This is a genomic window from Streptomyces sp. NPDC092296 (assembly GCF_044755465.1).
Classification (GTDB): domain Bacteria; phylum Actinomycetota; class Actinomycetes; order Streptomycetales; family Streptomycetaceae; genus Peterkaempfera.
Map to the genome: position 1 here is coordinate 285745 of NZ_JBIVRB010000003.1, position 57671 is coordinate 343415.

At 73.4% G+C, this 57671-nt stretch carries 51 protein-coding genes (2 of these 51 only partly in view); 37 read left to right on the forward strand and 14 right to left on the reverse strand.

Features of this window, described 5'->3' with window-relative positions; translation table 11 throughout:
• Positions 1 to 1795 carry the 5' portion of an isoleucine--tRNA ligase gene (gene ileS, locus ACIQGZ_RS11690; protein ID WP_402601071.1) on the reverse strand. Its footprint begins 1373 nt before the window's first position, so 1795 of the gene's 3168 nt are visible here — the first part of the coding sequence; the start codon lies at positions 1793 to 1795; the stop codon falls past the left edge of the window.
• 606 nt (positions 1796 to 2401) lie between these two features.
• Between ileS and ACIQGZ_RS11695 the strand changes: the two genes are divergently transcribed.
• The 4 genes from ACIQGZ_RS11695 (at position 2402) to ACIQGZ_RS11710 (ending at position 5225) form a co-directional block, all read left to right on the forward strand.
• Positions 2402 to 2926, forward strand: a complete 525-nt coding sequence (locus ACIQGZ_RS11695) for a TraR/DksA family transcriptional regulator (RefSeq protein ID WP_402601072.1) — start codon at positions 2402 to 2404, stop codon at positions 2924 to 2926.
• A gap of 93 nt (positions 2927 to 3019) precedes the next feature.
• Positions 3020 to 3721 carry a signal peptidase II gene (gene lspA / locus ACIQGZ_RS11700; protein WP_402601073.1) on the forward strand — a complete coding sequence of 234 codons (702 nt, stop codon included), beginning with the start codon at positions 3020 to 3022 and terminating at the stop codon, positions 3719 to 3721.
• A 94-nt stretch (positions 3722 to 3815) separates the two neighbouring features.
• Positions 3816 to 4754: an RluA family pseudouridine synthase gene (locus ACIQGZ_RS11705; RefSeq protein ID WP_402601075.1), complete on the forward strand. Its 939-nt coding sequence runs from the start codon at positions 3816 to 3818 to the stop codon at positions 4752 to 4754.
• Positions 4755 to 5225, forward strand: a complete 471-nt coding sequence (locus tag ACIQGZ_RS11710; protein WP_402601077.1) for a GNAT family N-acetyltransferase — start codon at positions 4755 to 4757, stop codon at positions 5223 to 5225.
• 57 nt (positions 5226 to 5282) lie between these two features.
• On the opposite strand, the gene ACIQGZ_RS11715 is transcribed toward ACIQGZ_RS11710, so the two are convergent.
• Positions 5283 to 6737 carry a mechanosensitive ion channel family protein gene (locus ACIQGZ_RS11715; protein ID WP_402601455.1) on the reverse strand — a complete coding sequence of 485 codons (1455 nt, stop codon included), beginning with the start codon at positions 6735 to 6737 and terminating at the stop codon, positions 5283 to 5285.
• A gap of 5 nt (positions 6738 to 6742) precedes the next feature.
• On the opposite strand from ACIQGZ_RS11715, the gene ACIQGZ_RS11720 reads away from it, so the two are divergent.
• Genes ACIQGZ_RS11720 through ACIQGZ_RS11730 form a run of 3 tightly spaced genes read left to right on the forward strand, consistent with a single transcriptional unit; the run spans position 6743 to position 11187 of the window.
• Positions 6743 to 9538: a CocE/NonD family hydrolase gene (locus ACIQGZ_RS11720; RefSeq protein WP_402601078.1), complete on the forward strand. Its 2796-nt coding sequence runs from the start codon at positions 6743 to 6745 to the stop codon at positions 9536 to 9538.
• A gap of 59 nt (positions 9539 to 9597) precedes the next feature.
• Positions 9598 to 10473 (forward strand): ABC transporter permease, encoded by an 876-nt coding sequence (locus tag ACIQGZ_RS11725; RefSeq protein ID WP_402601457.1) that lies wholly within the window; start codon positions 9598 to 9600, stop codon positions 10471 to 10473.
• A gap of 60 nt (positions 10474 to 10533) precedes the next feature.
• Positions 10534 to 11187 carry a dienelactone hydrolase family protein gene (locus tag ACIQGZ_RS11730; RefSeq protein WP_402601079.1) on the forward strand — a complete coding sequence of 218 codons (654 nt, stop codon included), beginning with the start codon at positions 10534 to 10536 and terminating at the stop codon, positions 11185 to 11187.
• Between the two features lie 37 nt (positions 11188 to 11224).
• On the opposite strand, the gene ACIQGZ_RS11735 is transcribed toward ACIQGZ_RS11730, so the two are convergent.
• The 5 genes from ACIQGZ_RS11735 to ACIQGZ_RS11755 all read right to left on the reverse strand — a co-directional run bounded on the left by ACIQGZ_RS11735 (position 11225) and on the right by ACIQGZ_RS11755 (position 18214).
• On the reverse strand, positions 11225 to 11755 hold the full coding sequence (locus tag ACIQGZ_RS11735; RefSeq protein ID WP_402601080.1) for a hypothetical protein: 531 nt from the start codon (positions 11753 to 11755) through the stop codon (positions 11225 to 11227).
• 90 nt (positions 11756 to 11845) lie between these two features.
• Entirely contained in the window at positions 11846 to 12625 is a 780-nt protein-coding gene (locus ACIQGZ_RS11740) for a DsbA family protein (protein WP_402601081.1), read from the reverse strand.
• Between the two features lie 84 nt (positions 12626 to 12709).
• The gene (locus ACIQGZ_RS11745) at positions 12710 to 13429 is read right to left on the reverse strand and encodes a hypothetical protein (RefSeq protein WP_402601082.1); all 720 of its coding nucleotides are present in this window, start codon (positions 13427 to 13429) and stop codon (positions 12710 to 12712) included.
• A gap of 211 nt (positions 13430 to 13640) precedes the next feature.
• Positions 13641 to 17189 carry a DNA polymerase III subunit alpha gene (gene dnaE / locus ACIQGZ_RS11750; protein ID WP_402601083.1) on the reverse strand — a complete coding sequence of 1183 codons (3549 nt, stop codon included), beginning with the start codon at positions 17187 to 17189 and terminating at the stop codon, positions 13641 to 13643.
• 245 nt (positions 17190 to 17434) lie between these two features.
• Positions 17435 to 18214, reverse strand: a complete 780-nt coding sequence (locus ACIQGZ_RS11755) for a DUF5707 domain-containing protein (protein ID WP_402601085.1) — start codon at positions 18212 to 18214, stop codon at positions 17435 to 17437.
• A 284-nt stretch (positions 18215 to 18498) separates the two neighbouring features.
• Between ACIQGZ_RS11755 and ACIQGZ_RS11760 the strand changes: the two genes are divergently transcribed.
• The 4 genes from ACIQGZ_RS11760 to ACIQGZ_RS11775 all read left to right on the forward strand — a co-directional run bounded on the left by ACIQGZ_RS11760 (position 18499) and on the right by ACIQGZ_RS11775 (position 22497).
• The gene (locus ACIQGZ_RS11760; protein ID WP_402601087.1) at positions 18499 to 19719 is read left to right on the forward strand and encodes an NYN domain-containing protein; all 1221 of its coding nucleotides are present in this window, start codon (positions 18499 to 18501) and stop codon (positions 19717 to 19719) included.
• Between the two features lie 176 nt (positions 19720 to 19895).
• Positions 19896 to 20843, forward strand: coding sequence for an ABC transporter ATP-binding protein (locus ACIQGZ_RS11765; protein WP_402601088.1), 948 nt, complete (start codon positions 19896 to 19898; stop codon positions 20841 to 20843).
• A complete protein-coding gene (locus ACIQGZ_RS11770) occupies positions 20840 to 21691 on the forward strand; it encodes an ABC transporter permease (RefSeq protein WP_402601089.1) in 852 nt (283 codons plus the stop codon). Before ACIQGZ_RS11765 ends, ACIQGZ_RS11770 begins: the two co-directional genes overlap by 4 nt.
• A 44-nt stretch (positions 21692 to 21735) precedes the next feature.
• Positions 21736 to 22497 carry a hypothetical protein gene (locus tag ACIQGZ_RS11775; RefSeq protein ID WP_402601090.1) on the forward strand — a complete coding sequence of 254 codons (762 nt, stop codon included), beginning with the start codon at positions 21736 to 21738 and terminating at the stop codon, positions 22495 to 22497.
• Between the two features lie 585 nt (positions 22498 to 23082).
• Here the strand turns inward: ACIQGZ_RS11775 and ybaK are convergent.
• The 3 genes from ybaK to ACIQGZ_RS11790 form a co-directional block, all read right to left on the reverse strand.
• Positions 23083 to 23580: a Cys-tRNA(Pro) deacylase gene (gene ybaK / locus ACIQGZ_RS11780; RefSeq protein WP_402601091.1), complete on the reverse strand. Its 498-nt coding sequence runs from the start codon at positions 23578 to 23580 to the stop codon at positions 23083 to 23085.
• A gap of 26 nt (positions 23581 to 23606) precedes the next feature.
• Complete coding sequence (locus ACIQGZ_RS11785; RefSeq protein ID WP_402601092.1) at positions 23607 to 24326, reverse strand: LON peptidase substrate-binding domain-containing protein; 720 nt, start codon at positions 24324 to 24326, stop codon at positions 23607 to 23609.
• Positions 24327 to 24544: 218 nt separating this feature from the next.
• On the reverse strand, positions 24545 to 26122 hold the full coding sequence (locus ACIQGZ_RS11790; RefSeq protein WP_402601093.1) for an oxidoreductase: 1578 nt from the start codon (positions 26120 to 26122) through the stop codon (positions 24545 to 24547).
• 104 nt (positions 26123 to 26226) lie between these two features.
• On the opposite strand from ACIQGZ_RS11790, the gene hisD reads away from it, so the two are divergent.
• From hisD to hisF, 8 genes are all read left to right on the forward strand, one after another.
• Positions 26227 to 27534 carry a histidinol dehydrogenase gene (gene hisD / locus ACIQGZ_RS11795; protein WP_402601094.1) on the forward strand — a complete coding sequence of 436 codons (1308 nt, stop codon included), beginning with the start codon at positions 26227 to 26229 and terminating at the stop codon, positions 27532 to 27534.
• The gene (locus ACIQGZ_RS11800) at positions 27531 to 28631 is read left to right on the forward strand and encodes a histidinol-phosphate transaminase (RefSeq protein ID WP_402601096.1); all 1101 of its coding nucleotides are present in this window, start codon (positions 27531 to 27533) and stop codon (positions 28629 to 28631) included. The genes hisD and ACIQGZ_RS11800 overlap by 4 nt, the downstream gene beginning before the upstream one ends.
• Positions 28632 to 28662: 31 nt before the next feature.
• Complete coding sequence (gene hisB / locus ACIQGZ_RS11805) at positions 28663 to 29256, forward strand: imidazoleglycerol-phosphate dehydratase HisB (protein ID WP_402601097.1); 594 nt, start codon at positions 28663 to 28665, stop codon at positions 29254 to 29256.
• The gene (locus tag ACIQGZ_RS11810) at positions 29253 to 29405 is read left to right on the forward strand and encodes a hypothetical protein (protein WP_402601099.1); all 153 of its coding nucleotides are present in this window, start codon (positions 29253 to 29255) and stop codon (positions 29403 to 29405) included. The genes hisB and ACIQGZ_RS11810 overlap by 4 nt, the downstream gene beginning before the upstream one ends.
• 86 nt (positions 29406 to 29491) lie before the next feature.
• Positions 29492 to 30127: an imidazole glycerol phosphate synthase subunit HisH gene (gene hisH, locus ACIQGZ_RS11815; RefSeq protein ID WP_402601101.1), complete on the forward strand. Its 636-nt coding sequence runs from the start codon at positions 29492 to 29494 to the stop codon at positions 30125 to 30127.
• Positions 30128 to 30202: 75 nt separating this feature from the next.
• The gene (gene priA / locus ACIQGZ_RS11820; protein WP_402601102.1) at positions 30203 to 30934 is read left to right on the forward strand and encodes a bifunctional 1-(5-phosphoribosyl)-5-((5-phosphoribosylamino)methylideneamino)imidazole-4-carboxamide isomerase/phosphoribosylanthranilate isomerase PriA; all 732 of its coding nucleotides are present in this window, start codon (positions 30203 to 30205) and stop codon (positions 30932 to 30934) included.
• Positions 30931 to 31368, forward strand: a complete 438-nt coding sequence (locus ACIQGZ_RS11825; protein WP_402601104.1) for a RidA family protein — start codon at positions 30931 to 30933, stop codon at positions 31366 to 31368. The genes priA and ACIQGZ_RS11825 overlap by 4 nt, the downstream gene beginning before the upstream one ends.
• On the forward strand, positions 31365 to 32135 hold the full coding sequence (gene hisF / locus ACIQGZ_RS11830) for an imidazole glycerol phosphate synthase subunit HisF (protein ID WP_402601106.1): 771 nt from the start codon (positions 31365 to 31367) through the stop codon (positions 32133 to 32135). The genes ACIQGZ_RS11825 and hisF overlap by 4 nt, the downstream gene beginning before the upstream one ends.
• 51 nt (positions 32136 to 32186) lie before the next feature.
• Here the strand turns inward: hisF and ACIQGZ_RS11835 are convergent, their stop codons facing one another.
• Positions 32187 to 32831, reverse strand: a complete 645-nt coding sequence (locus ACIQGZ_RS11835) for a TIGR03085 family metal-binding protein (protein ID WP_402601108.1) — start codon at positions 32829 to 32831, stop codon at positions 32187 to 32189.
• Positions 32832 to 32863: 32 nt separating this feature from the next.
• On the reverse strand, positions 32864 to 33472 hold the full coding sequence (locus ACIQGZ_RS11840; protein ID WP_402601109.1) for a hypothetical protein: 609 nt from the start codon (positions 33470 to 33472) through the stop codon (positions 32864 to 32866).
• A 180-nt stretch (positions 33473 to 33652) separates the two neighbouring features.
• Between ACIQGZ_RS11840 and hisI the strand changes: the two genes are divergently transcribed.
• From hisI to ACIQGZ_RS11920, 16 genes are all read left to right on the forward strand, one after another.
• Positions 33653 to 34063 (forward strand): phosphoribosyl-AMP cyclohydrolase, encoded by a 411-nt coding sequence (gene hisI, locus ACIQGZ_RS11845; protein ID WP_402601110.1) that lies wholly within the window; start codon positions 33653 to 33655, stop codon positions 34061 to 34063.
• Between the two features lie 10 nt (positions 34064 to 34073).
• Positions 34074 to 35618 (forward strand): anthranilate synthase component I, encoded by a 1545-nt coding sequence (locus ACIQGZ_RS11850; RefSeq protein WP_402601111.1) that lies wholly within the window; start codon positions 34074 to 34076, stop codon positions 35616 to 35618.
• 34 nt (positions 35619 to 35652) lie between these two features.
• Entirely contained in the window at positions 35653 to 36303 is a 651-nt protein-coding gene (locus ACIQGZ_RS11855) for a TIGR02234 family membrane protein (protein ID WP_402601112.1), read from the forward strand.
• A 190-nt stretch (positions 36304 to 36493) separates the two neighbouring features.
• A complete protein-coding gene (locus tag ACIQGZ_RS11860; protein ID WP_402601114.1) occupies positions 36494 to 36706 on the forward strand; it encodes an HGxxPAAW family protein in 213 nt (70 codons plus the stop codon).
• Positions 36707 to 36806: 100 nt separating this feature from the next.
• Entirely contained in the window at positions 36807 to 37235 is a 429-nt protein-coding gene (locus ACIQGZ_RS11865) for a DUF2752 domain-containing protein (protein WP_402601116.1), read from the forward strand.
• Positions 37236 to 37429: 194 nt separating this feature from the next.
• Complete coding sequence (trpC, locus tag ACIQGZ_RS11870; RefSeq protein ID WP_402601117.1) at positions 37430 to 38239, forward strand: indole-3-glycerol phosphate synthase TrpC; 810 nt, start codon at positions 37430 to 37432, stop codon at positions 38237 to 38239.
• Between the two features lie 247 nt (positions 38240 to 38486).
• Complete coding sequence (trpM, locus tag ACIQGZ_RS11875) at positions 38487 to 38681, forward strand: tryptophan biosynthesis modulator TrpM (protein ID WP_402601459.1); 195 nt, start codon at positions 38487 to 38489, stop codon at positions 38679 to 38681.
• An 83-nt stretch (positions 38682 to 38764) separates the two neighbouring features.
• A complete protein-coding gene (gene trpB, locus ACIQGZ_RS11880; protein ID WP_402601118.1) occupies positions 38765 to 40051 on the forward strand; it encodes a tryptophan synthase subunit beta in 1287 nt (428 codons plus the stop codon).
• A 2-nt stretch (positions 40052 to 40053) separates the two neighbouring features.
• The gene (trpA, locus tag ACIQGZ_RS11885) at positions 40054 to 40878 is read left to right on the forward strand and encodes a tryptophan synthase subunit alpha (RefSeq protein WP_402601119.1); all 825 of its coding nucleotides are present in this window, start codon (positions 40054 to 40056) and stop codon (positions 40876 to 40878) included.
• 210 nt (positions 40879 to 41088) lie between these two features.
• Positions 41089 to 41988: a thioredoxin domain-containing protein gene (locus ACIQGZ_RS11890; RefSeq protein ID WP_402601121.1), complete on the forward strand. Its 900-nt coding sequence runs from the start codon at positions 41089 to 41091 to the stop codon at positions 41986 to 41988.
• A gap of 136 nt (positions 41989 to 42124) precedes the next feature.
• Positions 42125 to 42664: a MauE/DoxX family redox-associated membrane protein gene (locus ACIQGZ_RS11895; protein ID WP_402601123.1), complete on the forward strand. Its 540-nt coding sequence runs from the start codon at positions 42125 to 42127 to the stop codon at positions 42662 to 42664.
• 210 nt (positions 42665 to 42874) lie between these two features.
• Positions 42875 to 43816 carry a DsbA family protein gene (locus ACIQGZ_RS11900; RefSeq protein ID WP_402601124.1) on the forward strand — a complete coding sequence of 314 codons (942 nt, stop codon included), beginning with the start codon at positions 42875 to 42877 and terminating at the stop codon, positions 43814 to 43816.
• Positions 43817 to 43917: 101 nt separating this feature from the next.
• Positions 43918 to 45024 carry a prolipoprotein diacylglyceryl transferase gene (gene lgt / locus ACIQGZ_RS11905; protein WP_402601126.1) on the forward strand — a complete coding sequence of 369 codons (1107 nt, stop codon included), beginning with the start codon at positions 43918 to 43920 and terminating at the stop codon, positions 45022 to 45024.
• A 237-nt stretch (positions 45025 to 45261) separates the two neighbouring features.
• Entirely contained in the window at positions 45262 to 45963 is a 702-nt protein-coding gene (locus tag ACIQGZ_RS11910) for a VIT1/CCC1 transporter family protein (RefSeq protein WP_402601460.1), read from the forward strand.
• A gap of 443 nt (positions 45964 to 46406) precedes the next feature.
• Positions 46407 to 50999, forward strand: coding sequence for a glutamate synthase large subunit (gene gltB / locus ACIQGZ_RS11915; protein WP_402601128.1), 4593 nt, complete (start codon positions 46407 to 46409; stop codon positions 50997 to 50999).
• Positions 50992 to 52521, forward strand: coding sequence for a glutamate synthase subunit beta (locus tag ACIQGZ_RS11920; RefSeq protein WP_402601130.1), 1530 nt, complete (start codon positions 50992 to 50994; stop codon positions 52519 to 52521). The genes gltB and ACIQGZ_RS11920 overlap by 8 nt, the downstream gene beginning before the upstream one ends.
• 221 nt (positions 52522 to 52742) lie before the next feature.
• Here the strand turns inward: ACIQGZ_RS11920 and ACIQGZ_RS11925 are convergent, their stop codons facing one another.
• Positions 52743 to 54581: a bifunctional metallophosphatase/5'-nucleotidase gene (locus tag ACIQGZ_RS11925; RefSeq protein ID WP_402601131.1), complete on the reverse strand. Its 1839-nt coding sequence runs from the start codon at positions 54579 to 54581 to the stop codon at positions 52743 to 52745.
• 247 nt (positions 54582 to 54828) lie between these two features.
• Between ACIQGZ_RS11925 and ACIQGZ_RS11930 the strand changes: the two genes are divergently transcribed.
• Together ACIQGZ_RS11930 and pyk are read left to right on the forward strand one after the other, a co-directional pair.
• Complete coding sequence (locus ACIQGZ_RS11930) at positions 54829 to 55932, forward strand: N-acetylmuramoyl-L-alanine amidase (protein ID WP_402601132.1); 1104 nt, start codon at positions 54829 to 54831, stop codon at positions 55930 to 55932.
• 98 nt (positions 55933 to 56030) lie between these two features.
• Positions 56031 to 57473: a pyruvate kinase gene (gene pyk, locus ACIQGZ_RS11935; RefSeq protein ID WP_402601134.1), complete on the forward strand. Its 1443-nt coding sequence runs from the start codon at positions 56031 to 56033 to the stop codon at positions 57471 to 57473.
• Between the two features lie 47 nt (positions 57474 to 57520).
• Here the strand turns inward: pyk and ACIQGZ_RS11940 are convergent, their stop codons facing one another.
• A protein-coding gene (locus ACIQGZ_RS11940) for a helix-turn-helix domain-containing protein (RefSeq protein WP_402601136.1) crosses the window boundary here: on the reverse strand, positions 57521 to 57671 show its 3' portion. Its footprint extends 623 nt past the window's final position; the window shows 151 of its 774 coding nt (coding positions 624-774); its start codon lies off the right edge, out of view; the stop codon is at positions 57521 to 57523.

A 57671-nucleotide genomic window follows, 5' to 3' on the forward strand; every position in this document is an offset into this window, starting at 1 on the left:
CCAGGCAGACGACGTTCTGGTACGAGCTGCGGTCGAAGACCAGGGTGCCGACGGCCATCAGCGAGTAGAACCAGCCGCGGGTCTGGTCGATCGCCTCGGAGATGAACTGCGCCGGGTAGCGCTTCTCGAACAGCTCCTGGTTGCGGTACGGGTAGCCCCACTGCGCGAACGGCATCGACCCCGAGTCGTACCAGGCGTCGATCACCTCGGGCACCCGGGTCGCGGTGGTGCCGCACTCCGGGCAGCCGAAGGTGACCTCGTCGATGTACGGGCGGTGCGGGTCCAGGGTGGAGAGGTCGCGGCCGGTCAGCTCGCCCAGCTCGGTGAGCGAGCCGACGCAGGTGAGGTGGGACTGCTCGCAGGTCCAGATCGGCAGCGGGGTGCCCCAGTAGCGCTTGCGGCTCAGCGCCCAGTCGACGTTGTTGTTCAGCCAGTCGCCGTAGCGGCCGTGCTTGACGCTGTCCGGGAACCAGTTGGTGTTCTCGTTCTCGCGGAGCAGGGCGTCCTTGACGGCGGTGGTGCGGATGTACCAGGACGGCTGCGCGTAGTAGAGCAGCGCGGTGTGGCAGCGCCAGCAGTGCGGGTAGCTGTGCTCGTACGGCAGGTGCCGGAAGAGCAGGCCGCGCGCCTGGAGGTCGGCCACCAGCGCCTCGTCGGCCTTCTTGAAGAAGACGCCGCCGACCAGCGGCACCTCGGCCTCGAAGGTGCCGTCCGGGCGCACCGGGTTGACCACCGGCAGGCCGTAGGCGCGGCAGACCCGCAGGTCGTCCTCGCCGAAGGCGGGGGACTGGTGGACCAGGCCGGTGCCGTCCTCGGTGGTGACATAGGTGTCGTTGACCACGAAGTGGGCGTCGTCGATGGCGACCAGGTCGAACGGCCGCCGGTAGGCCCAGCGCTCCATCTCCCGGCCGGTGAAGGTCTGCCCGGTGGCCGTCCAGCCCTCGCCGAGCGCCTTGCCGAGCAGCGGCTGCGCGACGACCAGCTTCTCCTGGCCGTCGGTGGCGACCACGTACGTCACCTCGGGGTGGGCGGCGACGGCGGTGTTGGAGACCAGCGTCCAGGGGGTGGTCGTCCAGACCAGCAGCGCCGCCTCCCCGGCCAGCGGGCCGGAGGTGAGCGGGAAGCGGACGAAGACCGACGGGTCGACCACGGTCTCGTAGCCCTGGGCCAGCTCGTGGTCGGACAGCCCGGTGCCGCAGCGCGGGCACCAGGGGGCCACCCGGTGGTCCTGCACCAGCAGGCCCTTGTCGAAGATCTGCTTGAGCGACCACCACACCGACTCGATGTAGTCGGGGTCCATGGTGCGGTAGGCCTGGTCCATGTCGACCCAGTAGCCCATCCGCTCGGTGAGCTCCGTGAAGGCATCGGTGTGCCGGGTGACCGACTCGCGGCACTTGGCGTTGAACTCCGCGATGCCGTACGCCTCGATGTCCTGCTTGCCGGAGAAGCCCAGCTCCTTCTCCACCGCCAGCTCCACCGGCAGGCCGTGGCAGTCCCAGCCGGCCTTGCGGCCGACGTGGAAGCCCTTCATGGTGCGGTAGCGGGGGAAGACGTCCTTGAAGACGCGGGCCTCGATGTGGTGGGCGCCGGGCATGCCGTTGGCGGTCGGCGGGCCCTCGTAGAAGACCCACTCGGGGCGGCCCTCGGACTGCTCCAGGGTGCGCTGGAAGATCTTCTCGTCCCGCCAGAAGGCGAGCACCTGGTGCTCCATGGCGGGCAGGTCCACCTGGGCGGGAACCGCCCGGTACCGTCCGGGCCGCTGGGCTTGCTGGCTTTGCTGCTCTGGGGTGCTCATCGCGGGGCCTTCCTCCGGCGGACGCGTAGTCGTACGGCTTCCGACGGAGGGACGAGCCACTGCCGCGGCCCGCGGTACCACCCTCCTTGGCCGCGCTGCGGTGCCGCGGCCCACTCATTCGATGCTGCTGCCGGGTCTACTGGGCTCCACCGGGACGGGCTCGTGGCGGGGCTGTTCTTCCGGCGGCTCCGGGGTGATCTTCGCGCCGCGCACGCCCCCGGGCTCCCACCGTCCCCGGGTCGCTGCTGGCTGCGTGCGGCGGTACTCGTCCCATCGACGCCTCGCCCCAGCAGTCTATAGGGCGGGCGCAATCGCTTTGGGCTGCCGGGCCGGGTCGGCGGTACGGAAAGCGGTTAGCGGGTCACGTTCTGGGCACAACCTCGTCATGCCCGGGGAGGGACCTCCTCGGGTGGATATCAGCTGGATGTCGGAATGTCCGGTTGTGGTAGCAATCGCCGCGATTTATCGTTCCCGCACCGAGCGGTCCGGGAACCGCCGGCCACCGCCGTTCGTGAAGGGGTCGTAGCCATGGCTGAGAAGGCTGAGAACGGGATCACCGCCACCAGGCGGGCCCGCAGGGCCGTGGCGGAACCGGGGGAGGGGACTGTGACAACGCACCGCACGACGGGTACCGGCGCAGGACGGACGGCGGCGGGTGCCCGCACCCACGCGGCGGCGGCCGCCCCGCGTACCGTCGCCGCCACCGCGGCCATCCCGGAGCCGGGACCGCTGGACCCGGCGCAGCTGCCGGTCCGCCCCGGCGAGGACCCGTGGACCGCCGGCGAGGTCGACGAGCTGCGCGACGAGCTGACCTCGGAGGCGCAGCGCCTGCGGCTGGAGATCGACACCGCCGAGGCGGCCATCTCCGGCATGATGCGCGACTCCGGCGACGGCGCCGGTGACGACCAGGTGGACGCGGGCACCAAGAACATCTCCCGCGAGCACGAACTCGCGCTGGCCAACAACGCCCGCGACATGCTCGCCCAGACCGAGCGCGCGCTCGACCGGCTGCGCGGCACCGGCTTCGGCGTCTGCGAGTCCTGCGGGAAGGCGGTCGGCAAGGCCAGGCTCCAGGCGTTCCCCCGCGCCACGCTCTGCGTCCAGTGCAAGGCCAAGCAGGAGCGCCGCTAGCACGGCGGAGCCCGCCCTGGCCGCCCTGGATCACTCCGGTGCCGTACGCTCGACTCGACAGCGCCGCCCCGGCCCCGGGGCCGGTCCCCACCTGTGACGGCAGCGGAGCGGATCATCAGTACGCCAGGTTCCCACCAGACTCAGGACGGCGGCGCGGAGAACGCCGCCGCCGCGGAGACCGCGTCGGCCTCTCCTGCGCCCTCTCCCGCGTCGGCCTCTCCGGCGTCGGCCTCTCCGGCGACCGCCGAACCGGCAGCGCCGGCCGGGCGCCGCCGGATCGGCGTGCTGCTCGCGGTCGCGCTGTTCGCCTACCTCATCGACCTGGGCAGCAAGCTGCTGGTCGTCGCCCGGCTGGAGGGGCACGCCCCGATCCGGGCGATCGGTGATGTGCTCACCTTCCAGGTGATCCGCAACCCGGGCGCGGCCTTCAGCATGGGCCAGGCCCTGACCATCGTCTTCACCCTGATCGCGGCCTCGGTGATCGTGGTCATCTGGCGGATCGCCCGCAAGCTGTACAGCCTGCCGTGGGCGATGGCGCTCGGGCTGCTGCTCGGCGGCGCGCTGGGCAACCTCACCGACCGGCTGTTCCGCCACCCCGCCGTCTTCCGCGGCCATGTGGTGGACTTCATCTCGCTCCAGCACTTCGCGGTCTTCAACCTGGCCGACTCGGCGATCGTCTGCGGCGGTGTGCTGGTGGTGCTGCTCTCCTTCCGCGGCTCCAACCCGGACGGCAGCGTCCACCGCGACCGCGACGACGAGGACACCGAGTCGCCCGCCTCGGACCAGCCCGCCTGAAGGGCGCTCGGCAGGCGCGGTGCACCCCCGGGCGGTTGCCCGGCCGACCTGCGGGTGGACGGGGGGTGCCGCCGTGTCCGGCATACTCATTCAGGTGAGTACCGCAGCGCAGATCCGTACCCTTCCCGTACCCGACGGCCTTGAGGGCGAGCGCCTCGACGCCGCCCTGGCCCGGATGTTCGGCTTCTCCCGCACCAAGGCCGCCGAGCTCGCCGCCGACGGCAAGGTCCGGGTGGACGGCGCGGTGGCGGGCAAGTCCGACCGGGTGATGGCCGGGGCGTGGCTGGAGGTCGAGATCCCCGCCCCGCCGGCGCCGGTGCAGATCGTGGCCGAGCCGGTCGACGGCATGCGGATCGTCCACGACGACGACCACATCGTGGTGATCGACAAGCCGGTCGGCGTCGCCGCGCACCCCAGCCCCGGCTGGACCGGCACCACCGTCATCGGCGGCCTGGCCGCCGCCGGGTACCGGATCTCCACCTCCGGCGCCGCCGAGCGCCAGGGCATCGTGCACCGGCTGGACGTCGGCACCTCCGGCCTGATGGTGGTCGCCAAGTCGGAGCTGGCGTACACCCTGCTCAAGCAGCAGTTCCGCGAGCGCACCGTGGACAAGCGGTACAACGCCCTGGTGCAGGGCCACCCCGACCCGATGCACGGCACCGTCGACGCGCCGATCGACCGCCACCCCAGCTCCGACTGGAAGTGGGCCGTGGTCGCCTCCGGCAAGCCCTCGGTCACCCACTACGACCTCATCGAGGCGTTCCGCGCGGCCTCCCTGCTGGACATCAAGCTGGAGACCGGCCGCACCCACCAGATCCGGGTGCACATGTCGGCGCTGCGCCACCCCTGCGTCGGTGACCTCACGTACGGCGCTGACCCCACCCTGGCCAAGCGGCTCGGCCTCACCCGCCAGTGGCTGCACGCCGTCCACCTGGGCTTCGAGCACCCCTCGGACGGCCAGTGGGTGGAGTTCGACAGCCCGTACCCGGCGGATCTGGCCAAGGCGCTGGACATCATCTCGGCGGAGAGCTGAGTGACCGGCCCCTACGAGATCCGGGTCGCGGCCACGGCAGCCGAGCTGGAGCAGGTGCACGGCGTCCGCCGCGAGGTGTTCATCGTGGAGCAGCAGATCCCGGAGGACGAGGAGTGGGACGACCTCGACCCGGTCTGCGTCCAGCTGCTCGCCACCGGGCCCGGCGGGGTGCCGCTGGGCACCGGTCGGCTGGTCCATGGCGAGGCGGCCCGCAAGGTGGCGGGCCGCGACGGCACCGTGCTGCTCGGCCGGCTCGCGGTGCTGCCCGCCGCCCGGGGCACCGGGCTGGGCGCCGCCCTGGTCCGGGCCATCGAGCGGGCCGGGGCGGAGCGCGGCGGCCGGGAGATGGAGCTGCACGCCCAGGTGCACGCCATCGGCTTCTACCAGCGGCTCGGGTATGCCGCCCATGGGCCGGAGTACCTGGACGCGGGCATCCCGCACCGGACCATGACCCGGCCGCTGACCGACTGACCCGCCCGCCGCCGGTCCGGTCCGCCGCTGCTCTGGTCGGCCGGGGCGGGCGTCCGGTCAGCCGCGCGGGTCGCCGCCCGGTCCGTCGGGGCCGTTGGGCCCGTCCTTGGCCAGGGTGACGCCCTCGCCCGGCGGCGCGGCCGGTGCGGAGGTGTGCCGGGGCGGCTCGCCGTCCCGCCCGGCCTCGGCCGGCAGTCGCCCCCGCTGCCGCCGATCCGGCTCCCGCTCGCCGGTCGGCCTGGCCGTGCCTGTCCTGGCCGTGCCTGTCCTGCCCGTACCTGTTCTGCCCGTGTCCGGCCTGCCGCCGTCCGCCCGGGGAGCGGATCTCGGGTGCGGCAGGTCGGGGGTCGCGGCCGGTGCGGTGGCGATCCTCGGCAGCGACTGCGGATGGTGGCGGCGCAGATAGTCGATCAGCCGCTCCCGTACCTCGCAGCGGAGCGTGAAGGCGTCGTCCGAGTCGCGCGCCGTCATCAGCGCCCGCACCACGATCCCGCTGGGGGTGGTGTCGGTGACCTGGAGCGCCGAGCCCACCCCGTCCCAGAGCGGCGAGTCCTTGAGCAGCCGCCGGAACTCCTCCCGCAGCTCCGGCACCGGCGTGGCGTGGTCCAGGTGCAGCAGCACCGTGCCGGTCATCCGGGGGTCGTGCCGCGACCAGTTCTCGAACGGCCTGCCCGCGAAGTACGAGACCGGCATCACGATCCGCCGCTGGTCCCAGGTGGCCAGCACCAGGTACGTGAGGGTGATCTCCTCGACCGTGCCCCACTCGCCCTCCACCACCACCACGTCACCGATCCGCACCATGTCCCCGAAGGCGACCTGCAAGCCGGCGAAGAGGTTGGCCAGCGTGCTCTGCGCCGCCACACCCGCCACCACGCCGATCAGCCCGGCGGAGGCGAGCAGGCTGGTGCCCACCGCGCGCACCTGGGGGAAGGTCATCAGCATGCAGGCCAGCGCCACCAGCACCACCAGCACCGTGGTCACCCGGCGCAGCATCCCCGCCTGGGTCCGCACCCGCCGGACCCGCGCCGGGTCGCGGCGGACCGCCGCATAGCGGTTGAAGGACGTGTTGACCAGCAGCGCGGCCACCCGGGACACCAGCCAGGCGGTCACCGCGATCACGAACAGCGCCAGCAGATGCCGCAGCGGCCCGCGCACCCCGGACGGCAGCGCGGCCGCCTGCTCGCCGCCGAGCAGCACCAGCGAGCCGACGGTCAGCAGGAACGGCGCACGGCAGCGCCGCAGCAGGCCCCAGAGCGGATTGTCCGGCCGCCCCGCCGCCATCCGCCGCACCAGCCGCTCGGCGAGCCAGCCGAGGGCCGCGGTCACCAGCCCGGTCCCGACCAGCACACTGACCGGCCGCACCACGTCCCACAGCACCACGTCGTACCTCTCCCCGTCCCGCCGGGCGGCGGACGGTACCGATACCCCTTGCCGCTCGCACCCGTCGAACACCCGGTCGGCGGGTGGCGCCGACCACATCGGCGGGCTGTCGGCGGCGGCGGTTAGGATCACCAACCATGGACCTGGGCGGCCGCCGGATGCGGCAGTGGTACTCGAACCGGCCGCGCGGCCCCCGCCGGCTGGCCGCCGCCACCCTGGCGCTGGCGGTGCTGGCCGGTGCCCTCGGGATCGGCCTCACGGCGCACTCCGGGGGCGGCCCGGCCGTCCGGGTGGAGCAGCGCTTCCTGCAACTGCCGGAGAGCCCCGGCAGCGCCCGCCGGGTGCGCATCGACACCGCCTTCATCACCGCAGGCGGTCCCGGGCGCCGCCCCGCCGTGCTGCTGGCGCACGGCTTCGGCGGCAGCAAGGACGACGTACGGACGCAGGCCGAGCAACTGGCTCGGGCCGGCTACGCGGTGCTGACCTGGTCGGCGCGCGGCTTCGGCCGCTCCGGCGGCCGGATCGGCCTGGACGCGCCCGACGCCGAGGTGCAGGACGTCCGCGACCTGGTCGACTGGCTGGCCACCCGGCCCGAGGTGCAACTCGACGCCGCCGGGGACCCCAGGGTCGGCGTCACCGGCGCCTCCTACGGCGGGGCGGTCTCGCTGCTGGCGGCCGCGTACGACCGGCGGATCGACGCCATCGCGCCGCAGATCACCTGGTGGAACCTGGCGGAGGCGCTCTTCCCGCAGAGCGTGGCGGGCGGTCGGCCCGCCGACGGGGTGTTCAAGATGCTCTGGGCCGGGATCTTCTTCTCCAGCGGCTCCACCGACGCCACCGACGCCACCGTCAAGACCGCTGCCACGACCGCCGCCGGCCCCGCCGCGACCGGTTGCGGCCGCTTCACCGCCGAGCTGTGCGCCATGTACGACCGCGTCGCGGTCGCCGGGCGACCGGACGCCGCCGCCGTCACCCTGCTGGAGCGCTCCAGCCCGTCCTCGGTGGCCGACCGCATCCGCGTCCCCACCCTGGTCGTCCAGGGCCGGCACGACTCGCTGTTCCCGCTCGACCAGGGCGACGCCATCGCCCGCGCGGTCGCCGCCAACGGCGCACCGGTCGCCGTCGACTGGTCGGCGGGCGGCCATGACGGCGGCGACCAGGAGAGCGGCCGGATCGACCGGCGGATCACCGCCTGGTTCGACCACTACCTCAGGCAGCGCCCCACCGACACCGGCCCCGCCTTCCGGGTCACCCGCACCGGCGGCCTGGACTCCACCGGCGTCCAGCCCGTGCTGCGCGGCGCCACCGCCGACCGCTACCCCGGCCTGGACGGCACCACCAGCCGTACCGTCCCGCTGACCGGCGGCGAGCAGACCGCCGCCAACCCGCCCGGCGGCGCCCCGCCCGCCGTCTCCAATGTGCCCGGCGTCGCCGCCCTCGCCCAGCTCTCAGCCGCGGGCGGCAGCCTCTCCCTCGACATCCCCGGCCAGTCCGCCTCCTTCGGCTCCGCCCCGCTGACCGGCGCCGTCCGGGTCACCGGCACACCGCAGGTGACCGTACGGGTGCGCGCCGACCGGCCGGACGCGGTGCTCTTCGCCAAGCTCTACGACGTCGCCCCGGACGGCGCCCGCACCCTCCCCGAGCAGCTGGTCGCCCCGCTGCGGGTGACCGGCGCCGACGCCCCGCAGGGCCGCACCGTGCGGATACGGCTGCCCGCGCTGGACCACGAGTTCGCCGCCGGACACCGGATGCTGCTGGTGCTCGCCAGCACCGACCTCGCGTACGCCTCCCCGGCCGCCGCCGCCACGTACCGCATCGCGCTGAGCGGCGGCGCCCTCACCGTGCCGGTGGACGCCGGGCTGCGCACCGCCGCCGCGCCGCTGCCCCGCTGGGTCTGGGCGATGCCCGCCGCCGCCGTGCTGCTCGCCGCGCTGCTGCTGCTCACCGGGCGCGGCCGCCGCCGGCGCACCCCGCAGCCGGACCCCGAGTCGGCCGCCGTACCGCTGCGGATCACCGGCCTGAGCAAGCGCTACGCCGGGGCCGCCGACCGCTATGCCGTCCAGGACCTGGGCTTCCGGGTGGAGCAGGGCCAGGTCGTCGGGCTGCTCGGGCCCAACGGCGCCGGCAAGACCACCACCCTGCGGATGCTGATGGGCCTGATCCGCCCCGACAGCGGCGAGATCCGGGTCTTCGGCCACGCGGTGCGCAGCGGCGCGCCGGTGCTCTCCCGGGTCGGTGCCTTCGTCGAGGGCGCCGGCTTCCTGCCACACCTCACCGGCCGCGCCAACCTGCGGCTGTACTGGCGGGCCACCGGCCGCCCCGACGAGGACGCCCGGCTGGCGGAGGCGCTGGAGATCGCGGACCTCGGGGAGGCGCTGGACCGCGCGGTGCGCACCTACTCCCAGGGCATGCGGCAGCGCCTGGCCATCGCCCAGGCCATGCTGGGCCTGCCCGAACTGCTCATCCTGGACGAGCCCACCAACGGCCTCGACCCGCCGCAGATCCGCGAGATGCGCGAGGTGCTCATCCGCTACGCCGCCACCGGCCGCACCGTCATCGTCTCCAGCCACCTGCTCTCGGAGGTCGAGCAGAGCTGCACCCACCTGGTGGTGATGGACCACGGCCGACTGGTCGCCGCCGGCGCTGTCGCGGACATCGTCGGCGCGGGCGACCTGCTGCTGATCGGCACCCCGGCGAGCGGCCCGGACGCGCTGGACGCGGCCGGCCGCGCGGCGGCCGCCAAGCGGATCGCCGCCCTGGACGGGGTCGTCTCCGCCGAGGCCGCCGACGACGGCGTCCTGGTCCGGCTCGATGGCCTCACCGCGCCCCGGCTGCTGGCCGAGCTGGTCGGACTGGGCATCCCCGTGGAGCGGCTCGGGCCGCACCGCCGCCTGGAGGACGCCTTCCTCTCCCTGATCGGAGGACCGGCGTGACCGCCGTACCACCGCCTTCCGCGACCCCGCCCACCCCGGCGGCCGCGCCCGCCCCGCATGTGCCGACGCTGGGCACCCCGCGCCCGCCCGCCGCCGGGCACGCCCCCGGCTACCTGCCGCGCCGCACCCTGCCGCTGCGGGTGGAGGCGGTGCGGCAGCTGCGCCGCCGCCGGACGATGGTCATCGCGGCGGTGCTGGCCGGGCTGCCGCTGGTGCTGCTCGCCGCGTTCGCCCTCGGCGGCGGCCCCGGCTCCGATCGAGGCCGGGCCACCCTGATCGACACCGCCACCGCCTCCGGGGCCAACTTCGCGGCCACCGCGCTCTTTGTCTCCACCGGCTTCCTGCTGGTCATCCCGGTCGCGCTGTTCTGCGGCGACACGGTGGCCTCCGAAGCCGGCTGGTCCTCGCTGCGCTATCTGCTGGCCGCCCCGGTGCCGCGCACCCGGCTGCTGGCGAGCAAGCTCACGGTGGGCCTGGCCTTCAGCGCCGCCGCGATGGTGCTGCTGCCCGTGGTGGCGCTGGCGGTCGGCACCGCCGCGTACGGCTGGGGCGATCTCAGACTGCCCACCGGCGACACCCTGGTGGCCGGTTCGGCGCTGCCGCGCCTGGCCCTCGCGGTGCTGTATGTGCTGCTCTCCCAGTTGGCCACCGCCGGGCTGGCGTTCTGGCTCTCCACCGCCACCGACGCACCGCTCGGCGCGGTCGGCGGCGCGGTCTTCCTCACCATCGTCGGCAATGTGCTGGACGCCGTCACCGCCCTCGGGGACTGGCGCCAACTGCTGCCCGCCCACTGGCAGTACGCCTGGGCGGACGCGCTCCAGCCGCAGCTGGAGTGGGGCGGCATGATCAAGGGTGTGGCGGTGTCGGCCTCGTACGCCGTGGTGCTGACCGCGCTCGCCTTCCGTGGCTTCCGGGGCAAGGACATCGTCTCCTGACGCCCGGTCGGCTCATGGTCTCCTGGGCCGGTGACCTGCGGCGGGGTCCGGGCGGGGATGATGGGAGGCGCACGTCACCCGACCCGCCAGGAAGGCACCACCGTGGCACGTATCCTCCTCCTGCACTCCGCCTACGGGCTGCGGCCCGCCGTCCACGCGGCGGCGGACCGGCTGCGCACGGCAGGCCATGAGGTGCATGTGCCCGACCTGTACGACGGCCTGGTGGTCGAGACGGTGGAGGAGGGCATGGCGATCAAGGACCGGATCGGCACCGAGGAGCTGCTGCGCCGGGCCGTCGCCGCCGCCGTCCCGCTGATCGGCGCGGCCGCGCCCGGTGCGCCCGGCCTGGTCTACGCCGGCTTCTCGCTCGGCGGCGCTCTCGCCCAGAATTTGGCCCTGGCGGACGAGGGGGCCCGTGGCCTGCTGCTCTTCCACGGCACCTCGGACATCCTGGACGACGCGGCGACCGAGATCCCGGTCCAGCTGCATGTGGCCGAGCCCGACCCGTTCGAGCCGGAGGACTGGCTGACTGCCTGGTACCTGCGGATGTGCCGGGCCGGCGCCGATGTCGAGGTGCACCGCTACCACGGCGCCGGGCACATCTTCACCGACCCCGACCTTCCCGACCACGACGCGGACGCCGCCCGCCGCGCCTGGGCCATCGCGCTGGACTTCCTCACGGACCTGGACGCGCCCGAGGGGTCCGCCGGCTGAGGGGTCTGCCGGCTGAGGGGCACAGGACGGGGATGGCTCAGTACACCGAGATGTGCACATGGTCGTAGTGGTTCTCGGTGATGCTGCCGCGATCCTCCATCCGCAGCCAGCCGCGTTCCGGGTGGCGGCTGGACCAGATGTGCCGGCGGTAGATCACGTACCAGATGCCGTACTCGTCCGCGTGGTCGCGCACCCAGCGGACGATCCGGTCCCCGAGCTGCTGCCGCCCGCCGGTCGCCCGGACCCCCGCCGGGCCGAGCATGAAGTCGCAGGCGCGGCCGAGCGGATGCTCGCCGCCGCCCGCGATGCCGCCGTCCTCCCGGTAGCAGCCGCTGCCGTACGGGAGCGCGAACTCCTTGGCCACCGCCGCCCGGACGGCCCGCATCCGGGCGGTGAGATGGTCGGGGCCGGTGGGCTGCTCGGGCTGCCACCGGCCGCTCCCCAGCCGGTTCACGACGCCCTGGAGCCCGTCGAGCAGCCCCAGGGCGCCGAGTATCAGCACGACGGCGGCCAGCAGCGAACCGGCGGCCAGCAGCCGCGCCCGGCCGGCCCTCCTCGCAGCAGCCACGCCCTACCCCCGCCCCCGGTGCCCGTCCCGCCCGCGCCGCCATTCTGACCGATCAGCGGCGCGGACGGGCCGGTTGTGCCCAGAATTCGATCAAGAACCGAGCGCCTGGTCCACCAGCGTGCTGAACTCCGCCCCGGTGACCGTCTGCCCGTCCTGCTTGACCACCTCCAGCGTCTTGCCGTTCAGCTTGACGGTCGGGGTGCCGGTGACATCGCTGCGGTAGAAGGCGTCGGAGACCTTCTGCACCCAGGGTTCATAGGTCTGGTCGCGGACCGCCTTGGTGAAGGCGGCGGTCTTCAGCCCCGGCACCTTGGCCGCCAGCGCGAGCAGGGTGTCGGTGTCGGCGAAGCCGTCGTTGCTCTCTTCCGGCTGGTTGGCGTAGAGCACATCGTGGAACGCCTTGAACTTGGCGGCGCTCTCGTTCAGCGCCGCCCCGGCCGCGTTCAGCGCGGTGCGCGAGCCGTGGCCGCCCAGATTGCCGTCCAGGAACGCGCCGAAGTGGTACTCGATCCGGTACTTGCCCTGGTCCGCGAGCTGCTGGATGGTGCTGCCCGCCGAGTGCTCCAGCGAGGCGCAGATCGGGCAGCGGAAGTCCTCGTACACCTGGAGCGTCGCCTTGGCGTCCGGCTTGCCGTAGACGATCACGGTGCCGTCCGGGCCGGAGGAGTGCGCGGGCGCCGCGTACGGCTTGTCGGAGGCGGCCCGGTGGGTCTGCACCGCGACGCCGACCCCGGTGCCGGCGGCCAGTACGGCCACCGCGGTGATGGCGACGAACAGCCGCTTGCGGCGGCGGTCGCGCCGCTCCTGCTCGGCGCGGGCCGCCCGGAGGCGCTCACGGGCGGTGCTGTCCTTGCTGCTGTGGGAAGTCATGATGGTGTGCCGATCCCGTCGTCTGGATGCCGTGGAGGGGGCGGAGCACGGTGGCCGGGCACCCGCGCGCCCAGGACGGCGGGGTCAGCGGCAGGCCGTGCGCAGCCCGGACGGCGGGCCACGGCGGACCACGGAGTGCAGCAGCAGCGGTACGCCCGGCGCGGCGGCCGGACGGGGGGCGCGCGGCGGTGACACGGGCGCCGGCTCATGGGCGGCGACCAGCGCGGCGAGCAGTGCCAGCACACCGCGCAGCGGGGCGGCGGCCACGGCGGCGAGCGCCCGCAGCAGCCGGAAGGCGGCCGCTTCGCCGACCCGCAGCCACCAGGCGGCGGCCAGGCCGAGCAGCAGATGCGCGGCGAGCACCAGCCAGGGCGCCAGCACCCCGGCGACGGGCAGCTGCGGCCCGGCCGGGTCGGGAGCGCCGCCGCACATCAGCAGCGTGCTGACGGAGTGCCAGGGCCCGGTGATCGGACCGCCGCCGGTGGCGGTGTAGCAGGTGGCCTGGCCGGTGGTGAACAGGGTGTCCAGTGCCAGTTCGAGCGGCACCAGCAGCGCCGCTATCTGCCCGTACGACCGCTCGCGCCGGCCCAGCAGCAGGGCCAGCCCGAACACCCCGGCGCCGGCCGCCGCCATGGTGGGCGTCGGCAGCGGGGCATGGGAGAGCAGGACGTGCGAACCGGCCGAGAGCATCAGCAGCAGCGCGGCGAAGACCGCCGCCCGCACCACGGTGAACAGCGTCGCGGGGGCGGGGGAGGGGCCGCACCGCCCCCGCCGCCCGCCGTCCACGTGCCGCCCGGCTGTCACGGCTGCCCCGGTGCCGGGGCGGGAGCGCCGCCGAAGGCGGTGCCGGGTGCGGTGCTGCGGGCGGTGGCCATGGCGGGTCTCCCTCCGGTGACTTGCTGGTCGGGACGTGATCGGTTCGACGTGTCGGTTTCGACTCGTTAGTGCCGACGAACCGGCCCGGCCGTTGGTTCCCGCACTCCCGTACGGGCTCCCGTACCGGAGCGGCCCGACGCTACGCGCTCCAGGCGGACGGCCCGAGCAGCGACTTCACCTCGCTGGCGAAGGCGGTGTCCGGGTTGACCAGGAAGCCCAGCTCGTACAGGACGTCCTGCTGGCGGCTGGTGGTGAGCAGCCGCACCGGTACGTCGCCGGGGTGGGCCCGCAGCGAGCGCTTCAGCTCCCGTACCAGCCCGGGGTTGACCTTGGCGTACGGCACGCTGATCTGGACTGGCGGCTTGCCGCCGTGCTCGGCCGAGGAGATGTCCAGGGTGGTGATCTCCTGGCCGAAGATGCTCAGCGTGCCGTCCCGCTCGTTGAGCCGCCCCCGGGCGGAGATCACATTGTCCTCGACCATCTGGTCGGACATCAGGTTGTAGGTGGCCGGGAAGAACAGCACCTCCACCGAGCCGTCGCGGTCGGCGAGGGTGATGATTGCCCAGGGGTTGCCCGCCTTGTTGATCCGGCGGTCGACCGAGGTGATCAGCCCGGCGAGCCGGACCTCGCCCTCGGTGCGGCCGGAGCCGAGCAGTTCGGCGATGGAGGTGTCCCGGTTGCGGGAGAGGATGTGCTCGGCGCCGTCCAGCGGGTGGCTGGAGACGTACAGCCCGAGCATCTCGCGCTCCAGGCTGAGCAGCTGCTTGCGCGGCCACTCGCGGTCGGTCAGCTCGAAGTCCAGGCCGATGGCGGGGGCGTCGGCGCCGGTGTCCAGCGCGCCGAACAGGTCATCCTGGCCGATCGCCTGCTGCTTCTTGAGACCGGTGACGGCGTCGATCGCGGTCTCGTGCACCGTGGTCAGCGACAGCCGGGTGTGCCCGAGGGAGTCGAAGGCGCCGGCCTTGATCAGCGAGTCGATGGTGCGCTTGTTGCAGACCACCAGCTCGACCTTGTCCAGGAAGTCCGCGAACGAGGTGTACTTGCCCTTCTCGCTGCGCGTCCTGACCAGCGACTCGATCACGTTGACGCCGACGTTGCGCACCGCCTTCAGGCCGAAGCGCACGTCGTTGCCGACGGCGGTGAAGTCGACCACGGACTCGTTGACGTCCGGCGAGAGGATCTTGATGCCCATCTGGCGGCACTCCGCCAGGTAGACCGCCATCTTGTCCTTGTCGTCGGCCACCGAGGTCAGCAGCGCGGCCATGTACTCGGCCGGGTAGTTGGCCTTGAGGTACGCGGTCTGGTAGGAGACCAGGCCGTAGGCGGCGGAGTGCGATTTGTTGAACGCGTAGCCGGCGAACGGGACCAGCACGTCCCACACCGCCTGGATGGCCTCGTCGGAGTAGCCGCGCTCCCGGCAGCCCGCCTGGAAGGGGACGAACTCCTTCTCCAGCACCTCCTTCTTCTTCTTGCCCATGGCCCGGCGGAGCAGGTCGGCCTGTCCGAGGCTGTACCCGGCCAGCACCTGGGCGGCTCGCTGCACCTGCTCCTGGTAGACGATCAGGCCGTAGGTGGGGCCGAGCACCTCGCTGAGCGGGCCCTCCAGCTCCGGGTGGATCGGGGTGATCTCCTGCTGGCCGTTCTTGCGCAGCGCGTAGTTGGTGTGCGAGTTCATGCCCATCGGGCCGGGCCGGTACAGGGCGCTGACGGCCGAGATGTCGGCGAACTCGGTGGGCTTCATCAGCTTCAGCAGGGCGCGCATCGGCCCGCCATCGAGCTGGAAGACGCCCAGGGTGTCGCCCCTGGCCAGCAGCTCGTAGGTGGTGGGGTCGTCGAGCGCGATCTGCTCGATGTTGACGTCGACGCCCCGGTTGTCCTTGATGATCTTGATGGCGTGGTCGATGATGCCCAGGTTCCGCAGACCCAGGAAGTCCATCTTGATCAGGCCCATGGCTTCGCACGACGGGTAGTCGAAGCCGGTGATGATCACGCCGTCCTTGTCCCGCTTGTGCAGCGGGATCAGGTCGAGCAGCGGGGTGGAGGAGAGGATCACGGCGGCGGCGTGCACACCGGTGCCCCGGATCAGGCCCTCGATGCCGAGACCGGTGTCGATGATCTTCTTGACGTCGGGCTCGTTGGCGTACAGCGCCCGGATCTCGGTGCCCTCGTTGTAGCGGGGGTGCGACTCGTTGAACAGGTCGGCCAGCGGGACGCCCTTGCCCATCACGTCCGGCGGCATGGCCTTGGTGATCCGGTCGCCCATCGAGAAGGGGTAGCCCAGGATGCGGTTGGCGTCCTTGACGGCGGCCTTGGCCTTGATGGTGCCGAAGGTGTTCACCTGGGCGGTGTAGGCGGCGCCGTACTTCTCGGTGACGTAGCGCACCATCTGGTCGCGCTGGCGGTCGTCGAAGTCGATGTCGACGTCCGGCGGGTTGATGCGCTCGGGGTTCAGGAACCGCTCGAACAGCAGATCGTGCTCCAGCGGGTCCAGCTCGGTGATCCGGGTCAGGTACGCGACCATCGAGCCGGCCGCCGACCCTCGGCCGGGGCCGACCGGGATGCCGTTGTCGCGGGCGTACTGGCAGATGTCCGCGACCACGAGGAAGTAGGCGTCGAACCCCATCGGGGTGATGACGCCCATCTCCAGCTCGATCCGGTCCAGCACCTCCTGGCTGGGGTTGTCGCCGTAGCGCACCTTCAGCCCGGCGGCGATCTTCTTGCGCAGGTACGACGCCTGGGTCTCGCCCTCGGGCACGTCGAACTGCGGCATCCGGTCGACATAGGTGAAGACGTCCTGGTACGACTCGACCCGCTCCGCGATCAGCAGGGTGTTGTCGCACGCCTCCGGCAGCTCGCGGAAGAGCTCGCGCATCTCGGCGGCGGTCTTGATGTAGTAGCCGGTGCCCTGGAACTTGAAGCGGTTCGGGTCGTCCTTGTTCTTGCCCACGCCGACGCAGAGCAGGCTGTCGTGCGCGTCCGCCTGGTCGGCGGTCACATAGTGCGAGTCATTGGTGGCCAGCAGCGGGATGTTCAGCTGCTTGGCCAGCCGGAGCAGGTCGTCCCGGACGTCCTTCTCGATGGACAGCCCGTGGTCCATCAGCTCCAGGAAGTAGTTCTCCCGGCCGAAGATGTCCTGGTAGGCGGCGGCAGCCTTGACCGCCTCCTCGTACTGGCCCAGCCGCAGCCGGGTCTGCACCTCGCCCGAGGGGCAGCCGGTGGTGGCGATGATGCCGGCGGCGTTCTCGGCGATCAGCTCGCGGTCCATGCGGGGCTTCATGTAGTAGCCCTCCATCGACGCCAGCGAGGAGAGCTTGAACAGGTTCCGCAGGCCGGTCGCGTTCTCGGCCCACATGGTCATGTGGGTGTAGCGGCCGCCGCCGGAGACGTCCTTGCCGCCCTCGCCGTCCGTGCTGACCGCCCGCTGGCCGCCCGGCGCCCAGAAGACCGGCTTCTTCTCGAAGCGCGACCCGGGCGCCACATACGCCTCGATGCCGATGATCGGCTTGACGCCCTCCTTGGGCGCGGTGTGGAAGAACTCGTACGCGCCGAACATGTTGCCGTGGTCGCTCATCGCGATGGCGGGCATGCCCTGCCGCTCGGCCTCCTTGAACAGCTTCCCGTTCTTCGCTGCTCCGTCCAGCATCGAGTACTCGGTGTGGACATGCAGGTGAACGAAGCTGTCGGCCACGGTGCAAAGGCTCCTCGGACAGGATCTCCGGCGGGATCTACGGCGGGGATCTACGGGCGCGGGACGTCAGGAGGCGATCTTGGGACAGGGGTCACCCAGGAGAAGTCTCCGAATGGGGGAACCCCACCCTAGCGCGCTCCGGAGATCGAATCCCGGGTCGTGTGAGGCTGGTGTGCCGACCGGGACGGCGATGGGCGCCGCACCCCGGCGGGGTGCGGCGCCCATCCGGCCACCGAGGTGTCCGGTTACTTCTTCAGAGTGACCGTGGCGGCGGCGGAGTTGACCGAGGCCACCGTGCCGCTCCCCGCGTACACATAGCGCCAGCTGCCCGCCGCCGTGACCTTGGCGGTGGTCTTCACGGCGCCCTTGCTGTCGGACGTGACCGTCTTCACGGTCGTCCACGCCGTGGCGCCGGACTTGCGGAACTGGAGCTTGACGGACTTCTTGCCGTAGCCCACGGCCTTGCCGGACTTCCAGTCCGCGACCCGCAGCAGACCGGAGACGGTGAGGGTGCCGTTCTTCTTCACCGACTTCGCGGAGGCGGTCGCGGTCAGCGCCGTCTGCCGCTTGAAGGAGAACGAGGCGGCCTTGGCCGCGAAGGTCTTCCCGCCGTCCTTGCCGGTGACCTGGACGGCCAGGTACCAGGCACCGGCGACCGTGTTGTCGCCGAGGTCGGAGTGCGAGTTGACCTGCTCGGCGTACGTGCAGACCGAGGTGGTGCTCGACGTCGCCTTGCAGGTCGCCGGAGCGCCGTCGGTCTTCAGGTCGGCGGCCTTCGGGACGAAGCCGACCTGCTCGCCGAGCTTGGGCCAGGGCAGGAGCCGGACGCCCTTGATGCCCGAGTTGTCGGTGACGGTCACGGAGACTTTCCACGTCTTGGTGACCGACGGGCTGAAGACCAGCGAGGACGCGGACACCTTGGTGATCTTCGGTGCCGTGTTGGTGGCCGCCGAGGCGGCCGGGGCGGCGAGGCCGCCGAGAGCGAGGGCGCCGACCAGAGCCGGTACCACGGTGCGTATACGCATGCTGCTCCATCGGTGAAGACCCCCGGCACCGCCGGGGATCTCGGTATGAAGCACCTTTATAGAACCCTCACACGGCGCTCCCGGCGCCGAAGGCGGTCCGCGTCCGAACGGTGACAGGATCAGCGAACGGGCGTGATCGAAACGTGACCGGGTGAATCAAGATCCACCCGCACGGTTCGCCGCCCGAACGCCGGGTATGGACTCCTGAACGGTGAACGGCCCCGGCCGCACCACCCGGACCGTAGGCACAGAGGCCCGGCCCCGGCCGCGCCGATCGGGAAGAGGTGTGGGAAGTGGACCGCTGCGTCGTCCTGGTGGACGCCGGATATCTGCTCGGCGCCGCCGCGAGCCTGCTCGCCGGCGAGCCGGCCCGGTCCCGCATCACCGTGGACCACACCGACCTCATCGGCTCGCTGCGCGAGCGCGCGGAGGCCGAGACCGGCCTGCCGCTGCTGCGCATCTACTGGTTCGACGCCGCCCCGGACCGCCGCCCGATGCCCGAGCACCGCAGGCTGCGGGTGATGCCCCGGGTCACCGTCCGGCTCGGCGCGCTCACCCGGGCCGACGGCCGCTGGGTGCAGAAGGGCGTCGACGCCGCCATGCACGCCGAACTCTCCGAACTGGCCCGCAACCGCGCCTGCGCCGACGTGGTGCTGGTCACCGGCGACGGCGACCTGCTGCCCGGCATGATGTCCGCCAAGGAGCACGGCGTCGCCGTCCACCTGTGGGCCGTCCAGGCCGCCGACGGCGACTTCAACCAGTCCGAGGACCTGGTCGCCGAGGCCGACGAGCGCCGGGTGCTGGACCGCGAGTGGATCACCCGCTGGGTACGGGTACGGGAACTGGCCGCCGCCTGCCCGCCGCCGGGACCGCGCCCCGAGATCGCCAAGATCCTCTCCGCCCCGCCCGCCCAGCAGCCCACCGCCCCCGCCCGGCCCGCCGGCGAACCCGAGGACGCCCCGCGCCCCGAGCAGGCCCCCGCCCCGGTCGCCCACAAGACCGTCCCCACCCCCAAGGACCTGGCCGGCCGCGCCACCGCCGCCGCCCCGGCCCCCGCCCCGGCGGCCCAGCCCCCGCAGCCCAACACCGCCGTGCTGCGCTGGTCCTCCGACCGGGGCTGGGTCGAGCGGGCCGGCGACACCCCCTCGCCCGGCGACGGACTGCCCACCCTCGCCCAGGTCACCACCGCCGAGCAGCGCTGGGCCGACCGCGAGGAGGACATCACCGCGATCGGCGGCGACCCGCACGAGGTCGGCCAGGTCTTCGCCCGCCGCTGGACCGAGCGGCTCGGCGACGCCGAGCGGCTCACCGTGCTCTGGGGCGACTACCCGCGCATCCCGCACCGGGTCGACGGCGAACTGCTGCGCTACGCCGCCCGCTTCGGCCTGCTGGCGCACAAGGACGACCAGATCGACGAGCACGACCGCTACGCCATCCGGGCCGGCTTCTGGCGGGAGCTGGCGACCCGGGTGCCCGGCGGCGAGATGGTCTCCGTGGACGACTGAGCAGCCCGCGGGCCCGCCCGACCGCCCCGTTTCCCGGTGGCGGCCCGGTGCGGCGTAGAGTCGTTCCCCGTGAGTACGGGCCCACGCATGTCCTCGGCCGGTGACGGGTGAGCACACAGACACCTCAGCAGACGCCGCAGGCGCCTGCCCGCACCCCTGCCGGACCGTGCTGCGCGGTGCGCGGCCTGGTCAAGACCTACCGGGGCGGCCGCCGGGGCGCCAGGACGGAGGTCCGGGCCACCGACGACATCACGCTGGAGGTCCACCGCGGCGAGGTCTTCGGCCTGCTGGGGCCGAACGGCGCGGGCAAGTCCACCCTGGTCCGCCAGCTGACCGGCCTGCTGCGGCCGGACGCGGGCGCCATCGACATCCTCGGCCACGACATCGTGCGCCACCCCGAGCGGGCCGCCCGGCTGCTCGGCTACCTCGGCCAGGAGTCCACCGCGCTGGACGAGCTCACCGTGGCGCTGGCCGCCGAGACCACCGGCCGGCTGCGCGGGCTCACCACCCGGCAGGCGCGCGCCGAACGCGACGCCGTCCTGGCCGAACTGGGCCTGGAGGACCTGGCCGGCCGACCCATCGGCAAGCTGTCCGGCGGCCAGCGGCGGCTGGCCTGCTTCGGCGCCACCCTGGTGGGGGAGCGGCCGCTACTGGTGCTGGACGAGCCGACCACCGGCATGGACCCGGTCGCCCGGCGGGCGGTCTGGGCGGCGCTCGACCGGCGCCGCGCCGAGCGGGGCACCACCGTGCTGCTGGTCACCCACAATGTGATCGAGGCCGAGACGGTCCTCGACCGGGTCGCCGTGGTCGACTCCGGCCGGGTGATCGCCTGCGACACCCCCGGCCGGCTCAAAGCCCTGGTCGACGGGGACGTCCGGCTGGAGCTGGTGTGGCGCGCCGAGCCGCCGCTCCAGGTGCCGGCCGTCGCCGCGCTCGCGGAGCGCGTCCAGCGCGCCGGGCGCCGCTGGACGCTGCGCACCACCCCCGAGGAGGCCCGGGAGCTGGTCGCCGCGGTGACCAGCGGCCCCGCCTTCGCCGCGCTCGACGACTTCACCCTCGCCACCCCCAGCCTGGAGGACGCCTACCTGGCGCTGGGCGGCCGAGCAGAAGGGCTGGCCAAGTGACCGCACCGCAGGTCGCCGCACCGGCGGCGGCCCCCGCCGCCGTACCCGTCCCCACCCGGGCACCCGCCCCCGTCACCGATGCCGCGCCGCTCGCCCCCCGCGCCCGGCTGCTGCCCGCGCTGGCCGCCGTCTACCGGGCGCAGCTCTCCCGGGCCCGGGTGGCGCGGATGCCGCTGCTGTTCGTGGCGACCTTCCAGTCGGTGGGCATCCTGGTCATGATGCGCGGCGTCGTCGACGCCGGCGACAACGACTCGGCGCGGGCGGTGGTGGCGGGCTCCAGCGTGCTGGTGGTCGCCTTCGTGGCGCTCAACCTGCTGGCCCAGTACTTCGGCAGGCTCCGCGCCACCGGCGGGCTGGACCACTACGCGACGCTGCCGGTGCCCCCGGCGGCGGTGGTGCTGGGCGCGGCCGGCGCGTACGCGTCCTTCACGCTGCCCGGCACGCTGGTCACCGCCGGGATCGGCGCCGGGATGTTCGACCTGCCGTGGGCGCACCTGTGGATTCTGGCGGCGGTGGTGCCGCTGGCCGGGGCCGCGCTGGCGGGCCTGGGGGCGGCCTGCGGGCTGCTCGCGCCACGCCAGGAGATCGCCACCCTGCTGGGGCAGCTCGGCATGTCCGCCGCGCTGCTGCTGGGCGTGCTGCCGGCCGGCCGGATGCCCGAGCCGATCCGGCTGCTGCGCGACCTGCTGCCGTCCACGTACGGCGTGGAGGCGTTCGCCCGTACCTTCGACGCCGCCCCCGACTGGGCGGCGGTCGGGATGGACCTCGGGGTGTGCGCGGCGGTCGGGGTGCTCTCGCTGTCCGTGGCGACCTGGGCCTACCGGCGGGCCGCCGGCGCCGACCGCTGAGCACCGCCGGGCCCGACGGCCCCCGGACGTGGCACGATGGGCCGGTGACCGCACCCAACACCCCCCCGGGCCCCGGACAGCCCCCCGTTCCCGGCGACTCCCCGCCGGGAGCCTCGCAGGTGCCGCCACCGCCGCCGCCCCCGTCGGCGGCCTGGCCGCAGCCGCCGGCGCCGGGCGCGGACGGCGGGTACGGACCGCCCGCGTACCCGGGGTTCCTGGTCCCCGCGCCCGCCGACACCCCGCCGCGCAGGCCCGGTGTCGAGATCCGGATCGGCGTGCTGGTGGCCGTCGGCAGCGCGCTGGCCGGGCTGCTGATGGGCCTGCTCTGGCTCTGGCTCGCGCCCAAGGTCCCGCTGTACGCGGACAGCAAGGCGGTCTACCTCAAGGACCCGGAGGGCGAGCAGCGGATCGGCGCGGACGGCGTCTTCGTCCTGCTCGGCCTGGGCGCCGGAGCGCTCGCGGCGCTGGTCGCCTTCCTCTGCACCCGCCGCCGGGGCGGCGGTGTCGCGGTGTCCGTCGGGTTGGCGGTCGGCGGTCTGCTCGGTTCGGTGATTGCCTGGCGGCTGGGGACGGCCCTCGGGCCGACCGGCGACATCGTCGCGCACGCGCGGCAGGTGGGCCAGGGCAAGGTGTTCGACGCGGCGCTGGAGCTGAGCGCCAAGGGGGCGCTGCTGGTCTGGTCGATGGCGGCGATGGTCGTCCTGCTCGGCCTGACGGCCGCCTTCGGCAAGCGGGAACCCCAACCCGCCCCCTACTGGCAGGGAGCCCCCCCGCCACCCCCACCCGCCTCCTGGCCGACCCAGTAACGGGCGCCTGCCCTGGGGCGCGGGGAACTGCGCGACAAGCCAGGCACTGTGGGCCGGAGGGTCGCGCGTCGTCGGCCACCCACCCACCGGGGGGCGCGGGTTGCTGTGCGTGCTCGGCCGGGCGCCTGCCCTGGGGCGCGGGGAACTGCGCGACAAGCCAGGCACTGTGGGCTGGAGGGTCGCGCGTCGTCGGCCACCCACCCACCGGGGGGCGCGGGTTGCTGTGCGTGCTCGGCCAGGCACCTCCCCAGGGGCGCGGGGAACTGCGCGACAAGCCAGGCACTGTGGGCCGGAGGGTCGCGCGTCGTCGGCCACCCACCCACCGGGGGGCGCGAGGTCTGTGCGTGCTCGGCCGGGCGCCTGCCCTGGGGCGCGGGGAACTGCGCGACAAGTCAGGCACTGTGGGCTGGAGGGTCGCGCGTCGTCGGCCACCCACCCACCGGGGGCGCGGGTTGCTGTGCGCTCAGCCTGCCACGGAGGTGGGTGGTTGTTCGCGCAGTTCCTCGCGCCCCTGGGTGGTGCTGGGTCTGCTGTGGGGGTGGGTGGTTGTTCGCGCCGTTCCTCGCGCCCCTGGTGGGCGTCGGTTCAGGGGCGGGCGATGGGGGCCGGGGTGGCGGTGGTGAGGGTGAGGAGGTCGTGGGGGGAGAGTTCGACTTCGAGGCCGCGGCGACCGGCGGAGACATAGACGGTCGGGTGGGCCAGGGCGCTGGTGTCCACCACCGTACGCAGGGCCTTGCGCTGGCCCAGCGGGGAGATGCCGCCGCGTACGTAGCCGGTGGTCCGCTCGGCCGCCGCCGGGTCGGCCATGGCGGCCCGCTTGCCGCCGACCGCCGACGCCAGCGCCTTGAGGTCCAGCTGCCCGGCGACCGGTACCACCCCGACCGTCAGCGTGCCGTCGACATCGGCCACCAGGGTCTTGAACACCCGGTCCGGGGTCACCCCCAGCGCCTCGGCCGCCTCCCCGCCGTAGGAGGCGGCTGCCGGGTCGTGGGAGTAGGAGTGCACCGTGAAGGGCACCCCGGCCGCCTCCAGCGCCACCGTCGCCGGGGTGCCCCGGCCGCCCTTCTTCGCCTGCTTGGCCATCCGGCCGCGCCTCCGGTCCGTATCGGTCAGTTGGGGTTGATGGCTGCCCGGGTCAGCTCCCAGCCGGGCAGCGAGGGAAGCTTGGCCAGCACGGCCGTCTCCCGGCGCAGCAACTCCAGCTCGGCGTTGAGCCGCTCGGTGGTGTCCGCCGCGGCGAGCAGCCGCTGCTTGTCGCGGGTGTCCAGCACCGAGGCCGCCGCGACCAGGTAGGAGAGCACCTGCGGGTCGTCGGGCAGTTCCTGCTCGGCGGCGATGGTGGCCTCCCTGGCCCCGGCCAGCCGCTTCTGGTACATGCGGAACGCCCGGGTCACCCCCGCCGCCAGCGCGCCCGCCTCCGGCCCCGGCTGCTCCGGCAGCGCCTCGACCTCCCCGACCAGGTACGGCCCGGTGGCGTCCACCGACAGCAGCCGGAAGCGGGTGGTCCCGGTGGCGATCAGCTCGTAGCGGCCGTCCGGGTGGGACTGCGCGGAGGCGATGTCGGCCACGCAGCCGACCGTGAACAGCGCCCGCATCGGGTCGGGCCCGAAGCCGTCCAGCGCACCGGCCGGCTGCCCGGCCCTGCCGGTGGGCGCGACCTCCTGGCCGTCGCGGACCGCCACCACGCCGAAGCGCCGCGGCTCCTCCTCGGGCTGCGCCTCCAGGTCGGCGACCAGGCGGCGGTAGCGCTCCTCGAAGACGTGCAGGGGGAGCACCAGGCCGGGGTAGAGCACCGAGCCCAGCGGGAAGAGCGGCAGCCGTTCGGTCACGGCGCACAGCGTACGTGGCCGGGCCGCCGCCGCGCGCATCCGTTCCCGCCCCCGGGCGCGGGTCCGGCCGCCGGGGAGTGGCCCGTACCGGGGCACGCTCGGGGGCAGCGCCCCGGTACGGGCGTTCCGGACCCCCACCGCACTCCCCACCCTGGCAGCCGCACGCCCCGGCCGCCACCCGTCGCCCCACGGCGGTCACCCAGGGTGATATACGCTGGTCAGCCCCGGCGCAGCAGCCGAGTGGCACCGGCGGCCACCGTGGTGGCCAGCACCCAGCCCAGCAGGACCAGCGCACCGGCCGCCCACTGGTCGGCGCCGGCCGGCTTCCAGGCGCCGTCCTGGCCCAGGTCGATCAGCGGCAGCAGCAGGTCCATGGCGTACAGCGCGGCGTTCCAGTGCGGCGCCTCGTCGGCCTTGAGCGGCTGCGGCGGATGCCCGGCGAAGTACGCCGCCCCCAGCGCCCAGAGCAGCGCCATCCACAGCGCCGCCCGAGCCGGCCGGTAGCCGTACCCCACGGTGACGTCCTGGAGCCGCCCCCAGAGTCGGCCCAGCAGCGGCAGCCCGGCGCGGCGGCGGCGCTGCTTGGCGAGCTGGACCTCGCGGGCGTCCTCGTCCAGGCCGTCCCGCCGCAGCACGGCGGCCAACTGCTCGTACGGCTCGGGGCGGAAGTCACCGAGCGCGTCGTCCAGCCAGGCGATCCGCCGGCGCAGCGGGAAGTCGGCGGCCGGGCGCAGCGACTCGTAGGTGAAGCCGGTGAGCCCGACCTTCCCGCCGCCCGGCCAGCTCTCCGGCGTGTCGATCAGATTGCCCACCCGGGCCCGGGAGAGCGAGACCCGGCCGGTGGGCGTCTGGCTGAGGCAGAGCCGCAGCTCGGGCGTCTGGATGCGGCGCAGCGACAGCTCCTGGTCCGCCCCGAGCCGGAACTCGGCCCGGTCGATCAGGCAGGCGTTGCCGAACCGCCCGTCGTCCAGCCGCACCCCGCCCCGGGCCCGGAACGGCACCGTGCGGCTGTCCGCGCCGGCCCGCTCGCCGTACCCCGTGCCGTAGTCGGACAGGGAGGAGCGCCAGCCGCCCAGCCAGGCCCGGCTGAGGTACAGGGTGTGCTCCACGCTGATCCGGGCCGCGTTGAGGCAGAGCCGGCCGGGGCGGGCCCGCAGCGAGCTGCCGCGCAGCGACAGCCGGCCGCCGATCCGGGCGCTGCGCAGGCTGATCTCTCCGGTGCAGCGGATCAGCTCGGCCTCCATGTCCTGGCTGACGGTGAGCCCGTCGGCGGCTATCGCCCGGTCGTGGCGGTCGCCGCCGATGATCGCCTGGTTGAGCAGCAGATCGGTGCCGATCCGCGCGTCGGTGAGCCGCAGGCCGCTGGTGAGCACGCAGCGCGGCAGATGCAGATCACCCTCGGTGGCCAGCCGGGACGCCTCGATCCGCGGCACCAGGCAGCCGATCAGCCGTAGCGTGCCGGCCCGGCACTCGGACATCAGGATCTTCCGCTCGAAGCGGCAGCCCCGCAGCTCCACATAGGCCGACACCTGCCCGCCGGCCAGGTCCAGGTCGCCGCTGACGTACGCCCCGATCAGCTTGAGGCTGGCGACACGCCCGGACTCGGCGGCCGGTCCGCCCAGCAGCAGGTGGGCCAGCACCTCGGCGCGTACGGTGCGCTCCGGGCCCCATGGACCGGAGGAGGCCGGGTCGTCCTCCTCCGGCACGCCGACCCGCAGGTCGTACACCTCCCCCCGGCGGAAGGCCGTCCACAGGCGGCGCTCCGGCTCCGACCACCCGTCCGGCGGCTGCGCCATGCCGGGCCCCCTTCCCGTCGAACACCACCCCTGACGTCTCAGGCTGTGTATCACGGACTGGAATATCAGGCCGAGCGTTCCGGCCACTCCCTACACTGGGCAGGGTGATCTCTCGAATCGACCTGCGCGGCTCCACCGGTGACCCGCGCGATCTGCTGCCCCGCGCCGAGTTCGACGTCGAGGCCGCCCTGGAGAAGGTGCGGCCGCTGTGCGAGGACGTACGCCATCGCGGCACCGCGGCGCTGATCGAGATCACCGAGCGGTTCGACGGGGTCCGCCTGGAGCGGGTACGGGTGCCGCAGACGGCGATCGACGAGGCGCTGGCCGGGCTGGACCCCAGGGTGCGGGCCGCCCTGGAGGAGTCCGTGCGGCGGGCCAGGATCGTCCACCGCGAGCAGCGCCGCACCGACCACACCACCCAGGTGGTGCCCGGCGGCACCGTCACCGAGCGCTGGGTGCCGGTGCAGCGGGTGGGCCTGTACGTGCCCGGCGGCCTGGCGGTCTACCCGTCCTCCGTGGTGATGAACGTGGTGCCCGCCCAGGAGGCCGGCGTCGAGGGCATCGCGGTGACCTCCCCGCCGCAGAAGGAGTTCGGCGGCCTGCCGCACCCCACCATCCTCGCCGCCTGCGCCCTGCTCGGGGTGGACGAGGTGTACGCGGCCGGCGGCGCCCAGGCCATCGCGATGTTCGCCTACGGCACCGACGAGTGCCGCCCGGTCAACCTGGTCACCGGCCCCGGCAACATCTACGTCGCCGCCGCCAAGCGGCTGCTCAAGGGCCGGATCGGCATCGACGCCGAGGCCGGGCCCACCGAGATCGCCATCCTGGCCGACGACAGCGCCGACCCCCGGCACGTCGCCGCCGACCTGATCAGCCAGGCCGAGCACGACCCGATGGCCGCCGCCGTGCTGGTCACCGACTCCGTCGAGCTGGCCGACCGGGTCACCAAGGAGCTGGAGCCGCAGGTCACCGCCACCAAGCACCGCGAGCGGATCGGTGAGGCGCTGGCCGGCCGGCAGTCCGGCATCGTGCTGGTGGACGACCTGGACCACGGCCTGCGGGTGGTCGACGCGTACGCCGCCGAGCACCTGGAGATCCAGACCCGCGACGCCCACGCGGTGGCCGCCCGGGTGCGCAACGCCGGAGCGATCTTCATCGGCCCGTACGCGCCCGTCTCGCTCGGTGACTACGCGGCCGGCTCCAACCACGTGCTGCCCACCGGCGGCTGCGCCTGCCACTCCTCCGGCCTGTCCGTGCAGTCCTTCCTGCGCGGCATCCACGTGGTGGACTACGACCGCGACGCACTCGCGGACGTCGCCGCGCACGTGGTGACCCTCGCGAACGCCGAAGACCTGCCGGGCCACGGGGATGCGATCCGGGCCCGCTTCGACTGGGAGACGCCCGGCCTGTGACCCGCATCGACGACCTCCCCATCCGCGACGAGCTGCGCGGCCAGTCCCCGTACGGCGCGCCGCAGCTCGACGTCCCCGTCCGGCTGAACACCAACGAGAACCCCTACCCGCTGCCCGAGCCGCTGGTCGCCCGGATCGCGGAGCGGGTCGCGGAGGCCGCCCGCCACCTCAACCGCTACCCCGACCGGGACGCGGTCGAGCTGCGGACCGGCCTCGCCGCCTACCTCAGCCGCACCGCCGGCCACCCGGTGGACCGCAGCCGGGTCTGGGCCGCCAACGGCTCCAACGAGGTGCTCCAGCAGCTGCTCCAGACCTTCGGCGGCCCCGGCCGCAGCGCGCTCGGCTTCGAGCCCTCGTACTCGATGCACGCGCTGATCTCCCGGGGCACCGGCACCCGCTGGATCTCCGGCCCGCGCAACGACGACTTCACCATCGACGTCGAGGCGGCCCGAGCGGTGATCGCGGAGCAGCGCCCCGACGTGGTCTTCGTCTGCTCGCCCAACAACCCCACCGGCACCGCCGTCGACGCCGGCACCGTGCTGGCCCTGCACGACGCCGCGCAGGCCGTCAAGCCCACCATGGTGGTCGTCGACGAGGCGTACGTGGAGTTCTCGCACCGCCCCTCGCTGCTGCCGCTGATCGAGGGCCGGCCGCACCTGGTGGTCTCCCGCACCATGTCCAAGGCGTTCGGCGCCGCCGGGCTGCGCCTGGGCTACCTGGCCGCCGACCCGGCCGTGGTCGACGCCGTCCAGCTGGTCCGGCTGCCGTACCACCTCTCCGCCGTCACCCAGGCCACCGCGCTGGCCTGCCTGGAGCACACCGACACCCTGCTCGGGTACGTCGCACAGCTCAAGGCGGAGCGCGACCGGGTGGTGGCCGAGCTGCGCGAGACCGGGGTGGAAGTGGTCGACTCCGACGCCAACTTCATCCAGTTCGGCCGGTTCGAGGACACCCACGCCGTCTGGCAGGCCCTGCTCGACCGGGGCGTCCTGGTCCGGGACAACGGCGTGCCCGGCTGGCTGCGCGTCACCGCGGGCACCCCCGCCGAGAACGACGCCTTCCTCGACGCCGTCCGCACCGCCGTCAAGCGCCACTAGCCGCATAGCCGCAAGGAGCTGTAACAACCCCATGTCCCGAATCGGACGCGTGGAGCGCACCACCAAGGAGACCTCCGTCCTGGTCGAGATCGACCTCGACGGCACCGGCAGGGTGGACGTCTCCACCGGTGTCGGCTTCTACGACCACATGCTCGACCAGCTCGGCCGCCACGGTCTCTTCAACCTCACCGTCAAGACCGAGGGCGACCTGCACATCGACACCCACCACACCATCGAGGACACCGCCCTCGCGCTCGGCGCCGCCTTCAAGCAGGCCCTCGGCGACAAGACCGGCATCTACCGCTTCGGCAACTGCACCGTCCCGCTGGACGAGTCGCTCGCCCAGGTCACCGTGGACCTGTCGGGCCGCCCCTACCTGGTGCACACCGAGCCGGACACCATGGCGCCGATGATCGGCACATACGACACCACGATGACCCGCCACATCCTGGAGTCCTTCGTCGCGCAGGCGCAGATCGCGCTGCACGTCCACGTCCCGTACGGCCGCAACGCCCACCACATCGTGGAGTGCCAGTTCAAGGCGCTGGCCCGAGCGCTGCGCTACGCCTCGGAGCGCGACCCGCGCGCCGAGGGCATCCTCCCCTCGACCAAGGGCGCGCTGTGAGCACCAAGGCAATCCTGCTGATCGCATTCGGCCTCTTCCTGCTGGGCGGCGTCTACTCCTTCTGGAAGCAGCAGCAGTCCAAGGGCGCGATCACCCTGCTGGCCGTCGGCGCGGTGCTCAGCCTCGCGTGGGGCCTCACCATCCTCTGAGCGGTCCTCCGCGCGGTCTGCCTCCGAGCGCCGCCCCAGGCGACGGACCGACCCCCACCCAGGTCCCCACCCAGGTAAGGAACGATATGGGCAAGCACGTGGTCGTCCTCGACTACGGCTCCGGCAACCTCCGCTCCGCCCAGCGCGCCGTGGAGCGCGTCGGGGCGGACGTCACCGTCACCGCCGACTTCCAGACCGCGCTGGACGCCGACGGCCTGCTCGTCCCCGGCGTCGGCGCCTTCGCCGCCTGCATGCAGGGGCTGCGCGCGGTACGCGGCGAGCAGATCATCGGCCGCCGGCTGGCCGGCGGCCGGCCCGTCCTCGGCATCTGCGTGGGCATGCAGATCCTCTTCGCCCGTGGCGTCGAGCACGGCGAGGAGACGGCCGGCTGCGACGAGTGGCCGGGCACCGTGGAGCCGCTGCACGCCCCGGTGGTGCCGCACATGGGCTGGAACACCGTGGACGCGCCGGCCGGCTCCACCCTCTTCGCCGGGTTGGACGCCGACGCGCGCTTCTACTTCGTCCACTCCTACGCCGTACGGCACTGGGAGCTGACCGTCACCAACGACCGGATCAAGGCACCGCTGGTCACCCGGGCCACCCACGGCGAGCCGTTCATCGCCGCGGTGGAGAACGGCCCGCTGGCCGCCACCCAGTTCCACCCGGAGAAGTCCGGCGACGCCGGCGCGGCCCTCCTCACCAACTGGGTCGGCTCCCTCTAGCCCGACCCGCCCGCCGCACTCCTGCCCCGTACTCCCGCCCCCGTACTCCTGACAGAAGCCCGGAGCCGTACCCGCATGTCCACCCAGCACCGTCTCGAACTCCTCCCCGCCGTCGACGTCCGTGACGGCCAGGCCGTCCGCCTGGTGAAGGGGGAGTCCGGCACCGAGACCTCCTTCGGCGAGCCGCTCACCGCCGCCCTCGCCTGGCAGCAGGCCGGTGCCGAGTGGATCCACCTGGTCGACCTGGACGCCGCCTTCGGCACCGGCTCCAACCGCGAGCTGCTCGCCGAGGTCGTCGGCCGCCTCGATGTGAAGGTGGAGCTGTCCGGCGGCATCCGCGACGACGAGTCGCTGCGCGCGGCCCTGGCCACCGGCTGCCGCCGGGTCAACCTGGGCACCGCCGCGCTGGAGTCCCCGGAGTGGGTCCGCAAGGCCATCGCGGAGCACGGCGACCGGATCGCCGTCGGGCTGGACGTCATCGGCACCACCCTGCGCGGCCGGGGCTGGACCCGCGAGGGCGGCGACCTCTACGAGGTGCTGGCCCGCCTCGACGCCGACGGCTGCTCCCGCTACGTCGTCACCGACGTCGACAAGGACGGCACCCTGGCCGGCCCCAACCTCCAGCTGCTGCGTGACGTCTGCGCCGCCACCGACCGCCCGGTCGTCGCCTCCGGCGGCGTCTCCTCGCTGGACGACCTGCGTGCCATCTCCGGGCTGGTGCCGGTGGGTGTCGAGGGCGCGATCGTGGGCAAGGCCCTCTACGAGCAGAAGTTCACCCTCGAAGAGGCCCTGGAGGCTGTCTCATGACGGACCCTGACGCACGCCGCGTCTCCGGATTCTCCCCGTACGAGGAGGAGATCGGCTTCTCCCGCGCGGTCGCGGCGGGCGACTTCGTCCTCGTCTCCGGCTGCACCGCCTGGTACGACGGCATGGTGCAGCACGAGGGCGACCCGCACGGCCAGACCCTGGACGCCTTCGGGGTCGCCTTCGAGGCGCTGGAGAAGTTCGGCCTGGGCGTGCGCGATGTGGTCCGCACCCGGATGTACCTCACCCACGTCCGGGACACCGATGAGGTGAGCCGGGCCCACAAGGAGCTGTTCGACCAGGTCCGGCCGGCCTCCACCATGGTCGTGGTCGACGCGCTGCTGGACTCCCGCATGATGGTCGAGGTGGAGGTCGACGCCCACCAGGTGGGCCTGGCCGCCCGGCTGGGCACCACCGCCGAGGAAGGAAACCGATGACTCTCGCCGTCCGTGTGATCCCCTGCCTGGACGTCGACGCCGGCCGTGTGGTCAAGGGCGTGAACTTCCAGAACCTGCGGGACGCAGGCGACCCGGTCGAGATGGCCAAGATCTACGACGCCGAGGGCGCCGACGAGCTGGTCTTCCTGGACATCACCGCCTCCTCCGGCGACCGGGAGACCACCTATGACGTGGTGCGCCGCACCGCCGAGCAGGTCTTCATCCCGCTGACCGTCGGCGGCGGCGTCCGCAGCACCGGGGACGTCGACCAGCTGCTGCGGGCCGGCGCGGACAAGGTCGGCGTCAACACCGCCGCCATCGCCCGCCCCGAGCTGGTCCGCGAGATCGCCCACCGCTTCGGCCGCCAGGTGCTGGTGCTCTCGCTGGACGCCCGGCGCTGCCCGGAGGGCACCGAGACCCCCTCGGGGTACGAGGTGACCACCCACGGCGGCCGCCGGGGCACCGGCCTGGACGCGGTGGAGTGGGCCGCCGAGGCCGCCGACCTGGGCGCCGGCGAGATCCTGCTCAACTCCATGGACGCCGACGGCACCAAGGACGGCTACGACCTGGAGATGCTGCGGGCCGTCCGCAAGGCCGTCACCGTCCCGGTGATCGCCTCCGGCGGCGCGGGCAAGGTGGACGACTTCGCCCCGGCCGTGGACGCGGGCGCCGACGCGGTGCTCGCCGCCAGCGTCTTCCACTTCGGTGACCTGCGCATCGGCCAGGTCAAGGACGCCCTGCGGACCACCGGCCACCCGGTCCGCTGAGCCCCGACCGCCGCCCCGGAACGGCCCGGCCGCTCCGGGGCGGCGCCGTCGTCAGACCTCGGGCGGCAGCCGCAGCGCCGTGGAGAGCAGCCGGACCGCGTCCGGATCGCCCTCCACGGTGACCGCCGTCCGGCTGCTGCGGCCGTAGGCGAACAGCAGCAGCTCACCCGGCTCGCCGGTGACGGTGACCACCGGGGTGCCCTTGCGGGCCACCACCGTCTGGCCGTCCGGACGGCGCAGCACCAGGCCCACCGGGGAGCGCTGGCCGGCCTCGATCCGGGCCGCCATCGGCACCCGCCGCCAGAGCGCCTCCGCCAGGCCGGGGTCCAGCGGCTCGGGCTTCCACTCCGCCCCGGCCCGGCGCACGTCCTCCGCGTGCACGAAGTACTCCGCCGTGTTGCCGCCCTCGTCCGCGCCCGGCAGCGCGAACAGCGACACCCGCCCGGGGCCGGAGCGGATCAGCGACAGCAGCTCGGTGAACGGCCGGGCCGCGTACCGGTCCTGCACCTTGGCGGTCCAGCCCGCCAGCGCCGGGATGACGATGCCGGGCAAGACGTCCGGCCGGCGCTCGCGCACCACGATGTGGGCGGCCAGGTCGGCGGCCGTCCACCCTTCGCACAGCGTGGGGGCCTGTGGGCCCGCCTCCTCCAGCAGAGCGGCCAGGCGGCGGCGCTGCTCGCGCGCGTAAGTCGACATGCCACCCAGCGTACGCGCCCGCCGACGGTCCGTCAGCGGAGCTTGGAGGTCAGTTTCTTCCCGCCCACCGTGTAGCTGGCGGTGAGCGTGCAGGTCGCCTTGTCGTAGCCCTGGTGGTACAGCGCGACCGACGGCGTCAGGACGTAGCTGTAGTAGTGGCTCCCCTCCGCCTGGCGGTCGGCGGTGGCCTTCCCGGCGGTGGTGCACTGCTTGCGTACGGCGTTCGCGATCTCGCTGTCGTGGGCGTACTTGCCCTTGATGGTCACATTGGCGACCGCCTCGCCGTCGTGCGGCTTGTCGCAGGGCCGCTCGACGACCTTGCGGAGGCCCTTGGTGAGATTGGGGTGGTCGAAGCAGGTGCCCGGCGTCAGCAGCACATACGGCAGGTCCGGGGTGTCGCTCGGCGTCGGCGGCGGGCTCGCGGGCGCGGTGCTGGGCGGCGGCGGGCTCGGCGCGGCCGCCGGGGCGGCGTCGTGCGGGCGCAGCAGGAGGTACAGCCCGCCGCCGGCGGCCGCCAGCAGGACCACCGCGCCCGCCGTCAGCGCGCCGATCCTGGCCCTCCGGCTGCGGCGCGGCCCGGTGGGCGGTCCTGGCGGCGGGCCGGGGGGTATGGGTGGCGGCTGCGGCGGCGTGTGACTCATGGGGGAAGGATGCCGCATCCGGGGTACCCGATGGCCATGGAATGCCGGTAAACGACCGTCCGGCGAATACGGCTGACCGTACGTCGGCTCCGGGACGGCGCTCCCGCCCGGCCCGCGCGCCGGCTGTCCACCGATCGGCCACCGCCGCCCACCGCCCGCCGGGCCTGCCACAATGGACCCATGCCCAGCACCGCCCCCGATCCCGCCGCCGCCCGTCCGGCGGCCCCCGGCAGCACGGCCCTCGACCCGGCCGTCGCCGCCCGCCTCCGGCGCACCGCCGACGGCCTGCTCCCCGCCATCGCCCAGCAGTACGACACCGGCGAGGTGCTGATGCTCGGCTGGATGGACGACGAGGCCCTGCACCGCACCCTCACCAGCGGCCGCTGCACCTACTGGAGCCGCAGCCGCCGCGAGTACTGGGTCAAGGGCGACACCTCCGGCCACGTCCAGCACGTCAAGTCCGTCGCACTCGACTGCGACGGGGACACCCTGCTGGTCAAGGTCGACCAGGTGGGAGCCGCCTGCCACACCGGCGACCGCACCTGCTTCGACGCCGACGCGCTGCCGCTCGCCGCCCCCGCCGACCGGTAGGCTCACCCGCATGACCACGGGCACCGTCACCCCGGACCTCGACGCCTTCCGCAAACTCGCAGTCGACCACCGGGTCATCCCGGTCACCAGGCGCCTGCTGGCCGACGGCGACACCCCTGTCGGGCTGTACCGCAAGCTCACCGGTGAGCGGCCCGGCACCTTCCTGCTGGAGTCGGCGGAGAACGGCCGCTCGTGGTCCCGCTACTCCTTCGTCGGCGTCCGCAGCGCCGCCACCCTCACCGCCGACGCCGACGGCGGCGCCCGCTGGCACGGCACCCCGCCGGTCGGCATCCCCACCGAGGGCGACCCGCTCCAGGTGCTGCGCGCCACCGTCGACGCCCTGCACACCCCCCGCGACCTGCACATCGGAACCGAGCTGCCGCCGCTCACCGGCGGCATGGTCGGCTACCTCGGGTACGACGTCGTCCGCCGCCTGGAGAAGATCCCCACCCTGGCGCCCGACGACCTGAAGCTCCCCGAGCTGACCATGCTGCTCGCCACCGACCTGGCCGTGCTCGACCACGCCGACGGCACCGTGCTGCTGATCGCCAACGCGGTCAACCACAACGACCTGCCGTCCGGCGTCGAGGAGGCGTACCAGGACGCCGTCGCCCGGCTCGACGCGATGACCGCCGACCTGGCCCGCCCGGTGGACACCGGCGCGGCCGTCCTCACCCCCACCGGCCCCGCCGACGCCGTGTCGCCCTTCGGCGGCGAGCCGTTCCGCCGCGCGGTGGAGGCGGTCAAGGAGCGCATCCGGGCCGGGGAGGCGTTCCAGGTCGTCCCCTCGCAGCGGTTCGAGGCGCCCTGCCCGGCCGGCGCCCTGGACGTCTACCGGGTGCTGCGGACCACCAACCCCAGCCCCTACATGTACCTGTTCCGCTTCCCCGGACCGGACGGCACCGCCGAGGGCGGCTTCGACGTCGTCGGCTCCAGCCCGGAGGCGCTGGTCAAGGTCGCGGACGGCCAGGCCATGCTGCACCCCATCGCCGGGACCCGGCACCGCGGCGCCACCCCGCAGGAGGACGCCGACCTGGCCGCCGAACTGCTCGCCGACCCCAAGGAGCGCGCCGAGCACCTGATGCTGGTCGACCTGGGCCGCAACGACCTGGGCCGGGTCTGCGAACCGGGCAGCGTCGAGGTGGTCGACTTCATGTCGGTCGAGCGCTACAGCCACGTCATGCACATCGTCTCCACCGTCACCGGCCGGGTCGCCCCCGGCCGCACCGCCTTCGACGTGCTCACCGCCTGCTTCCCGGCCGGCACCCTCTCCGGCGCGCCCAAGCCCCGCGCCATGCAGATCATCGAGGAGCTGGAGCCCACCCGGCGCGGCCTGTACGGCGGCTGCGTCGGCTACCTGGACTTCGCCGGCGACTCCGACACCGCCATCGCCATCCGCACCGCCGTGCTGCGCGACGGCACCGCGTATGTGCAGGCGGGGGCCGGGGTGGTGGCCGACTCCGACCCGGCGAGCGAGGACGCCGAGTGCCGCAACAAGGCCGCCGCCGTCCTGCGGGCCGTCGCCACCGCCGCGACGCTGCGGCCGCCCCGGTGACGGGCCGCGCCCGGCCACCGGCGACACTGGACGGGTGAACGCTCAGCCCGAACCCCGGACCGCCGCCGAAGCCCAGGCCGACACCGCTGACGCGCCCCCGGCCGGCCCCGCCCGCCGCCGCCGTGGTCTGGCGGTGATGCTGCTGCTCACCCTGGTCGGTGCGGTGCTGGTGCTCTGGGCCACCGGCCGGCCCTGGGCCGGGGGCAGTGTCTCCGGCCTCGGCCGGACCGAGCTGACCGCCACCGGACGGGACGTCTCCGGCGCGCCCGGCGCGCTCGCCCTGGTCGGCCTGGCCTCGGCGGTCGCCGTGTTCGCCGTCCGCCGGGTCGGCCGGGTCGCGGTCGGCGCCCTGGTCGCACTGGCGGGCGCGGGCTCCGCCGTGGTGGCGGCCCTCGGCGCCGCCGACACCTCGGCGGTGGACGCCAAGGCGGCGCGCAGCGTGGCGCTGAGCAGCGCCACCGCCGAACACATCACCCACACCGTCTGGCCCTGGGTCACCGTCCTGGGCGGTGTCCTGCTCTGCGCGGCGGGGGTGCTCACCGTGCTGCGCGGCCGCGACTGGCCGGCCATGTCCAGCCGCTACGACGCCCCCAGCCGGCCCACCCCCCGCCGCACCGCCACCCCGGACGCCCCGGCCGACTTCTGGAAGGCCCTGGACCGCGGCGAAGACCCCACCACCCCCTGACCCCAACCCCCAAAGCACTACCGCCCCGGGTCGGTGCCGGTTCGCCGTACCGGATGACCGTTACGCGGACCCCGGTCGGCCGCATTCGGGCCGGTCGGGGAGAATGTCACCGAGAAACCCGCTCGGGGCGCTCAGCGCCAGGCCCCGAGCTCCTGGACACCGCCATTACCGGCAGCAAGGAGCACCAGCAATGTCGGCAGCAGCCCACGGCCACACCCCCGCCGCGTGGACCGGCGTCATCATCGCGTTCATCGGCTTCATCGTGGCCGGCATGGCCGTCGTGGCGGCCACCGTGTGGCTCTTCTGGGTCGGCATCGGCCTCACCGTCCTGGCCCTCGTGGTCGGCAAGGTGATGCAGCTGGCCGGCCTCGGCCAGCAGCCCCGCACCTCCGGCGCACGCTGACGCCCCGGCCGGGCGGCCCCCGCCGGTCGTACGACACGGCCGGGCCGGCCGCCCGCGCCCACCGCGCGGCGGCCGGCCCGGCCGGGGCACAATCAGGGACGTGAACGCCCCGGCCGCACCCGCACGCCCCTCCACCGCCCGCCGGCTGGCGCCCCCGCTGGCCGCCCTGACGGCGGTGGCCCTCCCGGTGCTGTACGTCGCCGCGGTGGACCCCGGCACGCCCGGCCGCTACCCGGTCTGCCCGTTCCACCAGGCCACCGGCTGGTGGTGCCCCGGCTGCGGCGGCCTGCGCTGCGTACACGCCCTGACCCACGGGCACCCCGTACAGGCGCTGCACGACAATCTGCTCGCCGTGCTCGCCTGCACCGCCGCCGCGCTGCTCTGGGCCCGCTGGACCGCTGCCGCGCTGGGCCCGCGCCCCTTCCGTCCGCCGGTCCTGCGCGGGCGGCACGCCGCCGCGACCATCGCCGCGCTGATCGCCTTCACGGTGCTGCGCAACCTGCCGGCCGGGGCATGGCTGGCCCCCTGACCTGCCCGCACGTCGACCGCCCGCTGTCCACCGAGCGAGACCGGGGCAGACCGGATGCGAGCCGTGCCGGGCTCTGCCGATACCATCGAAGAAACGGTCGGCCCACGACACCGCGAACCCGTCGGGTACCGTGCCCGGCCACCCCGCCGACGCACAGCCGTCCGTACCACCGACACCACAGAAGGGGGCCCCGCGTGAGCGTGCTCGACGAGATCATCGACGGAGTCCGCCAGGACCTCGCCGAGCGTCAGGCCCGGGTCTCCCTGGACGACCTCAAGGCGAGGGCGGCCAAGGCCCCCGACGCCAAGGACGGCGTGGCCGCGCTGCGCGGCGAGGGTGTCCGGGTGATCTGCGAGGTCAAGCGGTCCAGCCCCTCCAAGGGCGCACTGGCCGCCATCGCCGACCCGGCGGCCCTGGCCCGCGACTACGAGGCCGGTGGCGCCGCCGCGATCAGCGTCCTCACCGAGCAGCGCCGCTTCGGCGGCTCCCTCGCCGACCTGGAGGCCGTCCGCGCCGCCGTGGACACCCCGGTGCTGCGCAAGGACTTCATCGTCACCGCCTACCAGCTGTGGGAGGCCCGCGCGTACGGCGCCGACCTCGCCCTGCTGATCGTCGCCGCCCTGGAGCAGCCCGCCCTGGTGTCGCTCATCGAGCGCGCCGAGTCGATCGGGCTGACCCCGCTGGTCGAGGTGCACGACGAGGAGGAGGTGGCGCGCGCCGTCGACGCCGGGGCCAGGGTCATCGGTGTCAACGCCCGCAACCTCAAGACCCTCGAAGTCGACCGCAACACCTTCGCCAACGTGGCACCGAGCATTCCCGACCGCATCGTCAAGGTCGCGGAGTCCGGCGTGCGCGGCCCGCACGACCTGATCGCGTACGCCAACGACGGCGCCGACGCCGTGCTGGTGGGCGAGTCCCTGGTCACCGGCGGCGACCCCAAGGCCGCCGTCGCGGACCTGGTCGCGGCCGGCGCCCACCCCGCGCTGCGCCACGGACGGGACTGACCCCGCCGCCATGTCCGCCGACCGACACCACGAGACCGCCGCCGGACCGGGCCCCGCCCCGGCCCGGCCCCGGCCCTGCGCCCCCACGGCGCCGGCCGCCGGTGCCGCTCCCTCGTACCTCGGTCGCCGCCCCCACCCTCCGCTGCGTCTCGGCGCCGCCCGTGCGGTGGTCGGGTCGGGCTCTGCCTCGACTCCGCTGCGGCCGGGTGCCGCTCCCTCGTACCTCGGTCGCCGCCCCCACCCTCCGCTGCGTCTCGGCGCCGCCCTCCAGTCGGGCTGCCGTCCGCGCGGCTGCCGCGCCCCCGCCCGCCGGGTCCACGGCCGGCGGGTCCGCTACGTCATCGGGTGCGAGCCCGGACAGGTGCAGGGCCGCCGATGGCGCCGCCGGACGCGGCAGCGGGACCAGCGGGCCCAGGGGCCCGTGGTTCCGCGCACCCCCTGACCGGAGGGGGAGGGGCCACCGGCCCCGGCCGCACGCAGCTGGTACGACCACAGCTATCGGCCCACCACACAGAGGGATCCGTCATGCCCACGGACCACCACACCGGACCCCAGGTTCCGGACGCCCGCGGCTACTTCGGCCGCTTCGGCGGGCGCTTCATCCCGGAGGCGCTGGTCGCCGCCGTCGAGCAGGTCGCGGAGGAGTACGAGAAGGCCAAGGCCGACCCGGCCTTCGCCGCCGAACTCGACGGCCTGCTCAAGGACTACACCGGTCGGCCCAGCCCGCTGACCGACGTCCACCGCTTCTCCGAGCTGGCCGGCGGCGCCCGGGTGCTGCTCAAGCGGGAGGACCTCAACCACACCGGCTCGCACAAGATCAACAACGTGCTGGGCCAGGCCCTGCTCACCCGCCGGATGGGCAAGACCCGGGTCATCGCGGAGACCGGCGCCGGCCAGCACGGCGTCGCCACCGCCACCGCGTGCGCCCTGTTCGGCCTGGAGTGCACCATCTACATGGGCGAGGTCGACACCGAGCGGCAGGCCCTGAACGTCGCCCGGATGCGGATGCTCGGCGCCGAGGTCGTCTCGGTGAAGTCCGGCAGCCGCACCCTCAAGGACGCCATCAACGAGGCGTTCCGCGACTGGGTCGCCAATGTCGACTCCACCCACTACCTGTTCGGTACGGTCGCCGGACCGCACCCGTTCCCGATGATGGTCCGCGACTTCCACCGGGTGATCGGCATCGAGGCGCGCGGCCAGGTGCTGGACCGGGTCGGCCGGCTGCCCGACGCCGTGGTGGCCTGCGTCGGCGGCGGCTCCAACGCGATGGGCATCTTCCACGAGTTCATCCCGGACGCCGGGGTGCGCCTGATCGGCTGCGAGGCCGCCGGGGAGGGCGTGGACACCCCCCGCCACGCCGCCACCCTGACCAAGGGCGAGCCCGGCGTGCTGCACGGCGCCCGCAGCTACATGCTCCAGGACGAGGACGGCCAGACCATCGAGAGCCACTCGATCTCGGCCGGCCTGGACTACCCCGGCATCGGCCCGGAGCACTCCTGGCTGAAGGAGACCGGCCGCGCCGAGTACCGCCCGATCACCGACGACCAGGCGATGCAGGCGCTGCTCCAGCTCTCCCGCACCGAGGGCATCATCCCGGCCATCGAGAGCGCCCACGCACTGGCCGGCGCCCTGGAGCTGGGCCGCGAGCTGGGCCCGGAGGCCGTCATCCTGGTGAACCTCTCCGGGCGCGGCGACAAGGACATGCACACGGCCGCCGAGTACTTCGGGCTGTTCGACGACCCGGGCCGCGACGCCGAGGCGCCGTCCGACCGGAGCATCGCCACCGAGGCCGACGAGAAGGCGGGGAACTGACCATGACCACGCAGAGCACCACGCCGAGCAGGCTCAGCGCCGCCCTCGCCACCGCCCGCTCCGAGGACCGGGCCGCCCTCATCGGCTATCTGCCGGCCGGCTTCCCCACCGTCGACGGCGGGATCAAGGCGATCCGGGCCCTGGTCGAGGGCGGCTGCGACGCCGTCGAGGTCGGCCTGCCGCACTCCGACCCGGTGCTGGACGGCCCCACCATCCAGACCGCCGACGACATCGCGCTGCGCGGCGGAGTGAAGATCAGCGACGTGCTGCGCACCGTCCGCGAGGTCGCCTCGGCGGTCGACGCGCCGGTGCTGGTGATGACCTACTGGAACCCGGTCGACCGGTACGGCGTCGAGCGGTTCGCCGCCGACCTGGCCGCCGCCGGGGGAGCGGGCTGCATCCTCCCCGACCTGCCGGTGGAGGAGTCCGAGGAGTGGCGGGCGGCCGCCGCGAAGCACGGTCTGGACACCGTCTTCGTGGTCGCCCCCAGCAGCCGCGACGAGCGCCTGGCGCAGATCACCTCGGTCGGCAGCGGCTTTGTGTACGCCGCCGCCGTGATGGGCGTCACCGGCACCCGCAACCAGGTCGGCCACCTGGCGGAGGACCTGGTCAAGCGGACCCGGGGCACCACCGAGCTGCCGATCTGCGTCGGCCTGGGCGTCTCCACCGCCGGGCAGGCGGCCGAGGTCGCGGCCTTCGCCGACGGCGTCATCGTCGGCTCGGCCTTCGTCCAGCGGCTGCTGGACGCCGCCGGGGACGAGGAGGCCGGCCTGGCCGCCCTGCGCGCCCTGGCCGGCGAGCTGGCCACCGGGGTCCGCCGCCGCTGAGCCCGCGCCACCGCCACGCGTACGGCCCGCTGCCCAGGAGGGCGGCGGGCCGTCTCGCGTTCCCCGGGTCCCCCGTACGGGTGGTGCGGGCGGCCCCGGCGCAACCGCGCGGGCCCGCGCCTCGTTGACGTACCGCAGGTTCGGCGGTGCCCGCCCTTCCCCGGGCGCCGCCGTCACCGGTTGGGACCAGAGTCGGCGAGAGGATCGCACGTGCCCCGCTATCAGCACGCCAGAGTCCTGCGGACCGCCGTCGCGGTGGCCGCCCTCGTCGCCGCCGTCGGCGGCGAGGCGGTGGTCGGCCGGGCGCTGGCGCACCGCGGCGCGGAGCAGACCGGCCGGCCGGCCCTGGCCCGCGCGGCGCTGGTCCGGGACGGCGAGTCCCTGGAGCGCGCCGGTCGCGGCGGAGCCGGCGGCCTGGTCCGCGCGGTGCTGGTCGGCCGGCCGATCAGCGGCTCGGCCGCCCCCGCGCTGCCCGGGGCGCGCCCGGAACTGCCCAAGATCCCCGGCGCCGCCCTGCTGCGCACCCTCCCCGCCCGGCTGGACCGGGACGGCGTGGCGATCGACGTCGGCCGCACCCGGGCCCCGGTCACCGTGACGCTGTACGAGGACTACCGCTGCCCGGACTGCCGCCGCTTCGAGGCGGCCCAGGGCGAGACCCTCGCCCGGCTGGCGGCGGACGGCACCGTGCGGCTCCGCTATGTGATCGAGTGCTCGTTGGACGAGCGGCTGCCCGGCGACGGCGCCCACCGGGCCGCCAACGCCGCCCGCGCCGCCCTGGCGGTCGGCGGCTTCCCGCTCTACAACGCGCTGCTCTACCGCAACCAGCCGCCCGAGCGGCAGGACGGCTTCACCGTCGACCGGCTGCTGCGGATCGCCTCCGACGTGCCCGGTCTGCGCGGCAGGACGTTCGACGAGGCCGTGCGCTCCGAGCAGTACGCGGACTGGGTGGACGACGCCCAGGACGCGTACGACCGCTACGCCGACGGGTTCAAGGCCGGCACCCCCGGCCTGGTGGTGAACGGCAAAGCGGTCGACCTGGTGGCCCACCCGGAGCTGGCCGAAAAGCCGGCCGCGCTGCGCACCTTCCTGCTGAAGGCGGCCCGCGGCTGACCCGGCGCGCCGGGGGGAGAAACCGGCCCCTGGGAACCCCGCCCCGCCCGTGCGGGGTTCCCAGGACATGCATCTTCGCGCAGCCGACCACACCGTGTCCCGTACCCGGGCGCGGCTCTCCGAGGGGGAACCACCGATGACCACATCGCAGGACGCCATGACCGCCCGTTCCGCAGACCGCCCCGCCGAGGACCGCCCCGGCCTGCGGCGACTGCTGGACGGGCCGGCGGCGGCCTGGGCCGGCCTCGCCGTCCGACTCGGCCTGGCCGCCGTCTGGGCCTGGGCCGGGCTGGCCAAGATCTCCGATCCGGCGGAGGCCGCGCAGGCGGTCCGCGCCTACCGGCTGCTGCCGGAGTCGCTGGTCAAGCCGGTCGGCTACGGCCTGCCGTTCCTGGAGCTGGCGCTCGGCCTGCTGCTGCTGGTCGGGCTGGGCACCCGGATCGCGGCCTTCCTCTCCGGCGTGCTGCTGCTGGTCTTCATCGCGGGCATCTCCTCGGTCTGGGCGCGCGGTCTGACGATCGACTGCGGCTGCTTCGGCGGTGGCGGGCAGGTCGCCGCCTCGCAGACCAAGTACCTCCAGGAGATCCTGCGCGACTCCGGGTTCCTGCTGCTGGCCGCCTGGCTGGTGTGGAAGCCGCGCAGCCGGGTCTCGGCCGACGGCTGGCTGGCCGCCTGAGCCACCGCCGCCCAGCCCGGAGCCCCCAGTCCGGAGCCCCCAGCCCGGAGTCCCAGCCCGCCGCCACCAGCCCGCCGCCGCCAGGCCCAGCGCCCGCAGACACCCGGAGTCCCGATCCCGATGGCAGTACCGATAGCACCACCCTGACGTCCGCCGCACCGGCCGCCGCGCCGGTCCCGTTCCTCCCTGTGAGCAAGGCAGCACATGCAGATGAGTGAGAAGAACCGAGAGAGCAAGCGCACCGCCCGCGAGCGGATGATCGCCGAGCGGCAGGCCCAGGAGGCACGGGCCAGGCGGAACAAGAAGCTGGCGGTGCTCGGCTCGGTGATCGCCGTGATCGCCGTCGCGGTGGGGGTCGGGGTGGCGGTGCAGAGCAGGCGCAGCGCGCCGGCGACCCCCGCCGCCGCCCCCACCGGGGCGATCGGCCCCGACAAGCTGATCATCCCGGACGGAGCCGCCGACGCCCCCTCCACCCTCACGGTGTACGAGGACCCGCGTTGCCCGGCCTGCCAGCTGTTCGAGAAGACGTTCCGCCCGACCATCGACAAGCTGCTGGACCAGGGCAAGATCTACGGCAACTACCACATCGTGTCCTTCATCGACCGGCACGACAACGGCACCGGCTCCAAGAACGGTGCCAATGCGCTGGCCTGCGCCCAGGACGCGGGCAAGTTCCGGGCGTACCACAACGTCCTCTACGCCAACCAGCCGCCGGAGACCGAGGACCCGTGGAGCGATCGGAGCAAGCTGATCACCCTGGCGGGGAAGGTGCCGGGGCTGGTCACTCCGACGTTCGAGAAGTGCGTCAACAGCGACAAGTACGGCGGCTGGGTGTCCGCGGTGGAGCAGGACTTCGACAAGTCGGGCCACACCTCGACGCCGACCGTACTGCTCAACGGGGTTTCGATCTTCCCGAAGAAGGGTGACCAGGAGATCAGCCCGGCCAATCTGGTCGCCTGGGTGGACGCGGCGAACAAGGGCAAGCGGCTGGGCGGCACCGCCGCCGCGAGCCCGTCGGTGGCCGCCACATCCTCCGCCGGGGCCGCGCACCCCGTACCGTCGGAGTCCGAGGCCCGTCCGGCCGCCGCAAAGCCGGGCGGAGCCGCCTTGCCGTCCCCGACGCACTCGCCGGGGACGGTCCTCCCGCACTGAACCGGGACGTTTCCGCCGCCGTGCCCCGCACGGGCGCGGCGGCGATCGTTCCCCAACCGGTACGGACGCGCCGCGCGCGGCACGGTAGCGTCTTCCTTGCCATGGACCTTGCATTCATCCCGAGCCCGTCGCGGGGCGTGATCCACATCGGACCGCTCCCGCTGCGCGCGTACGCGTTCTGCATCATCATCGGCGTGGTCGTCGCCGTCTGGCTCGGCAGCAGGCGCTGGGTCGCCCGCGGCGGGGCCGCCCACACGGTGGGTGACGTGGCGGTCTGGGCGGTGCCCTTCGGCCTGGTCGGCGGCCGGCTCTACCACGTGATCACCGACCACCAGCTCTACTTCGGCGCGGGCCGGCACCCGCTGGACGCGCTGAAGATCTGGAACGGCGGGCTGGGCATCTGGGGCGCCATCGCGCTGGGCGCCGTCGGCGCCTGGGTGGGCTGCCGCCGGGCGGGTGTGCCGCTGCCCGCCTGGGCGGACGCGCTGGCGCCGGGCATCGCGCTGGCGCAGGCGTGCGGGCGCTGGGGCAACTGGTTCAACCAGGAGCTGTTCGGCAGGCCGACCACGCTGCCCTGGGGTCTGAAGATCGACTACGACCACCGGCCGGACGCGACCAAGGAGCTGGCCACCTACCACCCGACGTTCCTGTACGAATCGCTCTGGTGCATCGGGGTCGCGGTGCTGGTGCTCTGGGCCGACCGCCGGTTCCGGCTGGGCCACGGCCGGGCCTTCGCGCTCTATGTCGCGGCCTACACCGTGGGCCGGTTCTGGACCGAGTACCTGCGAATCGACGAGGCCCACCGCATCGGGGGCCTGCGGCTCAACGACTGGACCGCGATCGTCGTCTTCCTCGCCGCCGTGGTCTACTTCGTGGTCTCCGCCAAGCGGTTCCCCGGCCGGGAGACCGACGTCGACCCGGCCGCCCGCCCGGCGGCCCCGGAGGGCGGGGCGGACGCGACCGACCCGGCGGACTCCGGGCCCACAGACTCCGGGCCCACAGACTCCGGGCCCACAGACTCCGGGCCCGCAGCCGGCAAGCTCACGGACGGCGAGCCCGCAGCCGGCCAGCCCGGTGCCGGCCAGCCCGGTGCCGAGGAGCCGTTGGACGACCCCGCGAAGTCCGGCGCCGCGCTGGCCGAGGCCGTCGGCGACGGTGGGCCGCAGCCCGAGGAGACCCCGGTCCGCGAGGCCGGAAAGCGCAGCTGAACCCCCTTCCGCCGCCACGACGGCCGCCCCCGCCACCCGGCGCGGGCGGCCGTCGCGCGTGGTGCGGACCGCTCTCACCAGCGGGTTCGGTCAGGCTTTCCTTGCTGGAAAGAAATCCCGGACGCCGCTACGTTCGACTTCTGTGGGCCCCATCGGGGGGGACCTGCTTTACAGGAGGCATGCGGCGTGGCAGCGACCATCACGGCATCGGACGCCCCCGTACCGGCCGCCGGGCCGATCTCGGCCGAGGCGCATCTGCACAGCCACCGCGATGTGAACGGCGGCTGGCTGCGGCCCGCCGTGTTCGGTGCGATGGACGGCCTGGTCTCCAATGTGGCGCTGATGACCGGCGTGGTGGGCGGGGACGCCGGGCGGACCACGGTGATCCTGGCCGGGCTGGCGGGCCTGGCGGCCGGCGCGTTCTCGATGGCGGCCGGTGAGTACACCTCGGTGGCCTCCCAGCGGGAGCTGGTCGAGGCGGAGCTGGAGGTGGAGCGCCGGGAGCTGCGCCACAACCCGCAGGACGAGCTGGCGGAGCTGGCCCAGCTGTATGTGGCGCGCGGGGTGGAGCCGGAGCTGGCCGCCGAGGTGGCCCGGCAGCTGTCGGTCGACCCGGAGCAGGCACTGGAGATACACGCCCGCGAGGAGCTGGGCGTCGACCCGACGGACCTGCCGTCGCCGCTGCTGGCGGCGGTCTCCTCCTTCGGTGCCTTCGCGGTGGGCGCGCTGCTGCCGGTGCTGCCGTATCTGCTGGGTGCGGCCACGCTGCTGCCCGCGCTGCTGGTGGCGATGGTCGGGCTGTTCCTCTGCGGCGCGGTGGTCTCCCGGGTGACCGCCCGCAGCTGGTGGTACAGCGGGCTGCGGCAGCTGCTGCTGGGCAGCGCGGCGGCGGGTCTCACCTTCCTGCTGGGTCGGCTGATCGGCAGCGGCATCGGCTGACCGGGTGTCGTACGGTGTGTCGTATGGCCAGCGGTACCACTGCATAGATATACATACCAAGGTTTGACCTTCCGGGCTGCCGCCGGTGGCCCGGTGTCGTTTACCATCGGCTGGGGGTAGGTGGCCACCCAGAGGGCCGGCGGAGCGCAATGCGGCGCGACCTGCTTCTCGTGCAATGTTTCGTCGTGCAATGTTTCGGCCCGGTTTCGGCGGGCGGTGCGCTGGGCAGACTTTTCTGGACGCATAGGTGAACTGCCACCTGTCCCCCGGAAGCGCTTACCTGCTGGTAACCAGCTCTGACCTGGGACTGCGTCCGCATTGTGGACGCCAGAATCCACTTCCCGGGACGCCCGGCATCATGTAACCTGCACGCACTCCGCAGAGGGCCAACGTCGTCTCTCTAGCGCAATTGAATTTGCCAAAAGACGACGACGGGAGAGCCGATGCTGTCTGCGTCCATGCGCTCCGGGCCTTACGCGGCCGTCAAGGACGCGCGCCCCGCCTCTCAGGGCCTGTACGACCCGCGCAACGAGCATGACGCCTGTGGCGTCGGCTTCGTGGCGACGCTGACCGGCACTGCGGACCACCGCATCGTCGAGCAGGCGTTGACCGTGCTGCGCAACCTCGAACACCGCGGGGCCACCGGTTCCGAGCCCGACTCCGGCGACGGAGCGGGCATCCTCACCCAGATCCCGGACGCCTTCCTGCGCGCCCACACCGACTTCGAGCTGCCGGCCGCCGGTGACTACGCGGTCGGCATCGCCTTCCTGCCCGACGAGGACGCCGCCGCCGACGCGGCGGCCGCCCGGATCGAGGCCATCGCCACCGAGGAACGGCTCGCCGTCCTCGGCTGGCGCGACGTCCCGGTCACCCCGGAGCTGCTCGGCGCCACCGCCCGCTCGGTGATGCCCCGCTTCCGCCAGCTCTTCGTGGCCGACCCGGACCGCGCCCGCAGCGGCATCGAGCTGGACCGGGTCGCCTTCGTGGTCCGCAAGCGCGCCGAGCGCGAGGCCGGGGTCTACTTCCCGTCGCTCTCCGCCCGGACGATCGTCTACAAGGGCATGCTCACCACCGGGCAGCTGGAGCCGTTCTTCCCGGACCTCTCCGACCGCACCTTCGCCTCCGCGCTCGGCCTGGTCCACTCCCGGTTCTCCACCAACACCTTCCCGAGCTGGCCGCTGGCCCACCCGTACCGGTTCGTCGCCCACAACGGCGAGATCAACACCGTCAAGGGCAACCGCAACTGGATGCGGGCCCGCGAGTCCCAGCTCGCCACCGAGCTGATCCCCGGCGGCGACACCCCCGGCGGCCTGGACCGGATCTTCCCCATCTGCACCCCGGACCACTCCGACTCCGCGTCCTTCGACGAGGTGCTGGAGCTGCTCCACCTCGGCGGCCGCTCGCTGCCGCACTCGGTGCTGATGATGATCCCGGAGGCGTGGGAGAACCACGCCACCATGGACGCCGCCCGCCGCGCCTTCTACCAGTACCACTCCAACCTGATGGAGCCCTGGGACGGCCCGGCCTGCGTCACCTTCACCGACGGCACCCAGATCGGCGCCGTACTGGACCGCAACGGCCTGCGCCCCGCCCGCTACTGGGTCACCGAGGACGGCCTGGTCGTGCTCTCCTCCGAGGTCGGCGTGCTGGACATCGACCAGGAGACCGTGGTCCGCAAGGGCCGCCTCCAGCCCGGCCGGATGTTCCTGATCGACACCGCCGAGCACCGGATCGTCGAGGACGACGAGATCAAGTCCAAGCTGGCCGCCGAGCACCCGTACGCCGAATGGCTGGCAGCCGGGCAGATCCAGCTCGGCAAGCTCCCCGAGCGCGAGCACATCCTGCACACCCACGCCTCGGTCACCCGCCGCCAGCAGACCTTCGGCTACACCGAGGAGGAGCTGCGGGTCCTGCTCGCGCCGATGGCCCGCACCGGCGCCGAGCCGATCGGCTCGATGGGCACCGACAGCCCCATCGCCGCGCTCTCCGACCGGCCCCGGCTGCTGTTCGACTACTTCACCCAGCTGTTCGCACAGGTCACCAACCCGCCGCTGGACGCCATCCGGGAGGAGCTGGTCACCTCCCTCGGCTCCAACCTCGGCCCGGAGGGCAACCTGCTCAAGGCCGAACCGGCCTCCTGCCGCACGATCAACATGCCGTTCCCGGTGATCGACAACGACGAGCTGGCCAAGCTCGTCCACATCAACGCCGACGGCGACCAGCCCGGCCTCAAGGCCGTCACCCTCTCCGGCCTCTACCGGGTCTCCGGCGGCGGCGAGGCCCTGGCCGCCCGGCTGGCCGAGATCGCGGACGAGACCGACGCGGCCATCGCCGACGGCGCCCGGATCGTGGTGCTCTCCGACCGCCACTCGGACGCCGAGCACGCCCCGATCCCGTCGCTGCTGCTCACCTCCGCGATCCACCACCACCTCATCCGCACCAAGCAGCGCACCCAGGTGACGCTGCTGGTCGAGGCCGGCGATGTGCGCGAGGTCCACCATGTCGCACTGCTGATCGGCTACGGCGCCGCCGCGGTCAACCCCTACCTGGCCATGGAGTCGGTCGAGGACCAGGTGCGCTCCGGCGTCTTCATCAAGGGCAGCGAGCCCGAGAAGGCCATCCGCAACCTGATCAAGGCCCTCGGCAAGGGCGTGCTCAAGGTGATGTCCAAGATGGGCATCTCCACCGTCGCCTCCTACCGGGGCGCCCAGGTCTTCGAGGCCATCGGCCTCTCCCAGGAGCTGGTGGACACCTACTTCGCCGGCACCACCACCAAGCTCGGCGGCATCGGCCTGGCCGAGATCGCCCAGGAGACCGCCGCCCGCCACGCCAAGGCGTACCCGGTCTCCGGCGTCCCCTCCGCGCACCGCGCGCTGGAGATCGGCGGCGAGTACCAGTGGCGCCGCGAGGGCGAGCCGCACCTCTTCGACCCGGAGACGGTCTTCCGGCTCCAGCACTCCACCCGCGCCCGCCGCTACGACATCTTCAAGCAGTACACCGCCCGGGTGAACGAGCAGTCCGAGCGGCTGATGACGCTGCGCGGCCTCTTCAAGCTCAGGGACGGCGAGCGGCCCGCCGTCCCGATCGACGAGGTCGAGCCGGTCTCCGAGATCGTCAAGCGGTTCTCCACCGGCGCCATGTCCTACGGCTCCATCTCCATGGAGGCGCACCAGACCCTCGCCATCGCGATGAACCGCCTCGGCGGCAAGTCCAACACCGGCGAGGGCGGCGAGGACCCCGAGCGGCTGTACGACCCCGAGCGCCGCTCCGCGATCAAGCAGGTTGCCTCCGGCCGCTTCGGCGTCACCTCCGAGTACCTGGTCAACGCGGACGACATCCAGATCAAGATGGCCCAGGGCGCCAAGCCCGGCGAGGGCGGCCAGCTGCCCGGCCACAAGGTCTACCCGTGGGTCGCCAAGACCCGGCACTCCACCCCGGGCGTCGGCCTGATCTCCCCGCCGCCGCACCACGACATCTACTCCATCGAGGACCTCGCCCAGCTCATCCACGACCTGAAGAACGCCAACCCGGCCGCGCGCATCCATGTGAAGCTCGTCTCCGAGGTCGGCGTCGGCACGGTCGCGGCGGGCGTCTCCAAGGCCCACGCGGACGTGGTGCTGGTCTCCGGCCACGACGGCGGCACCGGCGCCTCCCCGCTGACCAGCCTCAAGCACGCGGGCGGCCCCTGGGAGCTGGGCCTGGCCGAGACCCAGCAGACGCTGCTGCTCAACGGCCTGCGCGACCGGATCGTGGTGCAGACCGACGGCCAGCTGAAGACCGGCCGCGACGTGGTCATCGCCGCGCTGCTCGGCGCCGAGGAGTTCGGCTTCGCCACCGCCCCGCTGGTCGTCTCCGGCTGCGTGATGATGCGCGTCTGCCACCTGGACACCTGCCCGGTCGGCGTGGCCACCCAGAACCCGGTGCTGCGCGAGCGCTTCACCGGCAAGCCCGAGTTCGTGATCAACTTCTTCGAGTTCATCGCGGAGGAGGTCCGCGAGCTCCTCGCCGAGCTGGGCTTCCGCACCCTGGAGGAGGCCGTCGGCCGCGCCGAGCTGATCGACGCCGACGACGCCGTCCGCCACTGGAAGACCGCCGGGCTCGACATCGCCCCGCTGCTGCACGTCCCCGCCCTCCCCGAGGGCGCCGCGCTGCACCGCACCATCGACCAGGACCACGGCCTGGACAAGGCGCTGGACAACCAGCTGATCACCCTCTGCTCCGAAGCCCTGGAGCACGGTGAGGCGGTCCGCGTCCAGCTGCCGATCCGCAATGTCAACCGCACGGTCGGCACCATGCTCGGCCATGAGGTGACCAAGCGCTACCGCAGCGAGGGCCTGCCCGAGGGCACCATCGACGTGACCTTCACCGGCTCGGCCGGCCAGTCCTTCGGCGCCTTCGTACCGCGCGGTGTGACGCTGCGCCTGGAGGGCGACGCCAACGACTACGTCGGCAAGGGCCTCTCCGGCGGCGTGCTGGTGGTCCGGCCCTCCCGGGAGGCCGCCGCGATCGGCGCCGACGCGCAGAGCCACGTGATCGCCGGCAACACCATCGGCTACGGCGCGACCGCCGGCCGCATCCACCTGCGCGGCAAGGCCGGCGAGCGTTTCGCCGTCCGCAACTCCGGTGCCACCCTGGTGGTGGAGGGCGTCGGTGACCACGGCTGCGAGTACATGACCGGTGGCCGGGTCGTCGTCCTCGGTGAGACCGGGCGCAACTTCGCGGCCGGCATGTCCGGCGGCATCGCGTACGTCCTGGACCTGCGGCCGTCCCACGTCAACGGCGGGATGGTCGGCATCGAGGGCCCCGGCGAGGACGACCGCTCCTGGCTGCGGGAGACCGTCCAGCAGCACTACGAGGAGACCGGCTCCACCGTCGCCGCCGAGCTGCTGGCCGACTGGGGCGCCGGGGTCTCCCGGTTCTCCAAGATCATGCCCACCGACTACAAGGCAGTGCTCGCCGCCAAGGAAGCCGCCGAGCGCGACGGGCTCTCCGAGTCCGAGACCACCTCGAAGATGATGGAGGCGGCCAATGGCTGACCCGAAGGGCTTCCTCACCACCCCGAAGCAGAACGCCGAGCGCAGGCCGGTCGACGTGCGCCTCCGGGACTGGAACGAGGTGTACGTCGAGCGCAGCCTGCTCCCGATCATCAGCAAGCAGGCCGGCCGCTGCATGGACTGCGGCATCCCGTTCTGCCACAACGGCTGCCCACTGGGGAACCTCATCCCCGAGTGGAACGACCTGGCCTGGCGCGACGAGTGGACCGGAGCCAGCGAGCGGCTGCACGCCACCAACAACTTCCCGGAGTTCACCGGGCGGCTCTGCCCGGCCCCGTGCGAGTCGGCGTGCGTCCTCGGCATCAACCAGGACCCGGTGACCATCAAGAACGTCGAGGTCACCATCATCGACAAGGCGTGGGAGAACGGCGACGTCACGCCGCAGATCCCGGAGCGCCTCTCCGGCAAGACGGTCGCCGTCGTCGGCTCCGGGCCGGCCGGCCTGGCCGCCGCCCAGCAGCTCACCCGGGCCGGCCACACCGTGGTCGTGTACGAGCGCGCCGACCGCATCGGCGGGCTGCTGCGCTACGGCATCCCCGAGTTCAAGATGGAGAAGCGGCACGTCAACCGGCGCGTGGAGCAGATGCGCGCCGAGGGCACCCGCTTCCGCACCGGCGTGCACGTCGGTGAGGACATCACCGGGCAGCAGCTGCGCGAGCGGTTCGACGCGGTGGTGGTCGCGGCCGGCGCCACCACCGCCCGCGACCTGCCCGTCCCCGGCCGGGACCTGCGGGGCATCCACCAGGCGATGGAGTACCTGCCGCTCTCCAACAAGGTGCAGGAGGGCGACTTCGTGGAGTCGCCCATCTCCGCCGCGGGCAAGCACGTGGTGGTCATCGGCGGTGGCGACACCGGCGCCGACTGCGTCGGCACCGCCCACCGGCAGGGCGCGGCCTCCGTCACCCAGCTGGAGATCATGCCCCGGCCGAGCGACGAGCGCCCGGAGCACCAGCCCTGGCCGACCATGCCGATGACCTACAAGGTCACCTCGGCCCATGAAGAGACCACGTATCTGGCCCGAGTCAGAGGCCAGGGCGAGTCCGGACAGGGACCCTCCTCGCCGAAGGCGGGCGAGGAGGGACGCGTCTATGCGGTCAACACCACCCACTTCACCGGCGACGAGGACGGCCGGGTCCAGAAGCTGCACCTGGTGGAGGTCGAGTTCAAGGACGGCCGCTTCCAGCCGGTCGAGGGCACCGAGCGGACCATCCCGGCCCAGCTGGTCACCCTCGCCATGGGCTTCACCGGCACCGACGTCAAGAACGGCCTGGTGGAGCAGCTCGGCGTCGAGCTGGACGCCCGGGGCAACATCGCCCGGGACGGCCGCTTCGCGACCAACTCCGAGGGCGTCTTCGTCTGCGGCGACGCCGGCCGGGGCCAGTCGCTGATCGTCTGGGCGATCGCCGAGGGCCGCTCCGCCGCCGCCGCGGTGGACGCCTACCTGGCCGGGTCGACCGCGCTGCCGGCTCCGATCCGCCCGACCGACCGGCCGCTCACGGTCTGACAGCCGGTCATGTCCTGATGGGCAGTCAGTTCCCGATGCCCTGACCGGACCCTGGACCACCCCGGCGCGCCGCCGTTCGCGGCGCCGCGCCGGGGCCCGCACGCCGTGGCGCCTGCCCCACCCCGACCGCACCGGAGCAGGCGCCGCGGCGCTGTGCTGCCTGCTCCGGTACGGTCCGGTACGGGCGGGGTCCGGGTGGGGTCCGGCCTATCGGACGGGGCTCAGAAGACCGGCACGCCCTCGCGCACCAGCCGCCAGTCCACCGAGGCGAAGTCGGCCGGGTCGATCTCGCCCTTGGCCTTCACCCAGGAGATCATCGTGTTGCGGATCTCGTCGGAGTTGGTCCACAGCACCGGTGCCGCCGCGATGTGCGGGAAGTTGCCGCCGCCGCTCGCCCGGTAGTTGTTGACCGCCAGCACGAACTCGGCCGCCGGGTCGATCGGCGCCCCGTTGTAGGACAGGCCCACGATCCGCTGGCCGGCCGGCTTGGAGATGTCGACGTCGTAGGTGAGGCCGTAGACGGAGTCGAAGTTGTAGTCCGGCGTGCCGTCCGCGTTGGTCAGCGTCGCCCGGTCGATGGGCGCGCCCACCGGGACCTGGCTGAAGTACCGCATCGAGAACTCCAGGTAGTCCTTGAGCTGGGCACCCGTCAGCTTCCGGGCCTCCAGGGTGTTCTCGAAGACGTACAGCCCGGCCGCGTCCCGCAGCTTCACATCGCCCGCCGGGATGGCCGCCGTCCGGTTGAACGGCGCGGCCTGCGCCAGCACCGGCAGGCTGGCGTACGCGGTACCGGCCAGCGCGTCCCGTACGGTGTCCGCCTGCACCCGGCCGATCAGGTCGATGATCGGGGTGTCCCTGAACGGCGCCTCCTCGATGGACAGCGCTTCCTTACAGGTGCCGATCACCTGGTTGACGTACGCGACGACCTTCTTGTGCTCGGCCGCCAGCAGCTTGACGACCGCCTTGTCCTCCTTCGCCGTGTTGGAGTTGAGCAGCGAGGAGCGCACCGAGGTGACCTGCCAGCAGCCACGGACGTACTCGGCCTCGAAGTCGAAGCGGGTCAGCCGCTCGCCCCACAGCAGCGGCTCGGAGAGCACGACCTGCTTGCCGGTCTTCTTGTTGACCACGATCCGCTGCGCGATCTCCACATGCGCGTGGCCGATCAGCATCGCGTCGATGCCCGGCACCTGCTCGGCCACCGCGACGCCCGCGTTCTCCGCCCACGGGATCTGGTCGCCGTACGAGGACGGCTGGTCCGCGCCGGTGTGGGCGGAGACGATCACCACATCGGCGCCGGCCGCCCGCAGCTTGGGCACCCACACCTTGGCCTGCTCCACGATCCCGGCGAAGGTCATCTTGCCCTGGACGTTGGCCTTGTCCCAGATCGCGATGCCCGGGTTGGTCAGGCCCAGGATGCCGACCCGGATGTCCCGGCCGTTGCGCGCGCGGATCTTGCGGATGACGTACGGCGGGAACGCCGGGCGCTCGGTGCGCGCGTCCAGCGCGTTGGCGCCCAGCAGCGGGAAGTCGCACTGCTTCTCGAAGGCGCGCAGCAGCGGGATGCCGTAGTTGAACTCGTGGTTGCCCAGCGCCGCCGCGTCATAGCCGATGTGGTTCATCGCCAGCGCCATCGGGTGCACCGGGGCGTGCCGGCCGCCCTGGTCGATCGGCTCGATCCGGGCGTAGTAGTAGCTGAGCTGGGTGCCCTGGATGGTGTCGCCCGCGTCGATCAGCAGGGTGCGGTGGCGGCCCTTCTCCTGGCGGATGCCCTGGACCAGGGTGGAGATCTTGGCCAGGCCGACGTTGTTGCCCGCCTTGTCCTGGTACTCGGCGTCGGTGAAGTAGTCCCAGTTGAGGGCGTTGCCGTGCAGGTCGGTGGTGCCCATCACGGTGAAGGACTCGGTGACGGCTGGCTTGCCGTGCTTCGGCGGGCGCACCGGGGCGGGCTTGCCATGGGCGGCGGCCGGCTGCGCGGCGGCCGCCGAGACACCGCCGACCAGTGCGGCGCCGGCCGCCGTCACCGCGGCGCGGGACACGAAATCACGACGGTTGAGAGGCATACGTTCTCCAGAACAGGCAGGACAGGGTTCACCGCCCGGCCCGTACCCGGGCAGGGCGACGAAGCCCCGCAGCCGCGCTGAAGACGGCGACCACCGGGGCGACGCGCGTAGAAGTCTGCACTGCGACCCACCCCGGGCGATAGTCCCCGCAGGTTTCGATAAGCCGACCAACCGGCAACAACATCGCACAGCACCCCCGCAGGACGGCCCCTATACCACAGCCCCACGCCAGGAACGGACCGCACCCGTGACCGCACCGCCCCGCCACGACACCGTCCCCGCCCACCCCGCCAACCACGACCGGGCCGACCGCCCCCGCGACCTGCCCATCACCACCCTGGTCCTGCACTGCACCGAGGAGGACTGGGCCACCACCCTCGCCATCTTCACCGACCCCGCCCGCCAGGTCTCCGCCCACTGGGTGGTCCGCTCCCACGACGGCCACCTCACCCGGATGGCCGCCGACCGCGACATCGCCTGGCACGCGGGCAACTGGTACCTCAACCAGACCTCACTCGGCATCGAACAGGAAGGCAGCGCCGCCGACGGCCACGGCTACACCGACGCCCTCTACCGCGGCACCGCCGCCCTGGTCCGCCACCTCGCCGCCCGCCACCGCATCCCCCTGGACCGCACCCACCTGCTCGGCCACGACAACGTCCCCCCGCCGCTCCCCGAGCGGACCCCCGCCATGCACACCGACCCCGGCCCCTACTACGACTGGGCCCGGCTGCTGCGCCTGCTCGGCCACCCGCTCGGCCCCACCGCGCCGCCCGGCGCCCCGCTGCTCGCCGTCCACCCCGGCTGGCAGCGCAACCCGCAGCCCCTCGCCGCCTGCGACCGGCACCCCGGCGCACCCGCCCGCCCCGCCAACTTCGTCCCGCTGCGCAGCCACCCCGACCCCGACGCACCCCTGCTCGGCCCCGGCTGCCTGCACGACACCACCGGCCGCGCCGCCGCCGGCCAGCGCTTCGCCACCGCCGGGCGGGCCGGGGAGTGGACCGCCATCTGGTACGACGGCCGCCGCGCCTGGTTCCACGACCCCGCCGACGCCCCCACCGCCGTACCCGTCCGAGGCGCCGCCGTACAGCCGCGCCACGCCCCCGTCCCGGTGCACGGCCGCGCCTATCCCGACCCGGCCGACTACCCGGCCGGCACCGCCCCGCCCGCCGCCGTCCCCATCGGCCGGCTGCACCCCGGCCAGCGCTACGCCTGCGGCGGCCCGGTCCCCAGCGTGCACCGCATCGACGCCGCCACCACCGTCACCGGCGCCGAACCGCACCTGGTCGTGCAGTTCGGCCACCGGATCGGCTATGTCCGCGCCGCCGACGTCGAGCTGCTGCCCGGTTGAGCGAAGCTTGTGGAGTTCTTCGACTGTTCTCCTGCACGACATATGACGGACTGCCAGTACTTCGGTGTTACGCGCCGGTAATCCCTACGCTCGGACGTATGCGCCGAGCAAAAATCGTCTGTACCCTCGGGCCAGCCGCCGACTCCTACGACCAGATCAAATCCCTGGTCGAGGCCGGCATGGATGTGGCCCGCCTCAATCTCAGCCACGGCTCCTACGCGGAGCACGAGGAGCGTTACCGCCGGGTCCGCAAGGCATCCGACGAGACCGGGCACAGCGTCGGCATCCTCGCCGACCTCCAGGGCCCCAAGATCCGGCTCGACACCTTCGCGGAGGGCCCGGTCCTCCTCGAACGCGGCGACGAGTTCACCATCACCACCGAGCCCGGCGTCCCGGGCGACCGCACCATCTGCGGCACCACCTACCGGGGCCTGGCCGGCGATGTCTCGCGCGGCGAGCGCATCCTGGTGGACGACGGCCGGGTCACCCTGGAGGTGACCGATGTGGAGGGCCCCCGGGTCCACTGCATCGTCATCGAGGGCGGCATGGTCTCCGACCACAAGGGGCTCAACCTCCCCGGTGTCGCCGTCAGCGTCCCCGCACTCTCCGACAAGGACGTCGCAGACCTGCGCTGGGCACTGAACATCGGGGCCGACCTGATCGCCCTCTCCTTCGTCCGCTCCGCCCGCGACGCCGACGACGTCCGGCGGATCATGGCCGAGGAGGGCCGCCGGGTCCCCGTCATCGCCAAGATCGAGAAGCCGCAGGCCGTCGAGAACCTCGAAGAGATCATCGAGGCGTTCGACGGCTTCATGGTGGCCCGGGGCGACCTGGGCGTGGAGATGCCGCTGGAGCAGGTGCCGCTGGTCCAGAAGCGGATCATCAAGCTGGCCAAGCGCAACGCCAAGCCGGTCATCGTCGCCACCCAGATGCTGGAGTCGATGATCAACGCCTCCCGGCCCACCCGGGCCGAGGCCAGCGACGTCGCCAACGCCGTGCTGGACGGTACGGACGCGGTGATGCTCTCCGGCGAGACCAGCGTCGGCAAGTACCCGGTCGAGACCGTCAAGACCATGGCCCGCATCGTCACCGCCGTCGAGGAGGACATCCTCGCCAAGGGCCTGCCGGACCTCACCGCCGGCAACCGCCCCCGCACCCAGGGCGGGGCGGTCGCCCGCGCCGCCGCCGAGATCGGTGACTTCCTGGGCGCCAAGTTCCTGGTGGCCTTCACCCAGAGCGGCGACACCGCCAAGCGGCTCAGCCGCTACCGCTCGCCCATCCCGGTGCTCGCCTTCACCTATGAGCCCGCCGTCCGCAGCGAGCTCTCGCTCAGCTGGGGCGTGGAGACCTTCCTCGGCCCGCTCGCGGCCAACACCGACGAGATGGTCGAGCAGGTGGACGCCCAACTGCTCAAGATCGGCCGCTGCCGCAAGGGCGACATCGTCGTCATCACCGCCGGCTCCCCACCCGGCCTGGCCGGCTCCACCAACCTCGTCCGCGTCCACCACGTCGGCGAGGACGACGCCCCGCACATGCCCTGACCCACCGCACCACCCGACCCGCAGGGCGTCCCCGGGCACCCTGCGGGTCAGTGCTTGGCCCCGACGTACCGGTCCATCAGCGCCACCGACGCCCGGCGGGCCACGGACACGTTCACCGCACCGCCGCCGCGCCGTGCCGCCGTCCAGGCCACGCCGACCGCGTCGAGCGTCCCGGTGTACAGGCCGACGATGTCCTCG

Bases quoted from the DNA above. Each gene is read 5' to 3' on its own strand.
- ACIQGZ_RS11720 (WP_402601078.1), top strand. From the start codon at position 6,743: ATGGACCTGGGCGGCCGCCGGATGCGGCAGTGGTACTCGAACCGGCCG.
- ACIQGZ_RS11730 (WP_402601079.1), top strand. From the start codon at position 10,534: ATGGGAGGCGCACGTCACCCGACCCGCCAGGAAGGCACCACCGTGGCA.
- ACIQGZ_RS11740 (WP_402601081.1), bottom strand. From the start codon at position 12,625: ATGACTTCCCACAGCAGCAAGGACAGCACCGCCCGTGAGCGCCTCCGG.
- ACIQGZ_RS11755 (WP_402601085.1), bottom strand. From the start codon at position 18,214: ATGCGTATACGCACCGTGGTACCGGCTCTGGTCGGCGCCCTCGCTCTC.
- ybaK (WP_402601091.1), bottom strand. From the start codon at position 23,580: ATGGCCAAGCAGGCGAAGAAGGGCGGCCGGGGCACCCCGGCGACGGTG.
- ACIQGZ_RS11790 (WP_402601093.1), bottom strand. From the start codon at position 26,122: ATGGCGCAGCCGCCGGACGGGTGGTCGGAGCCGGAGCGCCGCCTGTGG.
- hisB (WP_402601097.1), top strand. From the start codon at position 28,663: ATGTCCCGAATCGGACGCGTGGAGCGCACCACCAAGGAGACCTCCGTC.
- hisH (WP_402601101.1), top strand. From the start codon at position 29,492: ATGGGCAAGCACGTGGTCGTCCTCGACTACGGCTCCGGCAACCTCCGC.
- priA (WP_402601102.1), top strand. From the start codon at position 30,203: ATGTCCACCCAGCACCGTCTCGAACTCCTCCCCGCCGTCGACGTCCGT.
- ACIQGZ_RS11825 (WP_402601104.1), top strand. From the start codon at position 30,931: ATGACGGACCCTGACGCACGCCGCGTCTCCGGATTCTCCCCGTACGAG.
- hisF (WP_402601106.1), top strand. From the start codon at position 31,365: ATGACTCTCGCCGTCCGTGTGATCCCCTGCCTGGACGTCGACGCCGGC.
- ACIQGZ_RS11835 (WP_402601108.1), bottom strand. From the start codon at position 32,831: ATGTCGACTTACGCGCGCGAGCAGCGCCGCCGCCTGGCCGCTCTGCTG.
- ACIQGZ_RS11840 (WP_402601109.1), bottom strand. From the start codon at position 33,472: ATGAGTCACACGCCGCCGCAGCCGCCACCCATACCCCCCGGCCCGCCG.
- hisI (WP_402601110.1), top strand. From the start codon at position 33,653: ATGCCCAGCACCGCCCCCGATCCCGCCGCCGCCCGTCCGGCGGCCCCC.
- ACIQGZ_RS11850 (WP_402601111.1), top strand. From the start codon at position 34,074: ATGACCACGGGCACCGTCACCCCGGACCTCGACGCCTTCCGCAAACTC.
- ACIQGZ_RS11860 (WP_402601114.1), top strand. From the start codon at position 36,494: ATGTCGGCAGCAGCCCACGGCCACACCCCCGCCGCGTGGACCGGCGTC.
- trpB (WP_402601118.1), top strand. From the start codon at position 38,765: ATGCCCACGGACCACCACACCGGACCCCAGGTTCCGGACGCCCGCGGC.
- trpA (WP_402601119.1), top strand. From the start codon at position 40,054: ATGACCACGCAGAGCACCACGCCGAGCAGGCTCAGCGCCGCCCTCGCC.
- ACIQGZ_RS11895 (WP_402601123.1), top strand. From the start codon at position 42,125: ATGACCACATCGCAGGACGCCATGACCGCCCGTTCCGCAGACCGCCCC.
- ACIQGZ_RS11900 (WP_402601124.1), top strand. From the start codon at position 42,875: ATGAGTGAGAAGAACCGAGAGAGCAAGCGCACCGCCCGCGAGCGGATG.
- lgt (WP_402601126.1), top strand. From the start codon at position 43,918: ATGGACCTTGCATTCATCCCGAGCCCGTCGCGGGGCGTGATCCACATC.
- gltB (WP_402601128.1), top strand. From the start codon at position 46,407: ATGCTGTCTGCGTCCATGCGCTCCGGGCCTTACGCGGCCGTCAAGGAC.
- ACIQGZ_RS11920 (WP_402601130.1), top strand. From the start codon at position 50,992: ATGGCTGACCCGAAGGGCTTCCTCACCACCCCGAAGCAGAACGCCGAG.
- ACIQGZ_RS11925 (WP_402601131.1), bottom strand. From the start codon at position 54,581: ATGCCTCTCAACCGTCGTGATTTCGTGTCCCGCGCCGCGGTGACGGCG.
- pyk (WP_402601134.1), top strand. From the start codon at position 56,031: ATGCGCCGAGCAAAAATCGTCTGTACCCTCGGGCCAGCCGCCGACTCC.